Source organism: Kitasatospora sp. NPDC096077 (assembly GCF_040303245.1).
Classification (GTDB): domain Bacteria; phylum Actinomycetota; class Actinomycetes; order Streptomycetales; family Streptomycetaceae; genus Kitasatospora.
The window spans coordinates 115,344-172,571 of record NZ_JBEOSV010000006.1; the positions used below are offsets into that span (position 1 = coordinate 115,344).

The following is a 57,228-nucleotide window of genomic DNA, read 5'->3' on the forward strand; positions in this document are numbered from 1 at the left end:
CCACCGGTGGCCGACAGCGCGGCGAACGCGACCTTGTGGACGTAGCCGAACCGGTCCTGCACCAGAAGCGTCAGCTCCGGCGGGACGACGGCCACCGGAGGCATGCCGGGGAACTGGGGCGTGGTGTCGAAGTCCTGTCGGATGGTCAGGTCGGCGTCGATCCGCAGCGGACGGCCGGGCAGCGGCACCCCGGCCGCCGCGCCGGTCGGCGCCGGTCGGGCGACCGTACCGAAGGTCTTCGCCCGGTCGGCCCCGCCGAGCAGGTCGTCGCGGAGCGGGACCCGGTCGACCAGGGCGGCGGTGTCCAGCGCGACCACCTGCCCGGTGCCGTTGGGCAGCGCCTGGTCCTCGCGGTTCACCGGAACCAGCCGGTCGCCGCCGGGCAGGGCGCCGTAGCGGCCGCCCTGACCCATCAACGTATTGTGCGAGCCGTAGATCCGCAGGCCGCCGGCCGTGTCGAAAGCGGCCTGGTCGTGCTGGGAGGCGGTCCAGGTGGCGTGCTGGCCGAGTGCCAGCACCCCGGTGGCGACGGCCATCACCAGCAGCAGCACCGGCCCGGTGGCGCGGGCGGGCTGACGGGCCAGCTGCCAGCCGACCATGGCCGGGCCGAGGCCACTGCCGCGGGCGGCCACCCGGGCACCCAGCCGGGCGACCAGCGGCAGCAGGCGCAGCACCACCAGGGTGCCCGCGCAGAGCGCCAGGGTCGGGGTGGCTACCAGCAGCAGGTCGACGCCGAGCTTGCCGGAGGAGTCGGTGGACAACCCGCCGCCGTACTGGGCGAGTTGCTGGTAGGCGAGCACCGCCAGGGCGAGCACCGCGAGGTCCCCGCCGTTGCGGGCGATGCCGGAGACCAGTGCCTGGCGGCGGCCGGCCCGGCGGCTCAGGGCGGCACCGGCGCCGCGCAGCAGGCTGGGCACGGTGGCCAGCACGATGCAGCCGAGGGCGCAGAGCACGGCCACCGGCCAGAGCGTCCAGTGCAGTCCGGTGTCCAGGGCGACCTGGTGGGAGCGGCCGAGGCCGGCCAGGACGCGGACCAGGAAGGGCGTGAGCAGGGGCGCGAACACCGCGGCCGGGAGGGCGAGCAGCACCGACTCCAGGGCGGTGAAGCCACCGAGCCGGGCACCGGAGGCGCCCCGGGCGGCGAGGAGTTCGTTCTCCCGCTCCTGGCGGGTGGCGATCAGTCGGACCACCAGCAGCAGGGCCGCCGCGGCGAGCACCGCGAGTTGCAGGGCGCCGATCAGCAGGGTGGACCGGGCGACCATCAGGCTGGCCGACAATTCGCTGACCAGGTCCGGCAGTTCGGTGGTGGCGGCGAGACCGGCAGTCTTCCGCAGATCGTCGCCCAGGCCCCGGGCCCGGGCACCGATGGCCTCGGCCTTGTCCTGGTCGACGCCCGCGAAGTCGGCGTCGAGCAGCCAACCGCGGCTGCTCTGCGGCAGACCGCCGGCGGTGAAGGCGCTCTGGTCGACCAGCATCGGGCCGAAGGTGGTGAAGCCTCCGGTCTGGACCTCATGGCCGCCGACCGGGTCGATGCGCCAGTACGGGGCGGACGGATCCACGGCTCGGTAGGCGCCGGTGATCCGGACGGTCAGCGGCGAGCCGTCGAACCGGTCGGCGAGTCGGACCTCCACGGGCAGCGCCTCGGCGGTCAGGCCGAGCCGGGTCAGCGTGGTCTGCGGGACGGCGACCTGCGGGGCCGCGGAACGGACCGGCCCGGTGGCGGCACCCGGCCAGGCCCCGGCGATCAGGCGCACCTGGGACCGGTCGAGGTCGGCGAGCACCGTCAAGTCGGCCTTGGCGGAACCGGACTGACCGCTCCCCGGGGCTCCAGTGGCTGGGGCTCCGGTGGCCGAGGATCCGGCCGCCGGGCTTCCGGCCGCCGAGCCTCCGGCCGCCGTGGCGTCGCCGCCCGGCAGACCGTAGGAGCGGCTGCGCAGCAGACTGTCGGTGCGTACCGGCAGATCGCCGAAGAGCTTCTGCCGGTAGGAGGCGAGTGCCTCCTCGTCCTTCTGCCGCTGGTCGAGGCCGTGTTCGGCGGTCACCACCACGGTGGTCCGGGCATGGCCCGCCCCCTGGAGCGCCTGCCGCAGACCGGCCTGACCGACGCTGCTGTTGAAGGTCACCAAGGCGGTCAGCACCGCCGTGGTGACCAGCACCGTCAACAGGACGGCAGCAGCCAGCGGCAGTCGCCCGCGCAGCCTGCGCACGACGAAGCCGAGCATCAAATTCCTCCCCCGGTCGCGTCCCCGGTCGCATCCCGGCCCCACCCATCGAACCGATCCGGGCGGACAGGCCACGGACGGACACCCCACGGGTACACCGGCGCATTGATCACCGGCATTCGGTCGCCGGATAGCGGACGATGCTGTCAGATTCGATCGGCGAACGGAAGGGACTTGCGCGAATCAAGTAAGCAATGAGCAAATTCCTTGCATTGGTAGCATCCCCACCCGGGGAAGAGTCTCTGAAATGCCATGCACACTTCACGATTCGGGCTTCATCGCACTCCTTTGACCTGGGAACCTCCTTTCCGTGAATTCTCCGATCGGGAAACTGAACCCGTGAAGCCATCACATCCGTTGGCCCGGACAGAACCGGACCGTCACCGCCCACAGGGGGACGCCGCATGACGCAACACCAGGCCGCCGACACCACCCTGACGACCACCGGCCCGATGGTGGCCGTGACCGATCTCCGGCGCAGCTTCGGCACCGGCGAGCGGACCGTCCACGCCCTGCGCGGCATCGACTTCTCGATCGAGCGGGGTGAACTCACCGCGCTCAAGGGCCGGTCCGGCTCCGGCAAGACCACCCTGCTCAACCTGGTCGGCGGCCTGGACGCGCCGACCAGCGGCAGCATCGTCCTGGACGGCATCGACCTCGGCGGGCTGGACGAGGACGGCCGGCTCGCCCTGCGGCGGGAGCGGATCGGCTTCGTCTTCCAGTCCTTCGGACTGATCCCGATGCTCACCGCCGCCGAGAACGTCGGCGTGCCGATGCGGCTGCGCAAGGTCGCGCCGGCCGAGCGCGAGGAGCGTGCCCACACCCTGCTGGCCCTGGTCGGCCTGGCCGACCACGCCAACCAGCGACCCGGCGAGCTCTCCGGCGGCCAGCAGCAACGCGTCGCGATCGCCCGCGCGTTGGCCAACGACCCCGGACTGATCATCGCCGACGAGCCCACCGGCCAGTTGGACTCGGAGACCGGCCGCTCGATCATGGAGCTGTTGCGGGCGGTGGTCCGCAGCGAGGGCGTCACCGTCCTGGTCGCCACCCACGACCCGACGCTGATGGGGCTCGCCGACCGGGTGATCGAGCTCCACGACGGTCGGATCGTGGAGCCGGAGTCGGAGCAGGCGGCGTAGCGGAGCAGGCGGCGCAGCGACGGCGGGCCGGGGAGGGCGGGCCAGGCGGGGGCGGACTCCCCGCCTTCCCGCGCCTTCTCCGGCTCAACGCACCGTCGGTCGCGGCTACGGTCGCGGCTCAACGCACCGTCGGTCGTGGCTCAGGTCCGGGGCGGTCTGATCGACTGGGCGTGGTGGAACACCTCCTCTCCGTCCCAATGCGCCTTCGTGCGCTGCAGTCTCGGATAGTTGCCCTTGTAGTAGAGCCTCGGGTAGGCCGGGTCGGGCTGGTCGGCCGTACCCAGATCGATGTCCGGATAGTTGACGTAGGCGCCGTCCGTCGTGGTGTCGATCTCCGGGATGCCGCCCGTGTCCCGGTAGACCTCCTGGTAGAGCCCGCTCAGGTATTCCAGGTGGTCGGCGTCCTCGGCCGGATCGGTCCAGTAGGTCTGGTACTGCAGCTTCATGATCGAGTCCCGCTGCGCCACGGCCGTCTCCTCGGGCCGGCGGGCGTTGATCCGGCAGCCGTAGGAGTCGATCTGCACCAGGGTCTTGCTGAGGTCCACCCCCGGGACGTCCCTGGTCAGCCAGTCCCAGAAGGTGGCGATCCGGTCCCGGCCGAACGGCTCGCGGTGGTAGGCCGATTTGTACTTGCCGCGCTGGTTGTCGCCCGAGGGGTTGAGCGTCATGGTCGCCTGGAACCAGGGCATCTGCCGCCGCTTCTCCGGGTACGGCAGGAACAGCCCGGCGACGCTGTGGGTCTGGGCCCTGGAGCGCGTCGCCATCCCCTGCTCGACGGCGGCCACGAAGTCGTCCAGCGGGGCCGGGTCGTCGCCGTCCCACTGACTGAACAGCACCACGTTCCCGTTGCTGCGGTGGGTCAGCTTGAGGATCGCGAACAACCCGTCGTAGACCGGCTCGCGCGGTCCGCTGTGCGAGGCCAGGAAGGCGCCGAAGTTGGTCAGCAGCGTCTCGAAGTCACCCGGCCGGTCGATCAGTTCGGCCCAGGGCCAGGCGACGCTGCTGATCCAGACCCGTGGCGGCGGCTCGGGCGCCCCGATCGCGAAGTGGTAGCGCAGCACCACCCCGAAGTTGCCCCCGCCACCACCGGTGTGGGCCCAGAAGAGGTCCTGCTCGGGCGAGCCGGCGGCGTCGTCCCGGTGCGCCCGCGTCACCGCCGCACCGCCCCGGACGGTGACCACGTCGACCTGCACGAGGTGGTCCACCGTCAGCCCGTGCCGGCGGGAGAGCACCCCGAACCCACCGCCGCAGATGTGGCCGCCCGCACCGACCGAGTAGCAGGACCCGGCGGGCAGCGTGACGGCGTGCTCCCGGAACAGCGTGGTGTAGACGTCCCAGTTGGTGGCGCCGCCCTCGACGCAGTACGTGGGCCGACCGAACTTGTCGGTCGCGGCCGCCACCCCGCGCATCGTGCTGAGGTCGAGGATCACACCCCGGTCGTTGTCGACGAAGCCCTCGTAGCAGTGCCCGCCGCCACGCACGGTCGGGCGCAGCCCGTCGTCCAGCGCCCGGCTCAACTCGGCCACCGCGTCGGCCTCGTCGGCCACCAGCCGAATCCGGGCGGGACTGCTGTGCCAGCGCTGGTTGAAGCCCTGGCTCAGCGTCCGGTAACGGGGATCGCCGGGCAGGACCGTCCGCCCGGAGAATTCGTGTCGCATGGCCTTCCCCCACTTTCTCTGGTCCGAGAGAGTTCGGCGAGCCGCACGCTAACACCCGTATTCTGCTTTGGGAATTCATTTACGAATTAGTGTGACAGTATGTCATTTCTGGTGCCCGATGGGCCCCTTGTCCGGATCGGGAGGAGTACCCGCCGGAGGTCGATTGTCAGTGGCACCGGATACGGTCCACGACAACTCGACGGAATCCGCTCCACCAGGAGGTTCGATGACGATCCACTGCCGCATTCTCCGCGCCCTCCGGCACCTCCGCCGGATGACACGGCCGTGGTGGCCGACGGTTCCGTCGGCCACCACGGTCCCGGCCTCGACGGCCGGGCGCCCGGGGGGAGGCCCCTCAGCCTCCGGGGAGCGACCCCCGGGTTCGAGGGGAGACCCCTCAGACCGCCGGGAAGATCTCGGCGTCGGGCTTGAGCAGCTGGCCCGGCTGCGGCGCGGTGCCGTCCACCAGGTAGCGGGTGACCAGTGTGTTCAGCGCCTTGCTGCGACCGACGGCGCAGTGCTCGATCGAGTCGACGCTGACCAGCACCGCGTTGCCCAGCTCCTGCTGCATCCGCTGGGCGAACTTGTACTGGGTGGCAGGGTCGTAGAGGTTGCCGATGACCATCACGGTGTTGGAGGTCTTCTTGTTCCAGGGGCCGCTGAAGCGCTCGGCGTCCCGGGCCGGGGCCGGCCAGCTGGCGCACGCCGGGGCGTCGAAGGCCTGGTAGCGGCCGAAGGTCGGCGCCTCCTTCTCCCACGCCTTGGCGACGTTGGCGAAGACCCGGTCGTTCGACGGGTACGGCTTGTCCTGGCAGTTGACGCCCATGTAGGAGTCGTCGGCGGTGTACTCGGAGTCGACCGGGGCCTCACGCAGCGCCCGCGGGAGGTTCACCGTGAGCTGGTTGGCCTCGTCCTCCGGGACGGTGGCCGCCGGGGCCATCAGCGCGGCCGCGGCCGGCTTGTGCAGCACCTGGTAGGTGGCCTGCAGCGACTTCGCCAGCGGAGCCAGCTTGGCCTGCGAGTACAGGGCGCCGGCCACCTCGCTGGTGAAGCTGCTCAGCGTCACCTTGGAGCCGTTCGCCAGTGTGATCGGGCTGGTCCGCAGGTGGTCGCGGAGCTCGTCGAACTTGGCGCGGGTGTCGCCCTCGCCGAAGGCGCAGCGCGGGGCGCCGGCGGTCTGGCAACGCTTCAGGAACTCGTCCAGGGCCAGCTCGAAGCCGCCCGCCCGCTGGCGGTCGTACTCCAGGCCGTTGTGCAGGCGCAGGTTGGGGTCGACGTTGCCGTCGACGATGATCGCGCGCACCTTGTTCGGGTACATCGCGGCGTACGTCGAGCCGATCAGGGTGCCGTAGGAGAACCCGGCGAAGCTCAGCTGGGAGTCACCGACGGCGCGGCGCATCCGGTCCAGGTCCCGCACCACGTTGATGGTCGACATGTGCTCGATCAGCGGGCCGGCGTTCTTGCTGCAGGCGTCGGTGTAGTCCTGGTCGGCGTCCAGAGTCTCGTTGACCTCGGCCTTGGTGACGGGCACGCCCACCATGCGGTTGTTGACCGCGTCGGCCTCTTCCTGGGTCTTGAAGCACTTGAGCGGGTTGCTCCGGGCCACGCCCCGCGGGTCGAAGCCGACCAGGTCGAACTTGGACTGCACCTCGGCGCCGAAGCGGGTGGTGGTCGCCCACAGGTAGCCGCTGCCGCCGGGGCCACCGGGGTTGAGGAACAGCGAACCGATCCGCTTCGACGGGTCGCTCGCCCGCCGCCGCATCATGGCGATGCCGACCTTCTCACCGGACGGGTTGTCGTAGTCCAGCGGAACGGGGTAGACGGCACAGTCGTAGCCACCGGGGTCCGGCTTGGTCGGGTCGGGGTTGCAGGGCTTCCAGTCGACGGGGTCGACCTTCGCCTCGGCGGCCGCCGCACCCGGGGCCTGGTCGAACGGCGCGGCCGACGCGGCCACAGCGGTTCCGGTGACAAGGGCGAGCGCGCAGGTGACCGCTCCGGCCAACGTGGATATGCGGGACAAGGAACCTCCTCCGTATTGAAAGGGCGGCCCCAGCCTGTCAGCCGGAGATCTCCGTGTGAAGACCTTGTGGCGGCGTAAATTATCCGATCGTCATGCCGCGTATGGTCGAAACATTCTGTGAATGAACCGACTTGACGGTTGATTGACCTGATGCTGGTTCAACCACTTCACCCGAAGGCCGGAGATCCCCAGCCGGCGGCACCTGGCCGGGCCGTCGGCTTCCGGCGCCACCCACACCCCGGGGTCGACCGCTATTCGGCGGCCGGCTGCGACAGGCCGTCCCCGGCTGCGCCCGGCGGAGCACCTCGCCGAGGCACAGCGCCATCAGGCCCACCCCTCGCGGCTGCGGATCGCCCCGGTACCTGCCATGATGCGCGATGGCACCACAACGAATCTGGGAGCGGGGCAAGTTGACTGAGATTCAGATACGGCTCGCCGGTCGCGACACGATCGGCGAGACCGCCGCCCTGTGGGAGTGGCTGCGCGAGGAGGACGAGTTCCGGGGGCGGGTCAGGGCGGTGACTCGGCCACCCGGCGCGGGCGAACTCGGCGGCGCCGTGGAAGTCCTGCAAGTGGCGCTGGGGACGACCGGCGCCGCGGGGGTGCTGGCCCGGTCGCTCACGGTGTGGATGAGGACCCGTCGCTCGGACGTGAAGATCACCGTGAGCCGATCGCCCGGGGGCGACACGACCACGGTCGAAGTGACCCACCTCGACCCGGGGAAGGTGGAGGAGGTCCTCCGCGCGGCACTCGACGGGACGCCCGAGCACGGGACGGACCTGGACACGACCGAAGCAGCCGACGCCGACGCGGACGGAACCGACGCAGGCGGAACCGACGCGGCGGGCTCCGACGCGGCGGGCTCCGACGGGGACAGAAGCGACGACGATGCCTGACCTGCCAGGCCTACCAGCCGGTCTGACCTCCAGGGCCATCCTGATCGGTACCACCACCTACCGCGACCCCGAATTCACCGAGCTGCCCGCCGTGGCCAGGAGCCTCGACCGAATGAGGGCCATCCTCACCGACGAGATGCTGTGCGGCTGGTCCGACGACGAAGTGACGGTGATCCAGGACCCGGAGAACATCCAGGAACTCGCCCCGCGCCTCCGCCGGCTGATCGAGAACACCGACGGCGCCCTGCTGCTGTACTACGCGGGACACGGTCTGGTCCGGCCGAACGCCCAGCTGTGCCTGACGCTCACCGACACCAACCCGGCCGAACCCGACGTCAGCAGCCTGACGTTCGAGAAGGTCCGTGACAACCTGCTCGGTTGCCCCGCCCGCGTCCGGATCCTCATCCTGGACTGCTGCCACGCCGGCCGCGCCACCCGTTCGCTCTCCGGTCCCGGCGGCGCGGGCATCGGCGCCCTCGGTGACACCCACCTCGACATCGAGGGCACCTACACCCTGGCCGCCGCCGAAGGCACGGCCGACGTCGTACCGCTGCCCGAACAGAACACCACCCCGACCTCCTTCACCCGGCACCTCGCCGAACTCGTCGAGGAGGGCGTCCTCGGCGGCCCCGAACTGCTCAGTCTCGGCTTCCTGTTCCCCCACCTGAAGTCCCGGCTGGCCCGGCACAACCTGCCGCTGCCCACCCAGGGCAACACCAAGTCCTCCTACCTCCTCCCCTTCACCAGGAACGCCGCCTGGGAAGCCGCCGCCCGGGCCCTCGACGAGTACCGCTCGACCATGGCGGAGATCCTCGCCCGCAACGAGCGCCGGCAACTCGACCTGGACCTGCTCGCCGACGCCCTCTCCCTCTCCTCCGACGCGGCCCACGCCTACCTCAGCGGCCACTGGGTCGCCTCGGAGGAGATCCTGCGGGACTACTTCGCCGTCCTCGACGCCCACGACTGCGCCCCGCACCAGCAGACCAGGGACCGACTCGCCGAACTACGCGCCATCGCCGAGGACTCGACCGCGAACGACCCCCGCGAGGTGCCCGCGCTGCTGGAGCGCAACCGCGCCCAGGCCCGCGAGATCAGGCAACTGCGCGGCGTCCTGGCCCGTGAACGCTCCCACACCGCCGAAGTAGTGACGGCGCGGGAGGAGGCGGACCGGGTTCAGGAGGCTGCGGCCCTCGCCAGGGCCGCGGCCGACGAGGAAGCGGAACAGCGGTCGCGGCTCGCCGCCGAGGAACTGGACCGGCTGCGCAGAAAGGTCGACGCCCAGCGCCGACAGCTCGTCCACGCCTCCCGGTACACCCGGGACACGGAAGCCGAGCTGACCGCGCTCCGGCGCGAAGCCGAGCGGGTCGAGCGTGAACTCCGGGTGCTGCGCCGCCAGGTGGCCGCAATGATGAGCGATCCCGGGGTGCCGCCGCAGAGCGTCTCCGCGGATACCGCAGACACCACGGATTCCGCGACAACCGGGCGCGTGCCGGCGCCCGTGCCGGAACCGGTGCCCGTCGGAGCCGGGGCGGCCACCGAGGAGGAGGCTGCCCCGGGGCCGACTCCACCGAGTCGGCCCCGGTCGGCCGGACCGCCTCCCCCGCACGCCACCACCACCGCGCGCCGGTCCTGGCGCCACCGCTTGGCCCGTTCCCGGTCCCGGCGGTCCCGCACGACGTGGGCCCCCGGCCGCCGGTCGGGCAGATCCTCGGAGTGGAGCAGACCCGCCCAGGTCGTGATCGTCCTCATCGGCCTGGCCGTCGTGGGGAGCGGGGTCTTCTGGGGCTACCTCCTGCGGGCCGAGGCCGTCGGCGACCTGAGCGCCAAACCGTGCGTCTCCGCAGCCGCCGGCACCGGCACCGCCGACTGCATCGCGCCGGAGACCGGCCGGGTCACGCACAAGGAGCACACCACGTCCAACGACAGCGACACCTGGACGCTGACGGTCGCCCGCGAGACGGCGGGCAACGGCGACTACGACGTCGGCCACGCGCTCTACGACTCGGTCGAGACCGGCAGCACCGTGGACCTCAAGGTCTGGAAGGGGGAGGTGATCCGGGTCGAGCACGCCGGTCACTCCGACCGGGTCAGGGAAAGCATCAACTGGCGCCAGTTCCTGGCCTTCCTGCTGGTCGCGACGGGAATCGTGCTCACGGTCGCGGTCCTGAAGCGGGCCGAAGTCGGGGAAACGGCGTTCGTGGTCGTGTGGTTCTCGGTGTGGGAGGTCGGACCGGGCATGCTCTTCATGAACGGCACCTCCTGGTGGACCCTCCTCGGGTTGCTGTGGGCCGCCTTCGGCATCGCCGGTCTGGTCATGATCGGCGAGTAGTGCCCGTCAGCCCCGTCGCTACCGGGCGCCGTCCGCACCACGCAGGGCGGCCGCCACCAGCCCCTGGAGCTCGTCGGTCCCGGTCGTGCCCCCGCCCACCAGGCGGTCGAAGACCAGTCCGTCGATGCAGGCCAGCAGGGTGGTGGTCCGCCCGTCCGGGTCGGCGACACCCCGATCGGCGAGGAAGGCCCGCACCACGGCGCGGGCCGCGTTCTCGCGCGGCACCAGGATCTCCCGCAGCTCGGGGTCACGCACGCTCTCCACCGCGCAGGCGTACCGCGCGAGCGAGCGCCGCCGCCCCTCACCGGTCAGCCGCTGCTCCATCAACTCCCGGATGCCCTCGACCAGTTCCTCCGCCGAACCGATCGCCACCCGCTCCCCCATGCCCTGCAGCTCGGCCTGGTCCAGCTCGACCAGGCGCCGCACCAGCGCGGTCAACAGCGCCTGCCGGGTCCGCAGATAGGCCGAGGTGGTGCCGACGGACAGCCCGGCCGCCGCGTCCACCGCCCGGTGGGTCAGCCCTCGCACCCCCGCGTCCGCCAGCACGCCGATCGCCGCGTCCGCCAGCACGGTCCGCCGCTCCGGCCTCCCCGCGCCATCCGCACCGCCCGTGCCACCCGTGCCACCCGTGCCACCCGTGCCACTCTGCTCCTGATCTCGCCGCATCCCCCCTTTCTACCGGGCCACGGCCCCGCCCCGCGCACCCGACCACCCGAAGCCGCCCAGGGCCGCAGCGGGGCCACAGCGGGACCCCAGCGAGGCCGAGCCCCCACCCCACTCCCTCCGGTGAGCCCGTAGTACATTCCTTCTACAGATGTAGAAAACAGCACGACGGCACGGAAGGGACCGGGCATGGGCAGCAACAGCGCGGTGGTGGTCGGGGGCGGCATCGGCGGGTTGGCGACCGCGATCGGGCTCCGGCTGGCGGGGTGGGACGTGACCGTGATCGAGCGGGCGGCCGTCCTGGACGACGCCGGGGCCGGGATCTCGCTGCACGCCAACGGGATGCGCTCGCTCGGGATCCTGGGGGTGGGCGAGGCCGTCGAGGCGGCCTCCCGGCGGCAGTACACCGGCGGGACCTCCACCCCGGACGGCCGCCGGCTCGCCGTGATGGACGGCAGGGCGCTGGAGCGGGAGCTGGGCGCGCCGATCGTCGGCATCCCCCGGGCTGACCTGCACCGCATCCTGCGCGAGGCGCTGCCCGCCGAGTGCCTGGTGATCGGCGCCGAGGCGACCGGGGTCGACACCTCCGACCCGACCCGGGTCCGGGTGCGGCACGGCGACACCACCGTCGAGGCCGAGCTGCTGGTGGCGGCCGACGGCATCAACAGCCGGATCCGTCGCCGGCTCTTCCCCGCCCACCCCGGGCCGGTGTACAGCGGGTCGACGGTGCTGCGGGCGGTCACCGAGCGCCCGGTCGACGGACTGACCGCCGACTTCGAGCTGACCTGGGGCCACGGCGCCGAGTTCGGCCACATCGCCTTCCCGGACGGCCGGGCCGAGTGGCACGCCGTACTGAACGCCCCCGCCGGGGTGCGCTACCGGGACGCGCTGACCGAGGTCCGCCGCCGCTTCGGGCGCTGGCACGACCCGATCCCCGCGCTCCTGGCGGCGACCGGCCCGGAGGCGGTGCTGCACCATGACGTCAACGAGCTGGTCACCCCGCTGCCCTCGTACGTCTCGGGCCGGGTCGCCCTGCTCGGCGACGCGGCGCACGCCATGACGCCCCACCTCGGCCAGGGCGCCTGCCAGGCCCTGGAGGACGCGGTGACCCTGGCGGCGGCGGTGGCCGGCGGCGGGACGGTCGAGGGCGCGCTCGCCCGCTACGACGCGGCCCGCCGTCCGCGCAGCCAGACCGTGGCCCGCGACGCCCGCCGGGCCGGCCGGATGGGTCAGCAACTCGCCAACCCGCTGGCGGTCGGTCTGCGCAACGCCGCGATCCGGCTCACCCCGCCCGGCGCGATGGTCCGGACCGTCCTGAAGCACGCCGACTGGACGCCGCCCCGGATCGCCCCGCGCGCCGCCTAGGACCCCTGCCGCTCACCCCCACCCCGCCCCCTTGCCCCTGCGGCACGTTCCTCCGCTTCGACTTGACGACCCATCTGATTAGGCGCCATATTACTTCCATGACGCAGCGCCCCGAGGTCGATCCGGCCGCCCCCACCCTCGATCAGGCCCGCCGCCAGATCGCCCGCTACGGCCTCACGGCCGATCCGCAGGCGATCCTGGTCGCGGCCCGACTGATGACGGCGGGCGCCCGACTCGGCCAGGCCGGGGAGGTGCACTTCGGCCGCTTCGGCCTCTCCACCGGCCGCTACCGCCTGCTGGCCGACCTGGAGGACCACGGCGGCGAGAAGTCGCCCTCCCAGCTCGCGGCCACCCTCGGGGTCTCCCGGGCGACGGTGACCGGCCTGGTGGACGGGCTGGAGCGGGAGGGCCTGGTGGCCCGGCGGCCGTCCACCGAGGACGGCCGGGGCAACGTGGTGGTCCTCACCGCACGCGGCGCCGACAGGTTGCGCGAGCTCGCCCCCGAGCACTTCGCCCGGATGCAGTCACTGGTCGGCGACCTCACCGTCGAGGAGCGCAGCACCTTCCTGGACCTGCTGGCCCGGGTCGTCGCGGGCATCGACGCCCTCACCGCGGACTGACCCCCACCCCGAAGGCGGGCCGCCGAGCGGCGGTCCGCCCCCTTCACGCCCCAGTGGTTAGCCACCTAAGCACTAATACTTAGCCAGCTGAGCACACTCCATCGAGGAGCACCCATGAGCAAGAAGGCCCCCGGCGCACCCCCTCCCTTCGTCCTCTGGCGGGAGGTCCTGACCTCGTACGCGATGCCCGCCGTCAGCGCCGGCCTCGGCGGCGCGATCACCCGGCAGCCGCAACTGATCGCCGCCGCCTTCACCACCATCGGCGGCACCTCCGCCCTCGTGGCCGCCGCGCTCGGTGCCACGCTCCGCCGCCGGGCCGCCCGCGCCAGGTCACCCCGCAGGTCCCGCGAGCCCCGCACGCCGAAACCCCTCGCAGCCGCCGCCTGCGGCCTGCTCGCCGCGGCAGTCGGCCTCGCCGTCGGCCTGGCCGCCGCGCGCTGGCTCCCGCACCTGCCGCCACTCGCCGACAGCCCCTGGCCGCACCGACTGCCGGTCGACCTGCCGGTCTCCTCGGCGATCGCCGCCACCATCACCACCTGGCGCTGGCGCTCCACCCGCCCCACCCTCACGCCGCACCACCGACTCCCCGCCGCCCCCGCACCCCACGCCGAAGGCACCCCCGCACCCGACCCCGCCAGGTCCCACTCCGAAGCCGCACCCCACCCCGAAAACATCCGCACACCCCACCCCGAAAGGCAGACCTCATGATCGTCATCATGGGCGCCGGTGGCGCCACCGGCGGCGCCACCCTGCGCAGCCTCGCCGCCCTCGGCGCGCCGACCCGCGCCCTCAGCCGCGACCCCGACCGGCTGGCCGCCGCGCTCGACGACCGCACCCGCGCCCGGACCACCACCGCCGCCGCCGACGCCGCCGACCCGGAGTCCCTCCACCGGGCCTTCCGGGGCGCCCACCAGCTGTTCCTCACCATGGCCAACGGCCCGCGCCAGGTGCAGCACGAGCTGAACGCGATCGAGGCGGCCGTCGCCTGCGGGGTGGAGCACATCGTCAAGGTGTCCGCGCCCGCCGCCGAGCCGGACTCCCCCGTCGCCGTCTCGCGCGGCCACCACCTGATCGAGGAGCGCCTGCGCTCGCTGCGGATCACCACCACGGTGCTGCGCCCGTACGCCTTCATGCAGAAGCTGCTGCTCCTGGCCCCCGGCATCGCCGCCGCCGGTGTGGTGCAGGGCGCGATGGGGCAGGCCCGGTGCAACTACGTCGACGTCCGGGACATCGGCGAAGCCGCGGCGGAGGTCCTCACCCGCCCGGAGCTGGCCGGCGGCGACCACCCGCTGACCGGCGGGCGGGCGTACAGCTACCCCGAGCTCACCGCACTGCTGGGCGAGCTGCTCGGCCGGCCGGTCCGCTACCTCGACCTGACCCCGTCCGAGCTGCACTCCCACCTGGTCACCCGGGCCGGGATGCCGGACTGGCTGGCCACCCACGTGGTGGAGATCCAGCAGCTCGCGGTGGTCCGCAAGGAGGTGCCGGACGACTCCTTCGTTCGCCTGATCGGACGCTCCCCCCGTACGCTGGAAGACTTCCTCGGCGAACACCTGCACCACTTCCGCTGAGGGCTCCGTCGGCGTGGCGGGCCGACGGATGGCCGAAACGCCGGGCCCGCCACCCGAAGGGAGCAGCATTCGCTGTGGCATGGATCACTATCGGAAAATCGACCTGACGATCCGTCAATTCGACTGACGATGCGTCACATCGAGGCCACAGCGCCTCAGTTATTACCTGACACATCGTCAGATTCGGCCAGTTCCGGCCCAGTTGGGCCGAGTTCAGGCTCCTGCCGGACTCCGGCCCCGGGTCTACCATCGGTCGGGTTGTCCGCTCCGGCCCCGGAGTGGGGGCGCCCGGTCCGGCGGTGCCCCCACCGCCCCTGGGGGCCGGGCATCAGGAGGAACGGGGCGAGGACGAGGAGCGCACGGCCGTCATGACCACTGAACCGATCCACTCGGAGCAGGACACCGAGCCGCCGCACACCGCACCGCGCACGGAGCCGCGCGCCCTGTTCCCGGGCCGCCCGGCCGCCGCCCCGCGCACCCTGGTCGACGTGCTGGACGCCACCGTACGCACCCACCCCGACGAGCCCGCCCTGGACGACGGCACCACCGTGCTCAGCTATCGCGCCCTGGCCGCCGAGGTCGAGCAGCTGCGCCGCCGGCTGGCCGCCGCCGGGATCGGCCCGGGCGACCGGGTCGGCGTCCGGGTCCCCTCCGGCACCAACGACCTCTACGTCTCGATCCTGGCCGTGCTGGCCGCCGGCGCCGCCTACGTCCCGGTGGACGCCGAGGATCCGGACGAGCGCGCCCAGCTGGTCTTCGGCGAGGCCGCCGTGGCCGCCGTGCTCGGCGCCGAGCGCGCCCTGAGCGCCACCGCCGAACGCACCCCCGAACACACCGCCGATCGCACCACCGAGCCCGCCCTGAGCGCCCCCGCCCCGGAGCGCCGCCCGACCCCGGCCGACGACGCCTGGATCATCTTCACCTCCGGCTCGACCGGCAAGCCCAAGGGCGTCGCCGTCAGCCACCGCAACGCCGCCGCCTTCGTCGACGCCGAGGCCGCGCTCTTCCTCCAGGAGGAGCCGATCGGCCCCGGCGACCGGGTGATGGCCGGCCTGTCGGTCGCCTTCGACGCCTCCTGCGAGGAGATGTGGCTGGCCTGGCGGCACGGCGCCTGCCTGGTGCCGGTCCCCCGCTCCCAGGTGCGCAGCGGCGCCGACCTCGGCCCCTGGCTGGCCGAGCAGGAGATCACCGTGGTCTCCACCGTGCCGACCCTGGCCGCGCTGTGGCCGGCCGAGGCGCTCAACGAGGTCCGGCTGCTGATCTTCGGCGGCGAGGCCTGCCCGCCCGAGCTGGTGCAGCGCCTGGTCACCGAGGGCCGCGAGGTGTGGAACACCTACGGCCCGACCGAGGCCACCGTGGTCGCCTGCGCCGCGCTGCTCACCGGCGACGGCCCGGTCCGGATCGGCCTGCCGCTGGACGGCTGGGACCTCGTCGTGGTGGACGAGGCCGGGCAGCCGGTCGCCCCCGGCGGCACCGGCCAGCTGGTGATCGGCGGCGTCGGCCTGGCCCGCTACCTCGACCCGGAGAAGGACGCCGAGAAGTACGCCCCGCTGCCCTCGATGGGCTGGGAGCGCGCCTACCGCAGCGGCGACCTGGTCCAGGCCGACCCGGCCGGCCTGCTGTTCCTCGGCCGCACCGACGAGCAGATCAAGCTCGGCGGGCGCCGGATCGAGCTCGGCGAGGTGGACGCCGCCCTCCAGGCGCTGCCCGGCGTGGCGGGCGCGGCCGCGGCCGTCCGGACCGCGCGCGGCGGCAACCAGCTGCTGGTCGGCTACCTGGTGGTGCAGGACGGCTTCGACCGCGAGCAGGCCGTGGAACGGCTGCGGGCCGAGCTGCCCGCCGCCCTGGTGCCGCTGCTCGCCCCGGTCAACACCCTGCCCACCCGCACCTCGGGCAAGGTCGACCGCAACGCCCTGCCCTGGCCGCTGCCCGAGCTGGAGGCCGCCGGGCCGAGCGAGCAGCTGTACGGCACCGAGGCCTGGCTCGCCGAGCAGTGGGCCGAGATCCTCGGCGTGCAGGTGAGCGGCGCCCGCGACGACTTCTTCGCGATCGGCGGCGGCAGCCTGGCCGCCGCCCGGCTGACCACCCTGCTGCGCACCCGCTACCCGAGCGCCGCCGTGCTGGACATCTACCAGAACCCGACCCTGCGCAAGCTCGCCCGCCACCTGGAGCGCACCGCGGGCGAGGGCGGCGAGGCCCGCACGATCGCCCTGGTGCCGACCCGGGCCAAGCTGCTCCAGCTGCTGCTGCTGATCCCGCTGTTCACCGTGGTCGGCCTGCGCTGGACGGTCGCCCTGCTGGCGGCCGGGAACCTGCTCTCCCACCTCGGCGCCTACCCGTGGGCGCCCACCGCCTCCTGGTGGGCGGTCGGCGCGGGCGCGCTCGCGCTGTACACCCCCGCGGGGCGGCTGGCGATCGCGGCCGGCGGCGCCCGGCTGCTGCTGCGCGGGCTGCGCCCGGGCAGCTACCCGCGCGGCGGCTCCGTGCACCTGCGACTGTGGACCGCCGAGCGGCTCGCCGAGCTGAGCGGGGCGACCTCGCTGTCCGGCTCCTGGCTGGTCCGCTACGCCCGGGCGCTGGGCGCCAAGGTGATGTCCGACGTCGACCTCCACTCGCTGCCGCCGGTCACCGGGATGCTCAAGCTGGGCCGGGGCTGCGCCGTCGAGGCCGAGGTCGACCTGTCCGGCTACTGGCTGGACGGCGACCGGCTGGAGGTCGGCCAGATCAAGGTCGGGTCCGACGCGGTGGTCGGCACCCGGTCGACGCTGCTGCCCGGTGCCCGGGTCGGCAAGCGCGCCCAGGTGCTGCCCGGCTCCGGCGTCACCGGCCAGGTGCCGACCGGCCAGCGCTGGGGCGGCGCGCCCGCCGTCAAGCTGGGCCGGGCCGAACGGGCCTGGCCCAAGGAGCGCCCGGCCCGCCGGGCCCGCTGGGCCGCCCTGTACGGCGCCGGCGGCGGTGTGCTCAGCCTGCTCCCGGTGCTGCCCTCGGTGGCCGCGCTGGCCGTGCTCTCCCGCTGCGTCGACCAGGGCGCGGCCCTCGGCCCGGCGCTCGGCGGCGCGCTGCTCGGCCTGCTGCCCGCCACGCTGGCCTTCGGCGCGGTGTACGCGGCGCAGCTGGTGGTGCTGGTGCGGCTGCTGAGCCGCGGCCTGGAGCCCGGGGTGCACCCGCTGCACGGCCGGGTCGGCTGGCAGGCGTGGCTGGTCACCCAGCTGATGGACCGGGCCCGGGAGGTGCTGTTCCCGCTGTACGCCGGGCTGGTCACCCCGCTGTGGCTGCGGGCGCTGGGGATGCGGGTCGGCCGGCACGCCGAGGTGTCCACGGTGCTGGCGCTGCCCAGCCTGACCACGGTCGGGGACGGCGCGTTCCTGGCCGACGACACCCTGATGGCGCCGTACGAGCTGGGCGGCGGCTGGGTGCGGCTCGGCGAGGCGAAGGTCGGCGAGAAGGCCTTCCTGGGCAACTCCGGGATGACCGCGCCGGGCCGCTCGGTGCCCAAGCGGGGTCTGGTGGGCGTGCTGTCGGCGACGCCGGAGAAGGCGAAGAAGGGCAGTTCGTACCTGGGCATGCCGCCGGTGCGGCTGCCGCGCGCGGCGGACCGGGCGGACCAGAGCCTGACCTACGAGCCGCCGGTGCGGCTGCTGTGGGCGCGCGGGCTGGTCGAGGTGGCCCGGCTGGTGCCGGTGCTGGCCTCGGCGGCGCTGGGCCTGCTGACGGCGGCGGCGCTGAGCCGGCTGGCGGCCGACTCGGTGCTGCTGGCGGCGCTGCTCTCCGGTCTGGTGCTGCTGGCGGCGGGCGGGGTGGCCTGCCTGGTCGCGGTGGCCGCGAAGTGGCTGCTGGTCGGGCGGTTCCGGGCGGTCGAGCACCCGCTGTGGAGCGGTTTCGTGTGGCGCAACGAGCTCGCCGATACCTTCGTCGAGGTGCTGGCGGTGCCCTGGCTGGTCGGCTCGGTGCCGGGCACCCCGGTGCTCAATCTGTGGCTGCGGGCGCTCGGCGCCAAGGTCGGGCACGGCGTGTGGTGCGAGAGCTACTGGCTGCCGGAGGCCGACCTGGTCACCCTGGGTGACGGGGTCAGCGTGAACCGGGGCAGCGTGGTGCAGACCCACCTCTTCCACGACCGGATCATGCGGATGGATACTGTGGTCCTCCGCGAGGGCGCCACGCTGGGCCCGGGCGGGATCGTGCTGCCCGGCAGCACGGTGGGCGCGCGCAGCACGCTGGGCCCGGCCTCGCTGGTGATGCGCGCCGAGTCCGTCCCCGCCGACACGCGGTGGCTGGGCAACCCCATCGAGGCGTGGCAGACCACGTCGTGACCACCCCTCCCCCCGGTACGGCCCCCCGTCCGGCACGACCTCCCCGCCATCTGGCATGACCACCACCCGTCCCGGCCCGCAGGAAGCGTCCGCCCCCGTGAAGCCCAAGCACGCCCCGACCGCGGCCCCCGGCCCGGACCCGTACTTCCCGAACAGCGGCGACCACCGCTACCGGGTGCACCGCTACGAACTCGCGCTGGACTACCGGCCCGGGCCCAACCGGCTGGCCGCCTCGGCCCGGCTGAGCGCGGTCGCGGACGCGGCGCTGACCGAGTTCGCGCTCGACCTGGCCGAGTTCCGGATCGGGCGGGTGCTGGTCGACGGCAGGGCCGCCCGCTACACCCACCGCGGCGGCAAGCTGCGGATCCGTCCGGCGAAGGCGCTCGCCGCCGGTGCGGCCTTCACCGTCGAGGTGCACTACACCGGCAACCCCCGGCCGGTGCGCAGCCCGTGGGGCAGCCTGGGCTGGGAGGAGCTCACCGAGGGCGCGCTGGTGGCCAGCCAGCCGGTCGGCGCGCCGTCCTGGTTCCCGTGCAACGACCGGCCCGCGGACAAGGCGACGTACCAGGTGGCCGTCACCACGCCGTCCCCGTTCACGGTGCTGTCCGGCGGTCGGCTGCTCACCCGGACCACCCGGGCGTCCAGCACCACCTGGGTGTACGAGCAGAGCGCGCCGACCTCGCCGTACCTGGTGACGGTCTCGATCGGGCACTACCTGGCGGTACCGCTGGCCGACCGCCCGTCGGTGCCGCAGACCGGGTACGTGCCGGAGCGGCTGACCGCGGAGTTCGCCCGGGACTTCGCCCGGCAGCCCGCGATGATGGCCTACTTCTCCGAGGTGTTCGGGCCGTACCCGTTCGGCGAGTACGCGGTGGTGGTCGCGGACGAGGAGCTGGACGTCCCGGTCGAGGCGCAGGGCGTGGCCACCTTCGGCACCAACCACCTCGGCGGCGGCTGGGAGCGCGAGCGGCTGATCGCGCACGAGCTGGCCCACCAGTGGTTCGGCAACAGCGTCTCGATCGCCGACTGGCGGCACATCTGGCTCAACGAGGGCTTCGCCAAGTACGCGGAGTGGCTCTGGTCCGAGCACACCGGCGGCCCCGCGGCGGCGGTGCACGCGGCCGCCGCGCACCGGCTGCTGGCCGGGCTGCCGCAGGACCTCCGGCTCGGCGACCCGGGCCGGCGGCTGATGTTCGACGACCGGCTGTACCAGCGCGGCGGCCTGGTGGTGCACGCGCTGCGCCGAGCGCTCGGCGAGGACGCCTTCTTCGCGATGCTGCGGGACTGGGCCGGCTCCAACCGGCACGGCGTGGTCGCCACCGGCGACCTGCTGGCGCACGCGTCCCGGTACACCACCGCCCCGCTCGGCCCGCTGTTCGAGGCCTGGCTGGAGCAGCCGGAACTGCCGCCGGCAGCGCACTGACCCGGGTTTATTCCTGCTGGTCCGGGGCCCGGCTGGGCTACTGTCCGAGCATGTCGAAGAGCTCAGACGATCAGATGACCGACCAGTCCGACCAGTTGCTGCCGACCACCCGCCGCGCCCTGCTGCACCACATCGCCGTCGCCCAGTCCGAGGGCCGCACCCCCTCGCTGGTCGCCGGGGTGGTGCGGGACGGCCGGCCGGTGTGGAGCGGCGCCCGCAGCATGGTCGACGGGCACGCGCCGGACCTGAACGTCCAGTACCGGATCGGCTCGCTCACCAAGACCTTCGTCGCGGTGCTGGTGCTGCGGCTGCGCGACGAGGGGCTGGTCGACCTGGCCGACCCGCTCGGCCGCCACCTGCCCGGCACCCCCGCCGACGACGTCACCGTCGCCCAACTGCTCGCCCACTCCGGCGGACTGGCCGCCGAGACGCCCGGCCCCTGGTGGGAGCGGACCGACGGCGCACTGCGGCCCGACCTCGGCGACCTGCTGGACGCGGAGCACCCGCTCAAGCACCCGGCCGGGCGGCGCCACCACTACTCCAACCCCGGCTACGCACTGCTCGGCGCGCTGGTCGAGCAGCTGCGCGGCGAGCCCTGGGGCGAGGTGCTGCGCCGCGAGGTGCTGGCCCCGCTCGGCATGGACCGCACCACCCTGCTGCCCGAGCACCCGCACGCCGGGGGCTTCGCCGTGCACCCGTGGGCCGACGTCATGCTGCCCGAGCCCCTCACCGACACCGGCCGGATGGGCCCGGCCGGCCAACTCTGGTCCACCGGCGCCGACCTGGCCCGCTGGGCGGCCTTCCTCGCGGCCGGCGACGACCGGGTGCTGAGCGCCGGCACCATCGCCGAGATGTCCCGCCCGGCCGTCGGCCCGGACAACGCCGACTGGACCTCCGGCTACGGCCTCGGCCTCCAACTGCGGCGCGACGAGGGCCGGTTGCTCTACGGCCACTCCGGATCGATGCCCGGCTTCACGGCCGGACTGTGGGTCAGCGCCGAGGACGGCCTCGCCGCGTTCGCCCTCTCCAACGCCACCAACGGCCTCAGCACCGCCACGCTGGCCGCCCAGTTGATCGGCATCACGGCCGCCCACGAGCCCCGGCTGCCCGCCCCCTGGCGCCCGCTGGCCGCGGTCGACCAGGAGCTGCTGGCGCTCACCGGCCCCTGGTTCTGGGGCGCCGCGCCCAACGTCCTGCGGCTGCGCGCCGACGGCGTCCTGGAGTTGGCCCCGCAGGCCGGCGGCCACCGGGGCTCCCGCTTCCGTCCCGAGCCGGACGGCACCTGGCTCGGCCTGGACAACTACCATGCGGGCGAGACCCTGCGGGTGGTCCGGCACCCCGACGGCGCCGTCAGCCACCTGGACGTCGGCTCCTTCGTCTACACCCGCGAGCCGTACGGGCCGGCCGGCACCGTCCCCGGCGCCGTCCCCGGGGGCGTCGACCCGGAGGGGTGGCGGGCGTACTGAGCCGCCGGCGGTCCGGCGCAGCGGGGTAGCAGCCCGACGGGCTGAGCGAACGGGAACGAGCGGACAGGCAGGAGCGGACGGGCAGGAGCGGGGGCGTGCACGATGCAGGTGCGCGCCCCCGTTGTCCACCCCGCCCGAACGACTGCCCGGTGCCGGGGAGATGACCGGCTGGCCACGGGCCGTCACGGGTGGTCCCATTCAACAGGTGCACATCTGCGATCCGCCGGGCCGCAACGTGAATTCCAACCGACTTGGAGAGACATACGGGGACCGGTTCGCGCCCGATGTCCAAAGCCAGCGGGCCGGGACGGTGCCCTGGTGATCCACGGCACCGCCGATCGTGCTGCCCTGGAGGGTCCGCCATGACCACCGTCCCCACGTACGCTCCGTCCGCAGTCGCCCCCACCCACGACACCCCGGCGGTCCCCGCGCCCCGCACCCGGCCCGCACCCGCACCCGTCGGCTACACCGTCTCCCTCGCCCGCGACGAGGACGACGTGCGCGCCGCCCAGCGGCTGCGCCACCAGGTCTTCGGCGCCGAACTCGGCGCCGTCCTGCACAGCCCGGTCGCCGGGCTCGACGTCGACCCCTTCGACGAGTTCTGCGACCACCTGCTGGTCCGCGAGGGCCAGGACGGCGCCGTCGTCGGCACCTACCGGCTGCTCCGCCCCGAGGCCGCCCGCCGGGCCGGACGGCTCTACTCCGACGGCGAGTTCGACCTCTCCGCGCTCGCGCCGGTCCGGCCCGGACTGGTGGAGCTCGGCCGCTCCTGCATCGACCCCGACCACCGGGGCAACGGCGCGGTCATCAACCTGATGTGGGGCGGCATCGCCCGCTACCTCGCCGACACCGGCAACACCTGGGTCGGCGGCTGCTGCTCGATCGACCTGGAGGACGGCGGCGCCACCGCGGCCCGGGTCTGGGACACGGTCAGCGCCAAGTACCTGGCCCCCGCGGAGTACCGGGTCACCCCGCACCGCCGCTGGGACTCCACCGGCGTCCCCCGGGCCGACCGCGGCGCCCTGCCCGCCCTGCTCCGCGGCTACCTGCGGCTCGGCGCCTGGGTCTGCGGCGAGCCCGCCTACGACCCCGACTTCAACTGCGCCGACCTGTACGTCCTGCTGTCGCTGGAGCGCACCGACCCGCGCTACCTGCGGCACTTCCTGTCCGGAGCGGCCACCTCGGGCGCCTCGTCATGAGCGTCTGGCTGCCGACCGCACCCTGCCGGCCGGAGACCTGCCTGGGCGAGCGCGCGCCGGAGGTCTCGCACCCCCGGCGCGCGCTGCGGCTGATCGCCTGCCTGGTGGCGGTGCTCACCGGGGTGCTGCTCATCCTGCCGGTGCGGCTGCTGCCGTACGGCGCCCGGGACCGGCTGATCCGGCTCTGGGCGCGGATCCTGCTGCGCACCCTGGGGGTGACCGTCCACCTCGGCACGCCGGGAGTCCCCTGGCGGCCCGGGGCGGACGGTTCGGCCGGGGCGGTCGGCGTACGTGGCGGCCACGCGGTCGGCGCCGACGGGGCCCTGGTGGTGGCCAACCACGTGTCCTGGCTGGACATCCCACTGCTGGCGGCCGGCCGGCCGGGCCGGTCGCTGGCCAAGACCGAGGTCCGGAAGTGGCCCGTGCTCGGGCACCTGGTCGCCTGGGGCGGCACCGTGTTCCTGGACCGCGACCGGCTGCGCACCCTCCCGGACACCGTGGCGGCGGTGGCCGAGGTGCTGCGGTCCGGGTACCCGGTGATCGTCTTCCCGGAGGGGTCGACCTGGTGCGGACGGGAGAGCGGACGGTTCCGGCCCGCGCTGTTCCAGGCCGCGGTCGAGGCGGGCGCCTTCGTCCAGCCGGTGACCATCCGCTACCGGCTGGCGGACGGACGGCCGACCAGCGCCCCGGCCTTCATCGGCGACGAGGGCCTGCTCACCTCGCTCGCCCGGGTGGTCGCGGTGCGCGGGCTGGTCGCCGACGTCACCTTCCTGCCGCCGATCCCGCCGCCCGGGCCGCAGCCCACCCGGGCGGGGGCCCGGCGGGAGCTGGCCCGGGCGGCGCAGACGGCGGTGGAGGGGATCCGCTGAGCCGGGCGGGACCCGCTGGGGCGCGGGTCCACCGGGCGTCCGTCCTCGTCCACCTGGCCCGGCGCCGGCCCGGCGTGCCTCAGGCGGAACGGGCCTCGGCCAGGTCCGCCGGCCGCGGTTCGCCCGGGGCGGCCGGGGTGAGCGGGCGGGCTCGGCCGAGCAGCACGGCGACCAGGACGGCGGTGACGGCGAGCACGGCCGAGCCGCAGCGCAGCGCGAGGTGGATGCCGTCGACGAAGGCGCCGTCCACCGCGTGCTGGACCGGTGCGGGCAGCGTTCCGGTCGCACCGCCACCGCCGTGCGCCGCACCGGTGGACGCGCCCCCGATCGAGCCGACCGCCTCCGCCGGGACGCCGAGCCGGTGCAGGGCGGCGGTCAGCCGGTCCGTCATCCGGTTGGTCAGGAGGGCGCCGAGCACGGCGATCCCGAGCACCCCGCCGAGTTCGCGCAGGGTGTTGACGGTCGCCGAGGCCATCCCGGTCTGTGCCGGGGCGACCCGCTGCAGCACCGCGATCGAGACCGGGGTGAAGGTCAGCCCCATCCCGAATCCCAGCGTGAACAGCGTCCAGAGGTACTCGGGGTAGTGGGCGTGGTCGCCGTACAGCGACAGCCCGCCGAGACCGATCGCGCAGAGCACGAGTCCGGTCACCATCGGCAGCCGGGGGCCGTACCGGGCGGCGAGGCGGCCGGACAGCGGCCCCGCGACCACCAGCATCGCGGTCATCGGCAGCCCGGCGTAGGCCGCACCGGACGGGGACCAGCCGAGCACACCCTGCATCAGCAGGGGCAGGAAGAACATCGCCCCGAACATCCCGAAGCTGACCATGAACCCGCTCAGCAGCCCGGCGCTCAGCGCGCCGTCCCGGAACAGCCGCAGCTCCAGCATCGGCTCGGCCAGCCGCAGTTCGAGCACCAGGAAGACGACCAGCAGGACCAGGGCGACGGCGCCGCAGCCGACCACCACGGGGTCGCTCCAACCGCGCGTCGGGCCCTCGATCAGGGCGTAGACCAGCAGGCCGAGGCCCGCCGCGGAGAGGACGAATCCCCCGACGTCGATCCGTCGGGCGCGCGGCGGGATCCCGGGGAGGACCTTGGCCGCGAGCACCACTCCGGCCGCGCCGATCGGCACATTGATCCAGAACACGCTGGACCAGCCGAGGTGTTCGACCATCGGACCGCCGATCACCGGGCCGATCGACAGGCCGAGCGCGGACACCCCGGACCACAGGCCGATGGCCCTGGCGCGCTCGCGCTCCCCGGTGAAGACGTGGCTCAGCAGGGTCAGGCTGCCCGGGGTGAGCAGCGCGGCCCCCACCCCCTGCACCGTCCGGCCGCCGACCAGCACCTCGATCGTCCCGGCGAGCGCGGCGACCGCGGAGCCGACCGTGAACAGGCCCAGACCCAGGACGAACATCCGGGTGCGGCCGTGGCGGTCGCCGAGGGCGCCGCCGGTGAGCACGAGTGCGGCGTACACCAGGCTGTAGCCCTCGGCCACCCACTGGAGACCGCTGACCCCGGCGTCCAGGTCCTGCCCGATCCGGGGCAGGGCGACGTTGACGACGACATTGTCCAGCATGGCCATGAACATCGCCACGCAGAGCGTCAGCAGCGCCAGTTGCTTTCTGCGGCGCGTGCCCGGCTCCCCCATGAGACCCCTCCCGATCCTCTCCCTAACAGCGTTAGGGCTCGATGTGACACGCACAGGCTGCCCCTAACACCGTTAGAGCGCAACTCGAATTCCCCGACCTGCGGGATCACCGGCCGGGCGGCCGTGGCACTGTTGACCCGCCGTACCCTTGACCGCCACACCGTTGACCGCCACACCGTTGCCCACCACCCGATCCACCGCCCATCACCCGGTCCACCACCCGCCCGACCACTGGAGGCGTCCGCACAGCCATGCCGGAGAACGACGACGCGACCCCCGCACTCACCCGCGAAGCCCTCACCCGGGCCGCGCTGCGGGTGCTGGAACGGGAGGGCCTGGACGGACTGTCGATGCGCAAGGTCGCCGCCGAGGTCGGCGTCAAGGCCGCCTCGCTGTACTGGCACGTCCGCAACAAACAGGAACTGCTCGATCTGCTCAGCGACGCGATCCTCGGCACGGTCGAACCCCCGCCGCGCCAGGAGGACTGGCGGGCCGAGCTGTACGAGTACTGCGCCCGCTACCGCCGACTGCTGCTCGACAACCGCGACGCCGCCAAGGTCGTGGCCGGCCGGCTCGCGCCCGGCCCCCGCCTGCTCAACCTGATGGAGACCCAGCTCGACCGGCTCCGCTCGGCCGGGTTCTCGGACGCCGACACGGCGATGGCCAGCTACCTGCTGGGCGCCTTCGTCCAGGGCTTCGTGCTCCAGGAGCAGTCCCCGATCTCGGCCGCCGAAGTGCTCGGCACCAGCCGCCGGGACATCGCCGACGCCGCAGGTGACCTCTTCCGCAACCTGCCCACGGCGCAGTACCCCAACCTCGCGGACCTGGCCGACCACCTCACCGGGCCGGACATGGACGCCCGCTTCGAGTTCTGCGTCCAACGCGTCCTCGACGGACTCGCCACCCTGCTGCCGCCGGACCGGCGCTGACCTGCGGAAGCGCCGCGGCGGTCGGCTACGATACCCACCGGCAAGGCAAAGAGCGGGCAAAGGGGTGGTGGGGCATGGCCGGGGACCGGACGGGGCCGGAGACGGTGCGGGAAGCCGCACCGGGCCCGGAGCAGGAGCCGGTCGGACACCAGCCCGGGGACCCGACACCCGTGCCCGGCGGTCAGACCGGACTGCTGGTCGGCCTCACCCGACGAACGCTGGGCTGTGTCGGCGAGCTGCTCCTCGAACTCGTCGGCGGTGCCGTCCTCGTGGTCCTCACCACCGGGTCGCTGGTGGTGAGCTTCGTCCTCGCCCAGGCGCTGTACGCGGCCAGTCCGGCGGCCGCCTACGCGCTGGCCGCGGTGGGCCTGCTCGGACTCCTCCACGGCATCCGCCACCGGCGCCGGCCGAAGGAGGAGCGCAGCCGCCTCGGGCGGATCACGGCCGGCGTCACGGGCCTGCTCGGCTTCTGGCTGATCCTCTGCGTCGGATACGCCTCCGTCGACGTCGCCCTCGGCTGAGCACCGGCCGATCACCGGCCTCCCGTGGCGCCGGAGGCCGCCCGAAATCGGGCGGCCGACGGGCTCCGCGACCGGTAGGCTCGCCCGGCGCCCCGGCCGCACGCCCACGGAGGAGTCCACCATGCCCGAGCCGTACCGCCACGACGAGCCCTATGCGCAGGGCCTGTTGGACGTCGGCGACGGACAGCGGATGTACTGGAACTGCTCCGGCAGTCCGACGGGCAAGCCCGCCGTGACGGTGCACGGCGGGCCCGGTTCGGGCCACGGCCCGGGCAGCCGACAGCACTTCGACCCGCAGCGGTTCCGCGTCGTCCAGTACGACCAGCGCGGCTGCGGGCGCAGCCTGCCGCACGCCGCCGACCCGGCGACCGGGCTGGAGCACAACACCACCGCACACCTGGTCGCCGACCTGGAGCGGCTGCGCGAGCACCTGGGCATCGACAAGTGGCTCATGTACGGCGGCTCCTGGGGATCCACGCTGATCCTGGCCTACGCCCAGGCCCACCCGGAGCGGGTCTCCGGGATCGTGATCTGCGGGGTGACGATGACCCGCCCGGAGGAGACCGAGTGGCTCTACCAGGGCGTCGGACGCTTCCTTCCCGGCCCCTGGGAGGAGTTCCGCGACTTCCTGCCCGCCGCCGACCGGGACGGTGACGTCTCCGCGCTGCTCACCGCCTACAGCCGACAGCTCAACAGCCCCGAGGAGGACGTCCGTCGGGCCGCCGCCCAGGCCTGGTCCGCGTGGGAGGACGCGGTCATCTCGCACGAGGTGCTCGGCAAGCCGAACGCCTACTCCGACCGCCCCTCCGAAGCCCTGATGGCCTTCACCCGGATCACCGCGCACTACTTCTCGCACCGGGCGTTCCTGGCGGACGGCCAACTGCTGCGCGACGCCGGACGACTGGCCGGGATCCCGGGTGAGCTGATCCACGGACGACTCGACCTCGGCAGCCCGCTGAACACCGCCTGGCAGCTGGCCAAGGCCTGGCCGGACGCCCGGCTGACGGTCATCGACGAGGCCGGCCACACCGGCAGCCCGAAGATGGCCGAGGCCGTGCGCGCCGCCGTCGAACGCTTCGCCTGAGGAACCGTACGCGACCGTACGGCCCCGGGGGCGCCGCGACCGTTCGCACGGATGATCCACCCATCTGCTCCCCCTACGATACGAACCATGCTCGCCTATGCCCCAGCAGCCCTGTTCTTCCTCCTGTTCGGAATCGGGGTACTACGCGACCGCCGCCAGTTCAGCAATGCCGTCCTGCTCGGCATCGCCGTCTCCCTCCTCTCGCTCGCCCTGCTCACCGAACTCCGCAAGGCGCCCACCCTGGTGGCGGAGCTCGCGGCGGCGGCGATCATCCTGCTGCCGACCGTCGGCACGGTGGCCCTGGTCTGGTTCCTGCTCGCCAACGGCGTGACCATGATCCGCAAGGAGGGCCGGCGACCGGCCAACCTGCTGTCCCTGCTCGCCGGACTGGGCATCATCGCCGTCATCGCGCTGCTCTTCGCCGCCATCGTCACCCGCTCACCGAAGCTCGGCATCCTCGCGGGCACCGCCGTCCTGGTGGTCGGCTACGTCTCCTTCCTGTTCGTCTGCTTCGTCGGCTACGCCTTCCTGTACGGCCGTCACCGGCCGCGCCGGGACGTGGACTTCGTGGTCGTCCTCGGATCCGGGCTGATCGGCGGCGAGCGCGTCCCGCCCCTGCTGGCCAGCCGACTCAACCGGGGCCGCGAGGTGTACGAGGCGCAGGCCGCGCGCGGCAACCCGCCGGTACTGATCACCTCGGGCGGCCAGGGGCCGGACGAGAAGCTGCCGGAGTCCCACGCCATGGCCGACTACCTGGTCGAACGCGGCTTCCCGGACGAGCATCTCGTACGCGAGGACCGCTCGCGCACCACCGAGGAGAACCTGCTGTTCAGCCGGGCCATCATGGAGCAGGCCGAGCCCGACTACCGCTGTGTCGTGGTGACCAACAACTTCCACGCCTTCCGGGCGGCGCTGACCGCCCGCAAGACCGGCGTCAACGGGCACGTCTTCGGCTCGCCCACCGCCCGCTACTACTGGCCGAGCGCGACCATCCGCGAGTTCGCGGCGGTCTTCCTCTCGCACAAGCTGATCAACTTCGGGATCTGCGGCCTTCTTGCGCTCTGCGGGGTGCTCGCAGCGCTCTGAGAGCGCCCCGAACACCGCTCGCCGTAGCAGCGGCGGGGCGGCCCCTCGGGCGACCGGGCGGGGCGTCAGGACGGCGCAGGTGGTGGTGTAGCCGCCCCTGGCCGGCCGGGGGCAACTGGCCGGCCGGTGCGGGCCGATGATTCGTCATGAGATCAACCTGCCCTGATCGAACGACGATTGGCTCAGGCCCGCACCGGCCCGCAGCCCGACGAACAGGTCGGTCTCGACCGCACCCGCGCCACCGGCCGCGTCGACCCCGGCCGCACCGTCCGGGCTCGGCACGAAGGTGCGCGCCAAGTGGTACTCCTCCGTCGGCCAGACCTCCCGCTCGACGGACCGCGGGTGGGCCATGAACGCGACGCCGGGCTGGACCTGGGTGGCGTGTGCCAGCATCGCGGCGTCCCGTACGGCGAACTGCTCGGCGCACTCGATCCGGGTGGTGGTCGCGAGGGCCGGCGGGGTGTCGGGCCACTCGGCGAGCAGTCCGCCCATCTCCGAGGGGATCCCTCGTTCCGTCATGGCGTCGTGCAGCGTCTGGAACCAGGCGCGGGAGAGCGCCAGGTGGTAGTAGAGCTTCGCCGCCTGCCAGGGCTCGCCGCTCTCCGGGTGGCGCCCGGGGTCGGCCGCGGCCTCGAAAGCCTCGACGGCGACCTTGTGGGTCATCACGTGGTCCGGGTGCGGGTACCCGCCGGTCTCGTCGTAGGTGATCACGACGTGTGGGCGGAACTCCCGGATCAGCGCGACCAGCGGCGCCGCCGCGACCTCCACCGGTTGGACGGCGAAGCAGCCCTCCGGCAGCGGTTCGTCCGCGCCCGGCATGCCGGAGTCGACGAAGCCGAGGAACTCCTGCCGTACGCCGAGGATCTCCCGCGCGGCCGCCATCTCCGCGCTCCGGACCCGGGCGAGGTCCGCGCGGATCTCGGGCCGGTCCAGCTCCGGATTGAGCACCGACCCGCGCTCGCCGCCGGTACAGGTCACGACCAGGACGTCCACGCCCTCCGCCGCGTACCGGGCGAGGGTGGCCGCCCCCTTGCTGGATTCGTCGTCGGGGTGGGCGTGCACGGTCAGCAGGCGCAGGCCGCCGGGGTGCTTGGTGAACATGAGGACCTCCAAGGTCTGGATTGTGGAAAGGAAACCGACGGTCGCTCCGACCGCTTGACAGGAACTTATGACGGGGCCACTGATTAGGTCAAGCATAATTTCTGTGCCCGACCCAGCGAACTGCGCTAGGCTCACCTCATGACCGACACCGGGGCCACTCCGAACCTCCGCGAGCTCAACAAGCGCCGCACCCGCGAGGCGATCTCGCACGCCGCGACCAGGCTCTTCATCGAGCGCGGCTTCGACCGCACGACCATCGCCGAGGTCGCGGCCGCCGCCGGGGTCTCCAAGATGACCGTCACCAACCACTTCCCGCGCAAGGAGGACCTCTTCTTCGACCTGCACGAGGAACTCGTCGGCCGGCTCGCCAACGCCGTCGCCGAGCGCACCCCCGGCGAGTCCGCCCTCGCCGCTCTGCGCCGCGACTGCCTGGCCGGGCTGGCCCGCCACGATCCCCGACTGGGCTTCTCCGGCCCGGACTTCGCCCGCACCATCGCCGAGAGCCCCGCCCTCGGCGCCCGGTTCCGCGAACTGCACGAGCAGGGCGAGGCCGCACTGGCCGAGGCCCTGGCGGAGTCCGTGCACACGCCGCCCGCCGACCCCGGCGAGGGCGTCGACTTCGAGAGCAGGGTCGCCGCCGCCCTGCTCGCCGCCGTCGACCGGGCCGTGGCCGCCGAGGTCTTCCGCCGCGTCCTGGCCGGGGAGGAACACGGCGCCATCGCCGCCGCGGTGCGCCCCTCCGCCCTCCGGGCCTTCGACCGATTGGAGGGCGCCCTGGGCTCCTACGCCGTCCGCGAGGAATAGGCCCCTCCCGGACCCACCCGGGCGTCGACCGTGACGCCGCCGAACCATGAAGGGAGACGACCAACAGCCCCGTGGATCCACGCCCCTCCGGACGACCTACGACGCGCCGCCGAACGACGACGGCCCGCCACGCGCAACTTCCTTGCGCACGACGGGCCATCGGACGACCTCACCCCGGACAACCTCGCCACGGGCGGCGAAGCCGCCCACAGCGAGGGCCGGGCGCGAGTCAGCGCACGGTCACGGTGAACACCGGGGAGGCGGCGGCGCCACTGACGATGCGGAGTTCGTTCACACCCTTGATGCCGAGCTTCACGCCCAGCGAGTAGGAGCCGTTGCGGGTCGTCTGCGTGGCGGCCGGCAGGGCGACCCACGAGCCGTGCTGCCTCTGCTCCAAGGTCACGGTGCTCCCGGCCTTGAGGCCGGTGGTGGCACCGGTGACGCGGAACAACTGCCAGGCCTGGACGGAGCCGACCGACGGCCGGGCGGTGATCGAGGCGGTGACGGAGGCGGACGCGGCGACGGCGACCGGGGCCGCCGGGGTGGCGGTGTCGGCGGCCGCCAGGGCGGGGCCGGCCGCTCCGAGGAGCAGCGCACCGAGGGTGGCGACGGCGGCCAGGCGCAGGCAGTTCCGCTTGGAGACGATCACGGGTGCACCCCTTTCAGGGGAGGCGGTCGTTCGGCCCGAGGACACGGTCGGTGCCGGACGGGCACTGTCACCTATCGGGATGCCCCACTCCGCGCCATTGATTGTGCACAGATCGTCACCATCGGGTAACAGTCCTCCACCCCAAGGGATTTGGTCCGATCCCGCCCAGGCCTACGCCGCCCCGGCCGGATGCTCGGGTTCGAGGACGAAGACGGGGATCACCCGGTGAGCCTTCTCCTGGTACTCGGCGTACGGCGGGTACGCGGCGACCGCGCGCTGCCACCACAGGGCCCGCTCGTCCCCGGCGAGTTCACGGGCGATCATGCCGCGGCGCTCGGGGCCGTCCTGGAGTTCCACCCGCGGATCGGCCTTGAGGTTGAAGTACCAGTCCGGGTGGCGCGGGAAGCCACCCTTCGATGCCACAGCCGCGTACCGCCCCTCGTGCTCCACGCGCATCAGCGGAGTCTTGCGAACCCCACCGCTCTTGGCACCACGCATCGTGACGATGACGACCGGCAGCCCCGTGTCCCAGAGCGTTGTGCCCTGCGTGCCACCAGAACTCTCGTACAGCTCGACCTGTTCGCGCACCCACTGTGCCGGGCTCGGCTCGTACTCGCCCTCAAGCGGCATCGCGGTCACCCCATCGTCGTGCACGGACCGGGTCGGGAAGGTCCAGCACGAAGCGTCACACCACGAGGACGGCACCGTTCCCGCTCTGCCGACGACCTCACGTGGACGACTCCGAGTGGACGGTCTCCAGTGTGACGGCAAGGCCCCGGCAACGCAGCGTCTTTGCGTCTCCGCAGGTCAGGGCGGCCCCGATCACCAGGTCGAACTGCCTTCGACCTGGACGGAACCGCCCTCCGCCCCTGATCAACCGCTCGGACGCCCTGGCCACCCGGCCGCCCTGGCCGTCCTGCCGCCGGGGTCAGGCCTCGGGGCGCCCTCCCGTCCGGAGGGAGCGCTCACGTCGGCGGGCGGCGGCCCTGGCGAGGTAGTCGTGGTGCTCCTGGGCGTGGTCCGGCGGCAGGTGAGGCGCGTCGGGGGACGTGGTGGCGAAGAACCGCACGAGCGCCTCGTTCGAACTCGCCGCCAGTCCCGCGGAGCGGGCGAACATCTCCGACTCGTAGCGCGCGACCGCCTCGTCGAGCGTGGAGCCGTGGCCGGGTGTTCCGCCCCCGGCCACCGTCTCGGCCACGGCCAGGGCGAGTTCCGCCCCGTCGAGCATCGCGAGGTTGGTACCGTGCCCGCCGAAGGGCGCCATCAGGTGGGCCGCATCGCCGATCAGCGTGACCCCGGGAACGTGGTCCCAGTCGAGCGGGGCGGGCAGGGCCCAGAAGGAGCGCGGCACGTAGTCGCCGTCGTTGCGGCTGATCAGCCCGCGCAGCGGCGGGGACCAGTGGGCGAACTCCTCGACCAGGTGGGAGCGGACGCCCTCCCGGTCGGCGAGATCGACGCCCGCTTCAAGGTGCCAGTTCCGCGGGGCGCGGAAGGAGAGGTAGCCGCGGACCACACCACCGGCGTTGCGCTGGAGGATCACCGCGCGGCCGTCGTTGTCGTTGGCGAACAGGTGGCCGTCGCCGACGATCCGGGCCAGCTCGGGGTGGCGGGTGTCGACCTCGTCGAACCGGACGTCCAGGTAGCTGACCCCGAGGTACTGCGGGGCCGCGCCGGTGACCAGGGGGCGGACCTTCGACCACGCCCCGTCGGCGCCGATGACCAGGTCCGCCTCCACACTGCTGCCGTGCTGCACGCCGCTGCCGCGCTCCGCACGGCCGCCGTCCGCGAACTCCAGCCGGTGGGCGCCGCCGCCGAGCGGGGTCGCCCGGACGAGTTCGTGGCCCCAACGGACCGTGCCGGGGCGCAGGCTGTCGTAGAGCATGCGGCGCAGCCGACCGCGGTCGATCTCGGGCGCGGCGGTGTCGCCGGGGGCCGGGACGAACCGGGCGAGGACCGTGCCCTGGTGGTCACAGCGAGTCTTGGCCTGCCCCTCCGGCCGGGCCTCCGCCAGGAAGGCGTCCGTCAACCCGGCGTCGGCCAGGGCGATCTGGCCCGAGTCGGCATGCAGGTCGAGCGTCCCGCCGGGATCGCGGGAGTCCACGGCGGCGTCGGCGTCGTACACGGCGACCTCGATGCCCTGGAGTTGCAGGACGCGGGCGCAGGTCAGGCCGGCCGGACCGGCGCCGACTATGCAGATCCGGGGTGTGCTGGTGGTCATGGGGACCGTCTCCTCCGGTGCTCGGACGACGGGTGCGGCAACTCGCACCCGTAGTGGTTGAGGACAGGGCGTGCCAGCGCAAGCTCAAGCGCAGGGCAGCGCAGGGCAGGGCAGAGCGAGGCACGCCCATCAAAGTGCAATCGCTAAAAAAGCGTAACAGCTCAACTTTCTAATCCGCTCCATGAAAGCGGGTAGAGTGACCGGGTGACCGAAACCGGGCGCCGCGAGCGCAAGAAGGCAGCCACCCGCCAGGCCCTGGCGGACGCGGCACTGCGCCTGTTCCTGGAACGCGGCTACGACGACGTCGGCGTGCGCGAGATCGCCGACGCGGCCGACGTCTCCGTGACGACGCTGTTCAAGCACTTCCCCGACGGCAAGGAGGCGCTGGTCTTCGACCAGGACCTCGACCGCGAAGCGGCCCTGGTCGGGGCGGTCCGCGAGCGCCCGACCGACCTGTCGGTCCCGCGGGCCCTGCACCGGCTGCTGCTGGACGACCGCTCCCGCCGGGTCCGCACGGACCCCCGGTTCCCCGACTTCCTCCGCCTGGTCGATACCACCCCGGCACTGCGCGAATACGCCCGCCGCATGTGGCTGCGCCACGAGAACGCCCTGGCCACGGCGATCGCGGAGGACGCCGGACTGCCGTCCGACGACCCCGGCTGCCGGGCGCTGGCCCACTTCGCCCTCGAAGCCACCACACTCGTCCGCGCGGACCGGGACCCCGAGGCCGCCCTCGCCCGGATCTTCGACCTGCTCGACAGCGGCTGGTCGGGCAGCACTCCTACGGACTGACCCGACCGCGCGCGGCCACCCACACGGCCACCCACGCGGCAGCCCACTCGGCCCGCGCCGAGAAGCCACCCGTCACCCGGCACCGACCCCCGCACCACCCGTGCCCGCACCACCTGTGCCCGCACCGGCCGCACCACCGGCACCGCCCGCGCCCATGCCCAGTCGGCCGGCCAGCTCCTCCTCCCCCACCGGGGTCAGCCGCAGCGCGCGGCTGCGCGGCGCCCGGGCGATCCATCCGGCCGTGGTGAAGGCATCGAGCAACTCCGCGCCGAGTCGCCCGGCCAGGTGGTGCCGCTGCTCGGTCCAGTCCAGGCAGAAGCGCAGCAGCGGGCGCCGCTGGTCGTCCACGAGGCGGCTCTCCGGCACACCCAGGCCGGTCAGCACCGGTATCGCCGCCGGCCCGAGCCGATACGGGTACTCAGCGTCAGCAGCACCACCGGCAGCAGGATCGGCGCCGACCACCGGCCGGACCCCGGCCGCGAGCCCCACCCCACCCGCCGGAACCAGCGCCCCCCTGCTCAACAGGCCCTCCGTGAGCGCCACCCCGAGCCGCCCCGCGGTGTGGTCGAAACAGACCCGCCCCCGGCGCAGCGCCTCGTTGCGGTTGCCGGCACGCAGCGTCCGCGGCGCCGTCTGGGGCGGGGCGAGTGCGGCCAGACCCTCCATCAGCTCGGCGATCCGGCGGTCGGCGAGCTCGTAGTACCGGTTGCGCCCCGACGGCCGGACGGTGATCAGCCCGGCCCGGACGAGCCGGTTCAACTGGGCGCTGGCGGCCTGGGGCGTGACGCCCGCGTGCTCGGCCAGCTCGCCCGCGGGCAGGCTGCGGCCCCCGGCGAGCGCCATCAGAATGCGGGCTCGGGTGCCGTTGGCGAACAGGCCCGCCACACGGGCGATGTCCGGTTCGCCGGTGCGCTCGGATGGGGTCATCCGGCCATTGTGGACCGGGAACGCTTCCACCGGCGTGGAAGCGGATCGCCACCATCCTCGGGGCATGAACGAGAAGGCCCTCTCCGTACCGCAACCTCCGTTCCCCGGCCCGACACCTGTCCCTACACCCGGCCCGACGCCCCGTCCGACCCCCCGCCCCCGGCTGCACCGACGGGTGCTGGCGGCGACCGGGGTCAGTTACGTCATCGTCCTGCTGGACGCCTCGATCGTGAACGTCGCCCTGCACGGCATCTCCGGCAGCCTCGGTGTCGGTGTCGACGGGCTGCAGTGGGTGGTGAACGCCTACACGCTCGCGTTCGCCGCGCTGCTGCTGACCGGCGGCACCCTCGCGGACCGCTGGGGCGCCCGCCGGGCCTACCTGGCGGGACTGTCGCTGTTCACCGCGGCCTCCGCCGGCTGCGGGCTGGCGACCGGCCTCCCCCTGCTGGCCGCCGGGCGTGCGGTGCAGGGCCTCGGTGCGGCCCTCCTCGTCCCGGCCGCCCTCCCCCTGATCGACCAGGCGCACCCGGAGCCGGAGTCGCGGGCCCGGGCGATCGGGATCTGGATGTCGCTGGGCGGCGTCGCGATGGCCGCGGGGCCGGTGATCGGCGGCGGCCTGATCTCCTGGCTCGGCTGGCGCGCCGCCTTCTTCGTCAACCTGCCGGTCGGACTCGCCGGGGTGTGGCTGGCGCGGCGGGTCACCGAGCAGCGGGCCACCGGGAAGCCGAGCACAGGGAAGCCGATCGCAGGGAAACGGGCCACGGGAAAGCGGGCCACGCACCCTCCCACCCTCCCGACACCGCAACGCCTCGACCTGACCGGCCAGTTGACCGCGATCCTCGCACTCGGCCTACCGATCACGGTGCTCATCCAGGGCCGCGACTGGAACGCACCGCTGGTGTGGGCGGCCCTCGCGCTGTCCGGCGTGGCCGCGGCGGCCTTCCTCCTCGCCGAACGGCGCAGTCGGCATCCGATGCTCCCGCTGTCGCTGTTCCGCGACCGGGTCTTCGCGGCCTCCACCGTGGTCTCCGCGACCTCGGCGCTGGTCTTCTACGGCCTGCTGTTCGTCTGCGGCCTCTACTTCCAGCAGGTGCGCGGCTATCCGCCGGTCCGGGCCGGACTGGCCCTGCTGCCGCTGACCGCGAGCGTCGCCGTCGGCGGCTTCGGCTCCGCCCGGACGGCACGGCTGCTCGGTCCGCGCCGGTCGATGTGCGTGGCCTTCGGTGCTTACGCGGTCGGGGCGTTGGGGCTGCTGGGCGCCTCCGGATCCTCCCCGTACTGGAGGGTGCTCGCGCCCATGGTGGTGATCGGACTCGCGGGCGGATTCATCTCCCCGGCGGCGACCGCACCGGCTCTCGGCACCGTCGCCAAAGCCCGCGCGGGCATCGCCGCGGCCGCGCTCAACACCGCCCGGCAGTCCGGATCGGCGGCCGGCGTCGCCGCCTTCGGCACACTGGTCACCGCCGCCCAGCCCTTCTCCCGGGGACTGCACGCCGTGCTGTGGCTGATCGCCCTCGCCTCCGCTGCCGCCGCGGCCCTGTGGGCGTACACCTTCCGGCCGACCGCACCGGCTGACCGCACCGACCGAGCGTCCGCCCGCCTGACGAAGCGGACCCGCCCCCGCCCACACAGTCCGCACCCGTCCGACCTCCCCGAACCCGCCGACTCCCCTCCACAACACCCGAAAACGAGCACGTCAAAGGCCCGGACGGCGCCGCCGGACCGGGCTTGACGCTCCCTCGCGCTTCCACCACCCTTTCACTATTCGAATAGTGAAAGGGTACTTTGCCCATGCCGGCGCCCCTCACCCCCATCCCTCCGCTCACCCCGGCCCACCCCCTCCCGGAACCGACCCCCCGCCTACTGCAACCGGCCCGCTTCCCCCGCACCGTCCGCTTCCCCCGCGCCACCCGCCTCCTGTACGCCCTCCGCCACCCCCGCACCATCCCGCTCCCCCGGCACCCCGCGGTCCTGGCCTGGGGCCTCGCGGCCGGCTTCGCCGCGCTCTACACCTGCGTCGCCGTCAACCGGCACCGACGCGGCCTCACCAAGGCCTACGACCTGGGGATCTTCGAGCAGGCCGTCCGGGCGTACGCTCACGGCCGGGCGCCGATCGTGCCGCTCAAGGGCCCCGGCTACAACCTGCTCGGCGACCACTTCCACCCACTGATCGCCACCCTCGCCCCCGTCTACCGGGCCTTCCCCACCCCGCTGACCCTGATCGTGGCCCAGGCCCTGCTGATGGCACTGGCCGTCGTCCCGCTCACCCGCTGGGCCCACGAGGTCGCCGGACCGCGGGTGGCGCTGCTCGTCGGCTGCGCCACCGGGGCCTCCTGGGGAATCGTCCGGGCCGCGGCCGACGACTTCCACGAGATCGCGTTCGCCGTCCCGTTGCTCGCCTTCACCGCCACCGCGCTCGGTCGGCGCCGACCGCTGGCCGCCGCCCTCTGGTCGCTGCCGCTGCTGCTGGTCAAGGAGGACCTGGGGTTGACGGTGGCCGCCGTCGGCCTGCTGATCGCCTGGCAGGCCCGAGAGGACCGGCGCACCCCGCTGCCCGGACTCGCCCTCGCCGCTCTCGGCCTCGCCGCGACCGCGCTCACCGTGCTCGTCGCGCTGCCGGCCTTCAACCCGCACGGCGGCTTCGACTACTGGCAGCAGCTGGACGGCGGCGGCCACGCCACGTCCTGGAGCACGCTCTGGACCGCGCCCCTGCGGCTCGGATGGCCGCCGATCAAGTGGCTGCTGCTGTTCCTGCTCGCCGCCACCACCGGCTTCCTCGGCCTGCGCTCACCGCTCGTCCTGCTCTGCGCCCCCACCCTGGCCTGGCGGCTGATCTCGGCCAACCCGCACTACTGGGGCGTCAGTTACCACTACAGCGCGGTCCTGATGCCGATCGTGTTCGCCGCCCTGATCGACGCCGTCCGCCGCGTCCGGCACACGGCCGCACATCACGTCCGACTCCCGACGGCCGCTCACGACCCCGCCGACACCCCGCACCACCCCACCACCCGCCCGGTCCGGCGCGCACTCGCCGTGACCGCCCTGGCGACGGTCGTGACGTTGCCGCTCTATCCGCTGCACGAGGTGGTGATGCCCGAGGCCTGGAGCACCTCGCCCCGGCTCACCGAGACCCGGGCGATGCTCCGCCTGATACCGGACGACGCGACCGTGGCGGCCTCCAACCACCTGGCCGCCCAGCTCACCGGTCGGGCGGAGGTCACTCTGGTGTGCCAGGACCCGGTCGGCTCCGGACCGGAGTGGGTGGCCGTCGACCTGCGCGATCCGAGTGTGCAGTCCCCGTGCGCCACCGCCGCCACCACCCGCATGGTGACGGCCTACCGCAGCCACGGCTACCGCCTGGTGGTCGACCGGGACGACCTGCTCCTGCTCAAACGGCCCTGACCGAACCCGACCGCCCCCCACCCCCGGGTCCCGCTTGACCAACGCGTCGCAGTGGGACACCATTCCACTATTGAACTAGTGAAAGGCCGCAACGGGTGTGATCGAGTACCGCATCGATCGGCGCAGCGGCGTCTCCACGTACCAGCAGATCGTGCAGCAGACCAAACAGGCGCTGCGGCTCGGCATGCTGCAGCCGGGGGACAAGCTGCCGACCGCCCGCGAGGTGGTCGAACTGACCGCGATCAACCCCAACACCGTGCTGAAGGCCTACCGCGAACTCGAACGTGAGGGACTGGTCGAGCCCCGGCCGGGACTCGGCACCTTCGTCCGGCGCTCGCTCGCCCGACCGGAGGCGGCCGCCGACGGGCCCCTGCGGGCGGACCTGGTCGGCTGGGTGGACCGGGCCCGGGAAGCCGGGCTGGAGCGCGAGGACATCGCCGCGCTGATGACCTCCGTGCTGGAGCAGCGCTTCGACAGCGGGGTATCCCCGGCCACGCCGAACTGAGCGGTGCCGGGGCCGCCTCGGCACGGCACGGCACCGCAGGTCCAACCGGGCCACGCACCACCGCCGAGGACCACCTCGGCACGCCACCGCACATCCAACCGAACCACGCACCACGCCGAGGGCCGCCTCGGCAGCACCGAACCGAGAACAGTGGGGGGACCGGGTGAACGACCCGACAACCGTGGCTCCGGCGCTGGAGGCCGTCGGACTCGGCAGGCAGTACCGGGGCGGCTGGGCCCTGCGGGACTGCGACTTCACCGTGCCGGCCGGGCGGATCTGCGGCGTGGTGGGCCCCAACGGGGCCGGCAAGAGCACCCTGCTCTCCCTCGCCGCCCGCCAACTCGAAGCCTCCGAGGGAGAGTTGCGGGTGTTCGGCGAACCGGCCGGCACCCCGGAGCAGCGCGCCCGGGTCGCCTACGTGGCCCAGGACAAGCCGCTCTACCCGGGCCTCACCGTCGCCGAGACCCTGCGGATGGGCCGCGAGCTCAATCCGGTCTGGGACCAGGAGGCGGCCCAGCAGGTCGTCGACCAGGGCGAGTTGCGGCCCCGGGCGCGGATCGGCTCGCTCTCCGGGGGCCAGCGGACCCGGGTGTCGCTGGCGCTGGCCGTCGGCAAGCTCCCCGAACTGCTGCTGCTCGACGAGCCGATGGCCGACCTCGACCCGCTCGCCCGGCACCAGCTGATGGGCACCCTGATGTCGACCGTCGCCGAACGCGGCACGACCATCGTGGTGTCCTCGCACATCCTCCCCGAGCTGGACGGCGTCATCGACCACCTGCTGCTCGTCCAGGGCGGACGGATCCGGCTGTCCGGCGACCTGGACGAGATCCTGGACGGACACCAGCTGCTCTCCGGGCCCGCCGGGAGTACCGAGCTCCCGCCCGAGGTGGTGATCGAGCAGCGGATCGGCGGGCGCCGGGCGAGCGCCCTGGTGCGCACCGGGGAACCGCTGGACGGGCCCTGGGAGAGCGAACGGCCCAGCCTGGACGAGCTGTTGCTCGGCTACCTCCGCTCACCGGCCGCCTCCCCCGCCGCCGCCTCCCGCGACACCGGCCCTCACCCGAGCGCCTCCCACGGGACCGACTCCCGCCCGGAAGCCGGCACCCCGGCGAACGACGAGAAGGCAGCATGAGCACCGACGCCCTGACCGACCCCGCGAGGCCGGCTCCCGCCACCGCCGCCCCCGCCGCCCCGGCCATCCGGGAGCGCTCCGCGACCCCCCGGCTCCGCGGCCTGCTCTGGCTGTCGCTCCGTCAGAACCGACTGCTGCTCTGGCTGTTGGTGGCTCTGACGGTCCTGACCTCGGCCAATCTCATCTGGGTCCACGTCGCCAGCCAGCACATCGTGGGCGTGCTGCGGCGAACGGGCTGCTACACCTCGAACAGCGACGCGTGCTGGACGGTCCTCGCGCCGATCAACGAACCGTACTTCTGGTTCACCTCGGTGCTCCAACCCGTCGTCACCGCCGTTCCGTTGCTCATCGGCGTGTTCATCGGCGCGCCACTGCTGGCCCAGGAGCACGAGCGGGGCACGATCCGACTGATCCGCGCCCAGTCCGTCAGCCCCGTACGCTGGCTGGCCGCCCGCCTCGCGGTGCCGGGTCTCGCCGTACTGGCCCTGACCGGGGTGCTCGCCTCGCTGATGACCTGGGTGTGGTGGAACGACCTCATCAAGGGCCCGGCCTCGTTCGACCCGCCGTTCCAGTTCTTCACCTACCCGGCGCTCGGACTGGCCCCGATCGCCTGGTCCCTGTTCACCCTGGCCCTGGGCGTCCTGGTCGGCCAGGTGGTGCGCCGCACCCTGCCCGCGATGTTCCTCACCGCCGCACTGGTCGCGATCACCCACGGCCTGATGCGCTGGGCCCGTCCCTCCTTCCACTCCACCGTCGACGCGGTGGTTCCGCTGGGGGCCATGCAGCCCAACAACGCGTGGCTGGTCGACGTCAAGACGGTGTTCCCCGACGGCAGGCGCATCAGCACCGAGTCGTGCTTCGACCCGCACTCCTGCGACGGGGCCGTCAACACCTGGCTGAGCTACCACCCCGCCGGCCATCTCGTCCCGATCCAACTCGTCGAGTCCGGGATCCTGTTGGCGCTCACCGCCGGCGCCCTGCTCGCGGTCTTCCGCCTCATCCGCCGCTGAACCCCCGCCCCGTCGGCAGCGGGATCGGCCGTCGCCAGGGCGGGGCGACGGCCGGGCGAGGGCGAGGCGACGGCCTGGCGACGGCGGGGCGGCGGACCTCCCCCGGCCGCGCGGCACTTGGCGAAAGGTTGACCTGTTCACGGCAGATAGTTGACTCCCGGCCCACCTATGGTCGGCCCATGCCCTCACAGCCCATCAGGCCCACCGCACTGCCGGTCCTGCCCTACCGCAAGCCCACCCGCGGCCGGGACTACTGGGTCCTGGACAACGTCCTGCCCGACCCGGACGCCGTCCGCGAACGCGTCCTGACCCGCGGCGACTGGACCGAGGGCTACCCGCACCGGCCCGAGACCTGGCCCGGCCTGCGGACCATGCCGGGCCTGGAACCGGACGAGCTGGCGCGGGTCGAGGCCCAGGTCCGCAAGGCGACCGGCGCCTCCCGGCTCTGGGTGCAGAGCACCCCGGGCGGCGGCACGCTCAACCACAACTGCGTCCAGGTCGTCGGCGCCGGCGAGTCGGAGTCCCGTCCGCACACCGACTCCCGCGCGCTCTGCCGCTACGCCGCCGTGCTCTACCTCAGCCCGGGCGCCCCCAAGGACGCCGGCACCAGCTTCTACCGCCAGCAGTTCCCCGGCGGGCGGCTCGGTGGCAACCTGGTCAACGCCCCGCACAACAACCTGGTCGAGGCGCTCGGCACCCGCCACGTCCCCGCCGACCACTTCACCGAGGACGTCCGCGTCCCCAACCGCTACAACCAACTGCTCCTCTACCACGCCAACCTCATCCACAGCGCCACCGACTACTACGGCGCCGAACTCGCGGACCGCCGGATGACGGCCGTGTTCTTCTGGATGGCCTGACGAACGGGACGGCCCGACCAGCTGAACACTCCGACTCCCGGACGGCACGACCAGGGGGTTCGAACCGCCCCCGCCCGGGGACGCTCGCCGCATGACCTCCGACCCGACCTCTGACCCGACCCCCGGCTCGACCCCGGACCCGACCCCCGACGCCGTACCCCCCACCGAGACGGTCCGCCCCGACTGGGCCGGGATCGACCGGCTGCCCACCCTCGACCTGCTCCGCCTGATGAACGCCGAGGACCGCACCGTTCCCGCCGCCGTCGCCGGGGAGTTGCCGCGGATCGCCGCCGTGGTCGACGCCGTGGCCGCCCGGATGGCCCGCGGCGGCCGGCTGGTCTACGCCGGGGCCGGCACCGCCGGACGGCTCGGAGTGCTGGACGCCGCCGAGTGCCCGCCGACCTTCGGCACCGATCCGGCCCTGGTCGTGGGCCTGATCGCGGGTGGCCGGACGGCCGTGACGGCGGCCGTCGAGGGCGCCGAGGACCGCACCGACCTGGCCGAGGCCGATGTCGCGGCGCTCGCACTGACCCCGGCCGACACCCTGGTGGGCGTGTCCGCGTCCGGCCGCACCCCGTACCCGCTGGCCGCGATCCACGCCGCCCGCACGGCCGGGGCACTGACCGTCGGACTGGCGTGCAACCGGGGCTCGGCGCTGGTGGCGGCGGCGGAGCTGGGCATCGAGGTGGAGGTCGGCCCGGAGGTGCTGGCCGGGTCCACCCGGCTCAAGGCGGGCACCGCGCAGAAGCTGGTGCTCAACCTGCTGTCCACGGCCGTGATGGTCCACCTCGGACGTACGTACGGAAACCTGATGGTCGATCTGCGGGCCACCAACACCAAGCTCCGCGAGCGTGCCCGCCGGATCGTCGCCGAGGCCACCGGCGCCGACCGGGACGCCGTCGGCCGCGCCCTCGGCGCCACCGACGGCCGCACCAAGGACGCGATCCTGGTGCTGCTCGCCGACGTGGACGCACCCACCGCCGCCCAACTCCTCAAGGCTTCGGACGGACGGCTGCGCGACGCCCTGGAACGCGCCCGCCACCAGGGCCCGCCGCCCGCCTAGCCCCGCAACCGCCCGCGCGTGACCAGCGGTTACCCGAGCTGCAGGTCCGCCGCCGTCACGACCTCGCCCAGCCGCGGGAAGTTCAGCTCCACCGAGGCCCGGTGCTCCGCCTCCGTCAGCCCGGTCATCGCGTCCTCGACGAACACCAGTCGGTAGCCGTGGTCGGCGGCCGCGCGGGCGCTGGACTCGACGCCGAGGTTGGTGGCGATCCCGGTGAAAACCAGCGTGCGCACGCCCCGGGCCTGGAGCAGTTCGTGCAGTCCGGTGCCCTGGAAGGCGCCGATGGTGCGCTTCACCACGACCTCGTCGGCCACCGCCTCGACCTCGGCCGACAGTTCGCTGCCGGGCGGCTGTTCGGCGACGCCCGGCCGCTCGACCCGCACCGCCACCACGGGGGCGCCGGCCGCGCGGAACTCCTCGGCCAGGCGCAGCGAGGCCGCGACCACCTCCGGGCCGGTGTGCGGCGCGAGCTGATTGGCGACGATCCGGTCCATCAGGTCGATCAGGACCAGCGCGGTACTGCCGGGTTCAAGGGTGGTCATGGCGCTCACGCTAGCCCATCCCCCGTCACACCCGAACCCTGAGCACCGTCTGCACCGTCAGCACCGCCCGCCCCTTCCGCCGCCTCCCGCGCGATCTCCACCCGGAAGCCCTCGATCAGCACCCGCAGCCCGTACTCGAAGTCGGCGTCGTGGTCGGTCATCCGCAGCACGTCGACCGCCTCGCTCAGCAGCGGCAGCCCGCGCAGCGCCTCGTCGGGGAAGGGTGGCCGGGCCCGTTCCGCGGCGTCCTGCCGCCAGGCCTGCTCCTCGGTGACCCAGCCCATGATGTACCGGTCGACGGTCAGCAGCAGCCGCAGCGCGGTGCGCGGGCGCAGCCCGGACCGGCACAGTGCGCTCAACTGCGCTTCGACGGCCGGGAGTTCGTCCTCGGTGGGCAGGGTTCCGGCGTGCACCCGGGCGCCGTCGCGGTAGGCGAGCAGGGCGCTCCGCTTGGCCCGGGCGTCGGCGGCGATCCAGTCCGGCCAGTGCTCCGGGTCCGGTTCGCGGTCGGGCGGGAGGGCTTCGGCGAGCATCGCCTCGGCCATCAGGTCGAGCAGTTCGCGCTTGTTCTTGAAGTGCCAGTAGAGCGCCGGCGACTGCACGCCGAGCTCGCGGGCGAGCCGCCGGGTGCTGAGCCCGTCGATGCCCTCCTCGTTGAGCACGCGCAGCGCGGTGCGCACCACCTCGTCACGTTGCAACGCCATCGGATCGGCCTCCCGGTAATCCACTTGCGGACCCACCTTATCGCCGATAAGTTCCGATCCCGTCCTTATCACCGATAAGGGCTCCGTGGCCGTGGCCCGCACCCCAAGAGCGGCCGAGGACCCCGAGAACACCGAGAACACCGAGCACACCGAGGACCCCGCATTGACCCCAGATCCAGCCGGGCCCGGGCCCCACGGCCCACAGCCCGGGCCCCACGACCCACAGCCCAGGCCCCGCAACCCCCTGCCCAAGCTCCGCCGTCTGCTGCCCGACACCACGCCCTGGCGCTCCTCCCGCGACTTCCGGCTCACCTGGACCTCCGGCACGATCACCCTGCTCGGCTCGGTCTTCACCATGACGGCGGTCCCGCTGCAGATCGCCCACCTCACCGGCTCGCCGCTCGCCGTCGGGGCCGTCGGCGCGGTCGAGCTGGCGCCCACCGTCCTGTTCGGCCTGTACGGCGGAGTCCTCGCCGACCGCGCCGACCGCCGCACCGTCGCCCTGGCCACCGAGGTCGCGCTCGCCCTGCTCAGCGCCCTGCTGCTGGCCAACGCCCTGCTCGGCACACCGGCCCTCTGGCCGCTCTACCTCGCCGCCGGCCTGGCGGCGGCGATCCAGGGCCTCCAGCAGCCCTCGGTGGAGGCGATGATCCCTCGCCTGGTACCGCCGGAGCAGTTGGTGGCGGCCGGAGCGCTGCTCTCGCTGCGCTGGAGCATCGGCGGCGTGGTCGGCCCGGCGGCCGCCGGGCTGCTGATCGCCACGGCCGGCGTCCCGGCGGCGTACCTGGTGGACCTCGCCACCTTCCTGCTGTCGATCGCCCTGCTCGCCCGGGTACGGCCCGTCCCCTCGTCCCGGGACGCCGAGGCGCCGGCGTTGCGCGAGTTCACCGAGGGCGTCCACTACGCGGCGCGGCGGCCCGACCTGCTGGGCACCTACCTGGCCGACCTCGGCGCCACCGTCTTCGCCCTGCCCACCGCACTGTTCCCCTTCCTGGCCCAGGAGTTGGACGCGGAGTGGGCCCTCGGCCTGCTCTACTCTGCGTCCGCCGCGGGCAGCCTGGCCGCGGCCGCCACCGGCGGCTGGACCGGACGGGTGCACCGGCACGGGCGGCTGGTGCTGCTCTCCGCCGCCCTGGTCGGCGCGGCCACCGCCGCGGCCGCCGTCGCCCCCGGGCTGTGGACGGTGCTGCTCTGCCTGGCCGTCGCGGGCGGCGGCCACTGGATCGGCGACACCTTCCGCAGCGCCATCTGGAACCGGTCCGTTCCGGACGAACTCCGTGGCCGCACCGCCGGACTGGAGCTGATGATCGGCTCCGCCGGACCGGCCCTCGGCGACCTGCGGGCCGGCGGGCTCGCCGCCGGCCGGGGCATCCGGGCCGCACTGGGCACCGGCGGCCTGCTCTGCCTCGGCGGCAGCGCCGTCCTGACCGCCGCCCTCCCCGCGCTCTGGCGCTACGACCAGCGCGCCCTCGAACCGCAGGGCGCCCCGCACCCGCACCCCACGCCGAACCGGACCTGAGCACCGACCCCCTTCTGACGTGAATCCGTCGCTCCGCAACCACCGCCATTGACCATCCACCCCGCCCGACGATTGGCTCACCCGGAGCCGGCCGCCGGGGATTCCGACACCACAGCAGCACCGGACGTCACCGTCGACGCGGCCCGGCCGTTCCCAGGGGAGGGACCAGATGACCAGCCCGCACACCACCACGCGCCTGCTGCGCGCCGCCTGCGCCGTCGGCGCGGCCGCCGCCTTGGCGCTCACCACCACCCAGGCGGCCCACGCCGACGGCACCCACCACAAGCCGGGCACCGAACGCGTCTCCGTCGGGCTCGGTGGCGCCCAGCCCGACGGCGCCTCGCAGGCCGGCGGCCTGAGTGCCGACGGCCGCTACGCCGTGTTCACCTCGCGGGCCACCAACCTGGTGCCCGGCGACACCAACGGCAAGAGCGACGTCTTCGTCCGCGACCTGCGCACTGGCGGCATCGAACGGGTCGACACCGGCCCGGACGGCGCGCAGGCCGACGGCGACGCCCTCAGCGCCGCCATCAGCGGCAACGGCCGCTACGTCACCTTCAGCTCCTACGCCACCAACCTCGTACCGGGCGCCGCCCTGGGCTTCGAGGACGTCTACGTACACGACCGCTGGACCGGCGAGACCACCCTGGTCTCCGTCGGCGAGGAGCCGGGGCAGTCCCAGCAGGGCAAGTTCTCCGACCACCCGACGATCAGCCGGGACGGCCGCTACATCGCCTTCCAGTCCAACCGCTCCGACCTCGCCCCCGGCACGGTCACCTGGCAGGGCGCCAACATCTACGTCCACGACCTGCGGACCGGCGAGAACCGCCTGGTCAGCATCGGCGCGGACGGCAAGGAGGCGAACGGCTCCTCCGCCTCCCCGGTGATCAGCGCCGACGGCGGCTCGGTCGCCTTCGTCTCCAAGGCGAGCAACATCATCGGCACCGACCGGCCGGGCGCACTCGCCCCCGAGGCGGCCCGGCGGCTGACCGCCGAATCCGGCCAGGACTCCGACGAGCGGTTCGGCCTCGGCGCCCCCGCCGGGTCCCCGGCCGGCGCCGACCACCCCCAGTTGCTCAAGCCGCACCTCTACCCGATCTACGTACGCGACCTGCGTTCCGAGGAAACCGTCCTGGGCACCCCGGACGGCCAGGGCGGCTGGCGCGGCGGGGACTCCCCCTCGCTCAGCCCGGACGGCCGCTACCTGGTCTTCTCCACCTGGGTGCAGCACGGCGACGGCTGGGCGGACCGGCACTTCGAGGTCTACGCCCGGGACCTGGAGGCGGGCACCGAGACCCTGGTCAGCGTCGGCCTGCCGGGCACCAAGACCACCCGTGACTCCTTCAACGGCCGGATGACCGCCGACGACCGCTGGGTCTACTTCGAATCCTCGGCCGGCAACCTGGTGCCCGGTGACACCAAGACCGTCTCCGACGTCTTCCGGCGCGACCTGTGGACCGGCCGCACCGAGCGGATCAGCCTGGCACCGGACGGCTCGGAGTCCGCCGGCGCCGCCTACGACCCGTACGTGGACGCCCGAGGCACCACGGTGGTGTTCACCTCGGAGGACGGCACCCTCGTCCCGGGCGACACCAACAAGGTCTCGGACGTGTTCCTCCGCCGCCTGCCGAAGCAATGACAGCGAAGCACTGACCCCGAAGCACTGACCCCGACGCGCAGCCCCGCCCGCCGAAGCCGGACCGGCTACCCGTGGGCCGGCAACGCGTACCCCAACTGGGAGATCACCGACCACAGTTGATCCGCCAGATTGGCCGTGGCCGCGACCGCCCCGAAGAACACCTCGGGCGCGGCCGCGGCTGCGGCCAGCCCGCCCTTGGCCACCGCCCCCAGCCCCGCCACCACCCCCGATCCTGCGGCCGCCCACACCCCCAGGGCCAGCAGCCCGACCGCCCCCAGCCCGACCAGGAACAGTTCGCCCTCGGGGGTGAACAGCCGCCGGTCGCGCTCGACGGCCACCGCCAACTCGGGTACCAGCGTGGGCCCGAGCGGCCCCGGCCGCTGCCGGGCACGGATCAGGTTGAGCATCGCCTCCCGGATCTTGTCGGGCAGCTGCACCGCCCGCAGCGGGACCCGATGGATGTGGTACAACACCAGCCCGTCGTAGCCCGGCCGCCCCTGGTCCGGCCTCGGGTGGTCGCGGAAGTCGGCCCGGTCGGTGGGCCAGTAGCAGATCCAGTCGACGTACGTCTCCCCGTTCTGCTCGGTGACGTTGACCGGCATCGGCAGGATCTTCAGCCCGGCCCCGAGCCGCCAGTCGGTACCGGCCGCCACCACCGTGTACGGCAGTTGCTTGACGGCGGTGCGCTGCAGGGCGATCAACCGGTTCTCGATCACCCGGGCACACGGGTCCCGCAACACCGCGATCTTGCCCTGGAGTTCGCGGTAGGTGTCCAGGGCGCCGTCCTCGGTGCCGACCTCCAGCGCCTCCATCCGCAGCTCGGGGACGTGGTTCTGGAGGCCGAGCAGATCGGGCTTGAGCGCGCCGCCCGGGGTGAGCTCGCGGATCGCCTTGACCAGCTTCACCGCCGGGGTGCTCTTGTCCTTCAGCATCCGCTTGATCGCGTCGACCTTGGCCGTCGGGTAGATGTTGTGCAGGTCCTCGGACAGCACCTGGAGCACCATCCGCAGCACCGGGTCCTGCGGTTGGGCGGTGAGCCGCCCGTACGGCAGTGCCTCCTCCGGGCCGAGCCGGTCCCGGCGCGGGGTGCCCCACCACTCGGAGATCCGGTCCAGCTGGAAGGTCACCCAGGTCGCGCCGGGCCGGGCGTCGAAGTCCACCCCGAAGTGGTGGCGCACCCACAGCTCGGCCGCCAGGTACTCGAAGACCGTCGGCGGCTCCGCGCGCGCCTTGCCCAGCAGCAGGCAGGTGTCGGAATCCCTGAGAAAACTCATGCGCCCGCCTCGCTCCGCTCGGCAGGGGCATTCGCCCATACGCACCCCTCGATGGTTCGCTCGCTACGCTCGCTCACGAGATGTCCTTCAACGGGCTGCTCACCGCGATGTCCGTCCCCGAGGTGGGCGTGTACTCGTTCCACTCCGCGATCAGCGTGCCCCGGTGGCCGGGGCGGCGGACCGGGAACGGCGTCAGGGTGCCGTCGTGCCGGTGGGTCAGCCCGCTCAGCAGCAGATGGCCGTCGTCCGGCACCCGGACCACCCGGGCGGTCTCCTGGATCCGCCGGTCGTCGTACTCGTCCACCACGACCGCGGTGTCCGGGTCGAAGCCCGCGCTGGAGGCGACCGGCACCAGCACCGGCGCTCCCCCGGCGGCCGGCGCGACCACGGCCGCGCAGGTGGTCACCACCTCGTCCTCCAGCAGCAGCGAACTGCTGCCCGGGTTGGCCGGCGGGATGCCCGGATAGTTGCGGTCGTCGTAGGCGGCGATCTCCCGGGCGATGCTCAGGTACGGGTGGTCGGGGGGTAGTTGGGCGCCGTGGTAGCCGCCCTCGGCGAACCGCACCCAGGCCTCCTCCCAGCCCTTGCGCACGGTGAGCACCACCCGGGCGCTGCCCGCCCGCAGGAAGGCCTGCCGGTTGGCGTCCGGGTGCTGGATCCGGCTGACGAAGGGCCAGGCGGCGGGCGCGTCCCAGAAGTAGGAGTAGAGGAAGGTGACCACGTTCTCCCATTCGATGGCCTGGTTGACGAAGGCCACCTCCGCCTCGTGGCCGAGCACCGCCGACCAGGCCGCGGCGCTCACCCCGAGCGCGCCGGTGGCGTCGCCGGGGAAGCCCGCGCCGTGGCGCAGCAGGTCGAGGTCGCCGCCGACCGAGGCCGTGACGGCGTCCACCACCTCCGCCGGCATCAGGTGGTAGTCCACCCCGAGCAGGAAGCGCAGCACGCCCTTCATGATCTCGTCGCTCTCCTCGCGCCGCAGCGTGAGGGTGTCCACGCCGTTGAGGCGGTCGCGCAGCGCGGCGGCGCGGGCGGCGAGGTCCTGCTGTTCGGCGTAGTACTTGGTCTGGGCTGCGTTGAACAGGGCGGCCCAGACGTCGTTCTGCCACTGCCGGCGCGCCTCGTCGGTGGGTTCGACGACGGCGGTCAGGCTCAGCCAGGTCTGCCGGTTGTTGACCAGGTGGAAGCTGACCACGCACGGCCCGCTCGCGTGCGCCAGCAGGCCGCCGTTGGCCGGGTCGGCGAGGTCGACCGGGCCATGGGTGCCGAACGGCTCGTTCCACTCGGGGATGCTGCTGCCGAGCACCTTCAGGTTGTAGTTGTACTCGCCGGTGCGGCTCTCCGAGGTGAACTGGAACATCAGCTTCTTGATCCAGTACCGGTCCGGGACGTTGAGCGGCGGCGCGTCGAAGATGCCGGCGCCGTCGTTGTTCGGCGCGGTGACGTTGACGTGGATGTCCGGGTGCGCGCCGGGGGCGAGCGGCACCGCGGCGCCGTACTTCTCGGCGAGCACCAGGTAGTGCGCCTGGGTCTCCCCGGCGCGGATCTCCTCGGTGATGTCGGAGTGCGGCACGTCGAACTGGAACGGGCCCAACTTCGATTCCAGCGCAGCGAGTTCGGCGTACGACTGGCGCAGGGCGCCGGCCGGCTCGGGGATCGCCAGGTCGTAGGTCAGCCGCAGCCCGGAACGGTAGAGCCGCACCCGCCACTTGCGCATCATGCTGAAGTAGTCGATCCGGACCGGGTCGGTGGGGCTGGCGTTCTTCAGGGTGCGGGTGGTGGTCTCCGAGGAGCCGGTCACCGTGGTGGTGGTGATGGTGGTCTTGTGCTCCTGCTTGGTCCGCGCGGAGGCCTTCTGGGTGATCGTGGTGGCGTGCTTGCGGCTGTCGGTGGCGGACTGCGAGTCGGCGCTCTGGCTGGTCATCCCGGAGGTGGCGGAGCCCGAGATCAGCGGGATCCCGCCGGAGACGGTGCCGGTGACGTTGAACTGGTTGCTGTGCTGGAGCTGGCTGGTGGTGGACTGGGCGAGTTCGGTGTTGTCGGTGACGCCGGTCTCGCTGACGTTCTCCAGCGAGTCGGTGACGATCGAGCTGAACTCCTTGGAGGTGACGGACCACTCCTTCTGGGTGACGGCCGTCTCCTCCAGCGGCGCGAGCGGTACGGTCGCGACGAGTTCACCCCGCTCGATCCCGGCCGGGGCCATCTCCAGCCGTTCCAGGTTCATCAGACCGATCGGGTCGACGGCCGCGTTGTGGTCGTAGGCGGCGTTCGCGGCGGCGGCCCGACCGGCCCGGGCCCGGCCCTCGGCACTGGCGTCCGCCCGGCGCAACCGCTCCAGTTCGCCGCCGAGTTCGCGCAGCGCGGGCCCGTCCAGGGCAGCCAGCGCAGCGGCCCGCGCCCGCCGGTCGCCGGGGTCGGCCGCCGAGGCGGCGAGCAGCTCCCAGGGCAGCTCGGCCGTCAACCGCCCGCGCAGCGCCGTCACTTCGTCCGGCCGGGGGTCGAGCCGGCGCAGGTAGGCGTGCTCGACCAGGCCCGGGCCGTGCGGCGGCGCGTCCACCTTCAGCGGGACGAGGGTGGCCTTGTCGATGCTGCGGGCCGCGTGGGCGAGCACGGGCCGCGACGGCGTGCCGCCGGGCCAGGGCGATCCGACCGGCTTGGCTCCTCCGGGCCACGACGGTTCAACCGGCTGGGCACCGCCCGGCCAGGGCGATGCGGTCGATTGCCCGGGCGCCCCCGGGATGCGGTCGGTCATGACGAGCCCCCCTTGATCGATCTGCTGCCCGCGACCTACCCGGCGGCGCACCCCTGACGCACCGCGCACGAACGGCGCGCGCCGCACCACGCGTTGCGCGGAGGTGCACACCGGCGCGCAGCCACACCACACGCCCTCCGAGCAGCCTGCACGCCCCACCCGACCGGTCCACGTCAAGCGAACTCTTGCCCCGGTCAGGACAACTGACGCTTCGTCAACTATTAACCGCCTCCCGTCTACTCGCATAGATCCGCCGATGGTGGCATGGACACACACCGCCCGGCATCCCGCACCGGGCCCGTGACAGGGAGCTTCCCCCCATGCTTCGCACCCACCGCATCGCCCCCGTCGTCGCCATCGCCGTACTCGCCGCGGCCGCCCTCGCGACCGCCGGCACCGCGCACGCGGCCACCGCCCACACCCCGGCCGCGCACACCCGCGCCGCCCTCGACCTCAGCTGCTCACAGTCCTACCTGCCGCTGCCCGACCCGGCCTGCACCCCCGGCGCCACCAACCCGGACGTCACCCAGGACACCATCGACGACACCATCTGCGTGCCGGGCTACAGCACCTCGATCCGCCCCTCCACCTCGTACACCAACCGTCTGAAGGTGCAGCAGATCGCCCAGTACGGCTACGCCGACACCGACACCGCCGACTACGAGGAGGACCACTTCATCCCGCTCTCGCTCGGCGGCCACCCGACCGACCCGAAGAACCTCTGGCCCGAGCCGCGCTACGCGGCCGACCCGAGCGGCCTGACCTCCACCGACAAGGACACCGTGGAGTACAAGCTCTACCGCGCCGTCTGCAACCGCCAGGTGAACCTGGTCCCCGCCCAGCAGGCCATCGCCACCAACTGGACCACCGCGCTCTCGGTCCTCGGCCTCAGCTGACCGACGCCCGACGGCACGGGCCCCCAGCCACGAGGCGCGGGCCTGCCACCCCTCGGCGCGGGACTCCCACCCCTCGGCGCGGGCCCCTCACAGCACCAGGGCCCGCGCCGACGCCCGTACCGGCGCCGGGAGTTCGGTCCGCCCGCGCAGATGGCGGTCCACCGCCGCCGCCACCGCCCGGCCCTCGGCGATCGCCCAGACGATCAGCGACTGGCCCCGTCCGGCGTCCCCGGCGACGAACACCCCGTCCACGGCGGTGCCGAACCCGTCGTCCCGCTCCAGGGTGCCCTCCGGCCCGATGCCCAGACCGAGTTGGGCGAACAGCGGCTGGTCCGGCTCCGGCCCGGTGAAGCCCAGCGCGAACAGCGCCAGCTCCGCCGGGAGCACCCGCTCGGTGCCCGCCCGGGGCCCGCGCCCGACCAGCTCGGCCGCGGCGACCCGGACGGCCGCCAGCCGCCCGTCCGGCCCCGGCTCGAACCCGACCGTGACCGCCTCGAACGCCCGCCCGCAACCGTCCGGAACCTCGGCCCGGTCCGCCGCGCCCCCGTCCGCCGCCTCCCCTTCCAGCACCGCCCCTTCCAGCACCGCCCCCGACTCCTCGTGCGAGGTCGTCTCCCGGTACACCTTGGGATGGACCGGCCACGGCTGTCCCGCCCCCCGGCGCTCCGGCGGACACGGGTTGATGTCCAGCTGGGTGACCGAGGCCGCGCCCTGCCGGAGCGCCGTCCCCAGGCAGTCGGCCGCGGTGTCCCCGCCGCCGATGATCACCACCCGCCGTCCCTCGGCGGACAGCGGTGAGCACGCCCGGTCCCCCTCGTCCACCCGGTTCGCCCAGGTCAGGTACTCCATCGCCGGGTGCACCCCGGCCAGCCCGCACCCGGGCACCCCCGGTTCCCGGTGGGCGCCCGCGCCCACCGCGACCACCACCGCGTCGTACCCGGAGCGCAGCTGCTCCGCCGTGACGTCCCGCCCGACCCACACCCCGGTGCGGAACTCGGTGCCCTCGGCCCGCAGCTGGTCCAGCCGCCGTTCCAGCCGGTGCTTCTCCAGCCGGAACGGCGGGATCCCGTAGCGCAGCAGCCCGCCCGGGCGGTCGGCCCGTTCGAAGACCGTGGTCGCGTGCCCGGCCCGGGTCAGCTGCTGGGCGGCGGCCAGCCCGGCCGGGCCGGAGCCGACCACCGCCACCCGCCCGCCCGGCTCCGGCCGCTCGGGCCGCTGCGGCCGGTCCCAGCCCTCCGCCCAGGCCCGGTCGGCGATCGCCAGCTCGACGTTCTTGATCGCCACCGCGGCCCCGTCGATCGCCAGTACGCACGCGCTCTCGCACGGCGCCGGGCAGAGCCGCCCGGTGAACTCGGGGAAGTTGTTGGTGGCCAGCAGCCGGGCGGCCGCGGCCCGCCAGTCCCCGTCGGCCGTCAGCCGGTTCCACTCCGGGACGAGGTTGCCCAGCGGACATGCCGCGTGGCAGAACGGCAGCCCGCAGTCCATGCAGCGTGCCGCCTGCCCGCTCACCAGCGGCAGCGGCGTCCCCGGCCGGTACACCTCCCGCCAGTCCCCGAGCCGCTCGCGCGCGTCCCGCCTCGCCCGCTCCGCGCGCGGGGTGGTGAGGAAGGCCATCCGCCCTGCCATCGCGTCTGCCATCACGGCCTCCGGCGGTGCTCGCCGACTCGGACCGGCGGCCCGCCGTACAGGCCCCGTCCCACCAGCCCCGCCCGACCGGGCCCACCACACCGGGCCCGCCCACCGGCACGCCACCGTGTGGCCACCGTACGCCCACGAAGCAGCGGGCGACACCCGCGGCGGCCGAGAACCCGGCGCCCCGCCCTCCCCTGCCGTGAGCACGCCAGGGACAATCTCCCGCATGACCCACACCGTGCTGATCGCCGAGGACGACCGCGCCATCCGCGATTCGCTCACCCGCGCCCTGACGCTGGAGGGCTACCGGGTACGGATCGCCGCCGACGGCACCCAGACCCTCGCCGTCCTCGCCGAACAGCGACCGGACGTCCTGGTGCTCGACGTGATGATGCCCTCGCCGGACGGCCTGGAGGTCTGCCGCCGACTGCGCGCCACCGGCGACCGCACCCCGGTGCTGATGCTCACCGCCCGGGTCGAGGTCCCGGACCGGATCGCCGGCCTGGATGCGGGGGCGGACGACTACCTGGTCAAGCCCTTCGACGTGGACGAGCTGTTCGCCCGCCTGCGCGCCCTGCTGCGCCGCAACCCGCCGTCGGAGACCACCGAGGACGTGCTCACCGTCGCCGACCTCCGGGTCGAGCCGCCGGCCCGCCGGGCCTGGCGCGGCGGCCGCGAACTCGAACTCTCCCGCACCGAGTTCGACCTGCTGGAGCTGCTCGCCCGCAACTCCGGCGCCGTGCTCGACCAGACCACCCTGTACGAGCGGATCTGGGGCTACGACTTCGGCCCCGGCTCGAAGAACCTCGCGGTGTTCATCGGCTACCTGCGCCGCAAACTCGACCGCCCCGGCCTCACCCCGCTGATCCACACCGTCCGCGGCGTCGGCTACACGCTGCGCGAGCCGTGATCGGCCCGGCGCGCCGCCGCCTGCCGCGCCCGGGCCTGCGCACCACCCTCTCGCTCGCCTTCGCCGCGATGGCCGCCCTGGTCGCGGTGGTGATCGGCTTGCTCGGCTACCACGCCGCCGCCCGGCTGATCCGGGACGACGAGACGGACGACTTCACCTCGGCCGTCAGCGCGGTCAGCGGCCAGGTCCAGCGCGAGAAGCTGTTCCCGGGGGACTTCAACAGCCCGAGCGGACTCGGCGAGCAGCTGCTGCACCCGATCCGGGTCACCGCCCAGGCCCTCGACTCCACCGGCGCCGTCCTCCCGGGCACCGCCCACCTCGACCTCCCGACCACCCCGGACGACCGAGAGCTCGCCCGCGCCGAGCTGCCCGCCCGGACGGTGGTCGATGTGCGCCGGATCGGCCGCAGCAGCTGCCGGGTCGGCGTGGTCTCGCTCGGCGGCGGCCGCGGCGCGGTCCAGGTGGTGCTCCAACTCGACGACATCGAGGAGCTGTTGGAGCGGCTGCGGCAGCAGATGGCGGCCGTGGTGGCCGGCGTCGTACTGATCGCCGGCGGGGCCGGGTGGCTGGTCGCCGGGCGGATCACCGGCCGACTGGTCCGGCTCACCGACGCCGCCGAACTGGTCGCCTCCAGCGGCCGCCTGGACGTCCCGGTGCCCGCCTCCGGGCGGGACGAGGTGGGCCGGCTCGGCCGCGCCTTCGACCGGATGCTGGTCCGCCTGGCCACCGCCAAGGAGAACCAGCGCCGGCTCGTCCAGGACGCCGGGCACGAGCTGCGCACCCCGCTGACCAGCCTGCGCACCAACCTCGCGGTGCTGCCCAACCTCGACCGGCTGCCGCCCACCGAGCGGGTCGCGCTGCTCGCCGACCTGTCCGAGGAGGCCCGGGGGCTGAGCCGGCTGGTGGAGGAGCTGGTGGCGCTCGCGGCGGACCGCAAGGCGGACGAGGACCCGGTCGAGGTGGTGCTGGCGGAGGTGGTCCACGAGGCCGCCGCCAAGGCCCGTCGCCGCAGCAACCGCGAGGTCGTCGTGGACGCGGACGACACCGTCGTGGTCGCCCGTCCCGACGCGCTGGCCCGCGCGGTGGCCAACCTGCTGGACAACGCGGCCAAGTTCGACCCGGCCGGGACGTCCCCGATCGAGGTGGTGGCCCGCGGCGGGCGGGTCGAGGTCCGCGACCGCGGCCCGGGCATCGACGACGCCGACCTGCACCGGGTCTTCGACCGCTTCTACCGGGCCACCGCCGCCCGCAGTCTGCCCGGTTCGGGCCTGGGCCTGGCCATCGTCGCCGAGGTGGCCCGCTCGCACGGCGGCACCGCCTTCGCCGCCAACCGGGAGGGCGGCGGCGCGGTGATCGGCTTCACCCTCGCCGGCTGAGCCGACTGAGCCGGCCGAACCGACTCGACGGCACGGACCCGCCGAACCGGCCGGACACGACGAACGGGCCCCGGCACCGTGCCGGGGCCCGTTCCGGAACCGGGATCAGACGGCGGCGAGCAGCCCCCGCCCGAACCAGTCGGCGTCGTCCTTCACGCCCGGCAGGACGAAGAAGTACCCGCCACCGGTCGGCGAGATGTAGTCCACCAGCGGCTCGTCGATCAGCCGGGTCTGGGTGGCCTCGAACTGCCGCGTCACATCCTGCTGGTAGCAGCAGAACACCAGGCCCATGTCCAGGTTGCCCGCCTTGTCGATGCCCCGGTCGTAGTTGTAACCGCGGCGCAGGATGCGGGAGTTGTCGGTGTCGGCGGTGCGCGGGTTGGCCAGCCGGATGTGGGCGTTGAGCGGGATCGCCTCGCCCTTCGGGTCCTTGCCGTAGTCCGGGGCGTCGTTCTCCTGCCGACCGTCCAGCGGCGCGCCGGTGTCACGGCGGCGGCCGAACATCT

46 protein-coding genes (2 of these 46 running past the window's edge) are annotated in these 57,228 nt (G+C 73.6%); 30 read left to right on the forward strand and 16 right to left on the reverse strand.

Annotation, left to right across the window (positions count from 1 at the left end; translation table 11 throughout):
- Positions 1-2,222: the 5' portion of an ABC transporter permease gene (locus tag ABTZ03_RS08625; RefSeq protein WP_350512141.1), read on the reverse strand. Its footprint begins 1,153 nt before the window's first position; 2,222 of the gene's 3,375 nt are visible here — the first part of the coding sequence; the start codon lies at positions 2,220-2,222; its stop codon lies beyond the left edge, outside the window.
- A 404-nt stretch (positions 2,223-2,626) separates the two neighbouring features.
- Here ABTZ03_RS08625 and ABTZ03_RS08630 point away from each other — a divergent pair, with 404 nt between their 5' ends.
- Entirely contained in the window at positions 2,627-3,361 is a 735-nt protein-coding gene (locus ABTZ03_RS08630) for an ABC transporter ATP-binding protein (RefSeq protein ID WP_350512142.1), read from the forward strand.
- Between the two features lie 140 nt (positions 3,362-3,501).
- Here ABTZ03_RS08630 and ABTZ03_RS08635 read toward each other — a convergent pair whose 3' ends face one another.
- Together ABTZ03_RS08635 and ABTZ03_RS08640 are read right to left on the reverse strand one after the other, a co-directional pair.
- Positions 3,502-5,019 carry an FAD-binding oxidoreductase gene (locus ABTZ03_RS08635; RefSeq protein WP_350512143.1) on the reverse strand — a complete coding sequence of 506 codons (1,518 nt, stop codon included), beginning with the start codon at positions 5,017-5,019 and terminating at the stop codon, positions 3,502-3,504.
- 397 nt (positions 5,020-5,416) lie between these two features.
- The gene (locus ABTZ03_RS08640; RefSeq protein WP_350512144.1) at positions 5,417-7,039 is read right to left on the reverse strand and encodes an alpha/beta hydrolase; all 1,623 of its coding nucleotides are present in this window, start codon (positions 7,037-7,039) and stop codon (positions 5,417-5,419) included.
- Positions 7,040-7,449: 410 nt separating this feature from the next.
- Here ABTZ03_RS08640 and ABTZ03_RS08645 point away from each other — a divergent pair, with 410 nt between their 5' ends.
- Positions 7,450-7,935 carry an effector-associated constant component EACC1 gene (locus tag ABTZ03_RS08645; protein WP_350512145.1) on the forward strand — a complete coding sequence of 162 codons (486 nt, stop codon included), beginning with the start codon at positions 7,450-7,452 and terminating at the stop codon, positions 7,933-7,935.
- A complete protein-coding gene (locus tag ABTZ03_RS08650; protein ID WP_350512146.1) occupies positions 7,928-10,264 on the forward strand; it encodes a caspase family protein in 2,337 nt (778 codons plus the stop codon). Before ABTZ03_RS08645 ends, ABTZ03_RS08650 begins: the two co-directional genes overlap by 8 nt.
- An 18-nt stretch (positions 10,265-10,282) precedes the next feature.
- Here the strand turns inward: ABTZ03_RS08650 and ABTZ03_RS08655 are convergent, their stop codons facing one another.
- The gene (locus ABTZ03_RS08655; protein WP_350512147.1) at positions 10,283-10,834 is read right to left on the reverse strand and encodes a TetR/AcrR family transcriptional regulator; all 552 of its coding nucleotides are present in this window, start codon (positions 10,832-10,834) and stop codon (positions 10,283-10,285) included.
- Between the two features lie 282 nt (positions 10,835-11,116).
- Here ABTZ03_RS08655 and ABTZ03_RS08660 point away from each other — a divergent pair, with 282 nt between their 5' ends.
- From ABTZ03_RS08660 to ABTZ03_RS08700, 9 genes are all read left to right on the forward strand, one after another.
- Positions 11,117-12,292: an FAD-dependent monooxygenase gene (locus ABTZ03_RS08660; RefSeq protein ID WP_350512148.1), complete on the forward strand. Its 1,176-nt coding sequence runs from the start codon at positions 11,117-11,119 to the stop codon at positions 12,290-12,292.
- Positions 12,293-12,390: 98 nt separating this feature from the next.
- Positions 12,391-12,912 carry a MarR family winged helix-turn-helix transcriptional regulator gene (locus tag ABTZ03_RS08665; RefSeq protein ID WP_350512149.1) on the forward strand — a complete coding sequence of 174 codons (522 nt, stop codon included), beginning with the start codon at positions 12,391-12,393 and terminating at the stop codon, positions 12,910-12,912.
- 114 nt (positions 12,913-13,026) lie between these two features.
- Complete coding sequence (locus ABTZ03_RS08670; RefSeq protein ID WP_350512150.1) at positions 13,027-13,620, forward strand: hypothetical protein; 594 nt, start codon at positions 13,027-13,029, stop codon at positions 13,618-13,620.
- Positions 13,617-14,483, forward strand: coding sequence for an NmrA family NAD(P)-binding protein (locus ABTZ03_RS08675; RefSeq protein ID WP_350512151.1), 867 nt, complete (start codon positions 13,617-13,619; stop codon positions 14,481-14,483). Before ABTZ03_RS08670 ends, ABTZ03_RS08675 begins: the two co-directional genes overlap by 4 nt.
- Positions 14,484-14,851: 368 nt before the next feature.
- A complete protein-coding gene (locus ABTZ03_RS08680; RefSeq protein ID WP_350512152.1) occupies positions 14,852-18,793 on the forward strand; it encodes a Pls/PosA family non-ribosomal peptide synthetase in 3,942 nt (1,313 codons plus the stop codon).
- 55 nt (positions 18,794-18,848) lie between these two features.
- The gene (locus tag ABTZ03_RS08685) at positions 18,849-20,216 is read left to right on the forward strand and encodes a M1 family metallopeptidase (RefSeq protein WP_350512153.1); all 1,368 of its coding nucleotides are present in this window, start codon (positions 18,849-18,851) and stop codon (positions 20,214-20,216) included.
- A gap of 74 nt (positions 20,217-20,290) precedes the next feature.
- Entirely contained in the window at positions 20,291-21,682 is a 1,392-nt protein-coding gene (locus tag ABTZ03_RS08690) for a serine hydrolase domain-containing protein (protein WP_350512257.1), read from the forward strand.
- Between the two features lie 362 nt (positions 21,683-22,044).
- Entirely contained in the window at positions 22,045-22,881 is an 837-nt protein-coding gene (locus ABTZ03_RS08695; protein WP_350512154.1) for a GNAT family N-acetyltransferase, read from the forward strand.
- The gene (locus ABTZ03_RS08700; protein WP_350512155.1) at positions 22,878-23,750 is read left to right on the forward strand and encodes a lysophospholipid acyltransferase family protein; all 873 of its coding nucleotides are present in this window, start codon (positions 22,878-22,880) and stop codon (positions 23,748-23,750) included. The genes ABTZ03_RS08695 and ABTZ03_RS08700 overlap by 4 nt, the downstream gene beginning before the upstream one ends.
- A gap of 79 nt (positions 23,751-23,829) precedes the next feature.
- Here ABTZ03_RS08700 and ABTZ03_RS08705 read toward each other — a convergent pair whose 3' ends face one another.
- Positions 23,830-25,398 carry an MFS transporter gene (locus tag ABTZ03_RS08705; RefSeq protein WP_350512156.1) on the reverse strand — a complete coding sequence of 523 codons (1,569 nt, stop codon included), beginning with the start codon at positions 25,396-25,398 and terminating at the stop codon, positions 23,830-23,832.
- A 251-nt stretch (positions 25,399-25,649) separates the two neighbouring features.
- Between ABTZ03_RS08705 and ABTZ03_RS08710 the strand changes: the two genes are divergently transcribed.
- The 4 genes from ABTZ03_RS08710 (at position 25,650) to ABTZ03_RS08725 (ending at position 29,018) form a co-directional block, all read left to right on the forward strand.
- Positions 25,650-26,327, forward strand: coding sequence for a TetR/AcrR family transcriptional regulator C-terminal domain-containing protein (locus tag ABTZ03_RS08710; protein ID WP_350512157.1), 678 nt, complete (start codon positions 25,650-25,652; stop codon positions 26,325-26,327).
- Positions 26,328-26,401: 74 nt separating this feature from the next.
- Positions 26,402-26,848, forward strand: coding sequence for a hypothetical protein (locus ABTZ03_RS08715; protein WP_350512158.1), 447 nt, complete (start codon positions 26,402-26,404; stop codon positions 26,846-26,848).
- A 121-nt stretch (positions 26,849-26,969) separates the two neighbouring features.
- On the forward strand, positions 26,970-27,932 hold the full coding sequence (gene pip / locus ABTZ03_RS08720; RefSeq protein ID WP_350512159.1) for a prolyl aminopeptidase: 963 nt from the start codon (positions 26,970-26,972) through the stop codon (positions 27,930-27,932).
- Positions 27,933-28,019: 87 nt separating this feature from the next.
- Complete coding sequence (locus tag ABTZ03_RS08725; protein WP_350512160.1) at positions 28,020-29,018, forward strand: YdcF family protein; 999 nt, start codon at positions 28,020-28,022, stop codon at positions 29,016-29,018.
- A gap of 144 nt (positions 29,019-29,162) precedes the next feature.
- Here ABTZ03_RS08725 and mca read toward each other — a convergent pair whose 3' ends face one another.
- Positions 29,163-30,119 carry a mycothiol conjugate amidase Mca gene (gene mca / locus ABTZ03_RS08730; protein WP_350512258.1) on the reverse strand — a complete coding sequence of 319 codons (957 nt, stop codon included), beginning with the start codon at positions 30,117-30,119 and terminating at the stop codon, positions 29,163-29,165.
- 138 nt (positions 30,120-30,257) lie between these two features.
- On the opposite strand from mca, the gene ABTZ03_RS08735 reads away from it, so the two are divergent.
- On the forward strand, positions 30,258-30,923 hold the full coding sequence (locus ABTZ03_RS08735; RefSeq protein ID WP_350512161.1) for a TetR/AcrR family transcriptional regulator: 666 nt from the start codon (positions 30,258-30,260) through the stop codon (positions 30,921-30,923).
- A 229-nt stretch (positions 30,924-31,152) separates the two neighbouring features.
- Here ABTZ03_RS08735 and ABTZ03_RS08740 read toward each other — a convergent pair whose 3' ends face one another.
- From ABTZ03_RS08740 to ABTZ03_RS08750, 3 genes are all read right to left on the reverse strand, one after another.
- Positions 31,153-31,572, reverse strand: coding sequence for a hypothetical protein (locus ABTZ03_RS08740; RefSeq protein ID WP_350512162.1), 420 nt, complete (start codon positions 31,570-31,572; stop codon positions 31,153-31,155).
- 171 nt (positions 31,573-31,743) lie between these two features.
- A complete protein-coding gene (locus tag ABTZ03_RS08745) occupies positions 31,744-32,202 on the reverse strand; it encodes a nitroreductase family deazaflavin-dependent oxidoreductase (RefSeq protein WP_350512163.1) in 459 nt (152 codons plus the stop codon).
- Between the two features lie 298 nt (positions 32,203-32,500).
- Complete coding sequence (locus ABTZ03_RS08750) at positions 32,501-33,790, reverse strand: FAD-dependent oxidoreductase (RefSeq protein ID WP_350512164.1); 1,290 nt, start codon at positions 33,788-33,790, stop codon at positions 32,501-32,503.
- 204 nt (positions 33,791-33,994) lie between these two features.
- Here ABTZ03_RS08750 and ABTZ03_RS08755 point away from each other — a divergent pair, with 204 nt between their 5' ends.
- Positions 33,995-34,582 (forward strand): TetR/AcrR family transcriptional regulator, encoded by a 588-nt coding sequence (locus tag ABTZ03_RS08755; protein WP_350512165.1) that lies wholly within the window; start codon positions 33,995-33,997, stop codon positions 34,580-34,582.
- Between the two features lie 72 nt (positions 34,583-34,654).
- Here ABTZ03_RS08755 and ABTZ03_RS08760 read toward each other — a convergent pair whose 3' ends face one another.
- Positions 34,655-35,509, reverse strand: a complete 855-nt coding sequence (locus tag ABTZ03_RS08760) for an ArsR/SmtB family transcription factor (RefSeq protein ID WP_350512166.1) — start codon at positions 35,507-35,509, stop codon at positions 34,655-34,657.
- Between the two features lie 64 nt (positions 35,510-35,573).
- On the opposite strand from ABTZ03_RS08760, the gene ABTZ03_RS08765 reads away from it, so the two are divergent.
- From ABTZ03_RS08765 to murQ, 7 genes are all read left to right on the forward strand, one after another.
- Positions 35,574-37,241: an MFS transporter gene (locus ABTZ03_RS08765; RefSeq protein WP_350512167.1), complete on the forward strand. Its 1,668-nt coding sequence runs from the start codon at positions 35,574-35,576 to the stop codon at positions 37,239-37,241.
- Positions 37,242-37,300: 59 nt separating this feature from the next.
- Positions 37,301-38,911, forward strand: a complete 1,611-nt coding sequence (locus ABTZ03_RS08770) for a DUF2079 domain-containing protein (protein WP_350512168.1) — start codon at positions 37,301-37,303, stop codon at positions 38,909-38,911.
- Positions 38,912-39,008: 97 nt separating this feature from the next.
- Positions 39,009-39,416 (forward strand): GntR family transcriptional regulator, encoded by a 408-nt coding sequence (locus tag ABTZ03_RS08775; RefSeq protein ID WP_350512169.1) that lies wholly within the window; start codon positions 39,009-39,011, stop codon positions 39,414-39,416.
- A gap of 163 nt (positions 39,417-39,579) precedes the next feature.
- On the forward strand, positions 39,580-40,548 hold the full coding sequence (locus ABTZ03_RS08780; protein ID WP_350512170.1) for an ABC transporter ATP-binding protein: 969 nt from the start codon (positions 39,580-39,582) through the stop codon (positions 40,546-40,548).
- On the forward strand, positions 40,545-41,558 hold the full coding sequence (locus tag ABTZ03_RS08785) for an ABC transporter permease (protein ID WP_350512171.1): 1,014 nt from the start codon (positions 40,545-40,547) through the stop codon (positions 41,556-41,558). Before ABTZ03_RS08780 ends, ABTZ03_RS08785 begins: the two co-directional genes overlap by 4 nt.
- 179 nt (positions 41,559-41,737) lie before the next feature.
- Positions 41,738-42,418: a DUF6445 family protein gene (locus ABTZ03_RS08790; protein WP_350512172.1), complete on the forward strand. Its 681-nt coding sequence runs from the start codon at positions 41,738-41,740 to the stop codon at positions 42,416-42,418.
- Positions 42,419-42,509: 91 nt separating this feature from the next.
- The gene (murQ, locus tag ABTZ03_RS08795; protein ID WP_350512173.1) at positions 42,510-43,481 is read left to right on the forward strand and encodes an N-acetylmuramic acid 6-phosphate etherase; all 972 of its coding nucleotides are present in this window, start codon (positions 42,510-42,512) and stop codon (positions 43,479-43,481) included.
- Between the two features lie 29 nt (positions 43,482-43,510).
- Here murQ and ABTZ03_RS08800 read toward each other — a convergent pair whose 3' ends face one another.
- Together ABTZ03_RS08800 and ABTZ03_RS08805 are read right to left on the reverse strand one after the other, a co-directional pair.
- Positions 43,511-44,023, reverse strand: coding sequence for an isochorismatase family protein (locus ABTZ03_RS08800; protein WP_350512174.1), 513 nt, complete (start codon positions 44,021-44,023; stop codon positions 43,511-43,513).
- Between the two features lie 5 nt (positions 44,024-44,028).
- Positions 44,029-44,727: a TetR/AcrR family transcriptional regulator C-terminal domain-containing protein gene (locus ABTZ03_RS08805; protein ID WP_350512175.1), complete on the reverse strand. Its 699-nt coding sequence runs from the start codon at positions 44,725-44,727 to the stop codon at positions 44,029-44,031.
- A 163-nt stretch (positions 44,728-44,890) separates the two neighbouring features.
- Here ABTZ03_RS08805 and ABTZ03_RS08810 point away from each other — a divergent pair, with 163 nt between their 5' ends.
- Positions 44,891-46,246, forward strand: coding sequence for an MFS transporter (locus tag ABTZ03_RS08810; RefSeq protein ID WP_350512176.1), 1,356 nt, complete (start codon positions 44,891-44,893; stop codon positions 46,244-46,246).
- A gap of 169 nt (positions 46,247-46,415) precedes the next feature.
- Positions 46,416-47,885: a TolB family protein gene (locus ABTZ03_RS08815; RefSeq protein WP_350512177.1), complete on the forward strand. Its 1,470-nt coding sequence runs from the start codon at positions 46,416-46,418 to the stop codon at positions 47,883-47,885.
- 65 nt (positions 47,886-47,950) lie between these two features.
- Here ABTZ03_RS08815 and ABTZ03_RS08820 read toward each other — a convergent pair whose 3' ends face one another.
- Both ABTZ03_RS08820 and ABTZ03_RS08825 read right to left on the reverse strand, forming a co-directional pair.
- On the reverse strand, positions 47,951-49,159 hold the full coding sequence (locus ABTZ03_RS08820) for a hypothetical protein (RefSeq protein WP_350512178.1): 1,209 nt from the start codon (positions 49,157-49,159) through the stop codon (positions 47,951-47,953).
- 73 nt (positions 49,160-49,232) lie between these two features.
- Positions 49,233-51,767, reverse strand: a complete 2,535-nt coding sequence (locus tag ABTZ03_RS08825) for a hypothetical protein (RefSeq protein WP_350512179.1) — start codon at positions 51,765-51,767, stop codon at positions 49,233-49,235.
- A gap of 461 nt (positions 51,768-52,228) precedes the next feature.
- Between ABTZ03_RS08825 and ABTZ03_RS08830 the strand changes: the two genes are divergently transcribed.
- Positions 52,229-52,804, forward strand: a complete 576-nt coding sequence (locus ABTZ03_RS08830; protein ID WP_350512180.1) for a hypothetical protein — start codon at positions 52,229-52,231, stop codon at positions 52,802-52,804.
- Positions 52,805-52,891: 87 nt separating this feature from the next.
- Here ABTZ03_RS08830 and ABTZ03_RS08835 read toward each other — a convergent pair whose 3' ends face one another.
- Positions 52,892-54,430 (reverse strand): glutamate synthase subunit beta, encoded by a 1,539-nt coding sequence (locus tag ABTZ03_RS08835; protein ID WP_350512259.1) that lies wholly within the window; start codon positions 54,428-54,430, stop codon positions 52,892-52,894.
- 232 nt (positions 54,431-54,662) lie between these two features.
- Between ABTZ03_RS08835 and ABTZ03_RS08840 the strand changes: the two genes are divergently transcribed.
- Positions 54,663-55,346 carry a response regulator transcription factor gene (locus ABTZ03_RS08840; RefSeq protein ID WP_350512181.1) on the forward strand — a complete coding sequence of 228 codons (684 nt, stop codon included), beginning with the start codon at positions 54,663-54,665 and terminating at the stop codon, positions 55,344-55,346.
- On the forward strand, positions 55,343-56,722 hold the full coding sequence (locus ABTZ03_RS08845) for a HAMP domain-containing sensor histidine kinase (RefSeq protein WP_350512182.1): 1,380 nt from the start codon (positions 55,343-55,345) through the stop codon (positions 56,720-56,722). Before ABTZ03_RS08840 ends, ABTZ03_RS08845 begins: the two co-directional genes overlap by 4 nt.
- Positions 56,723-56,827: 105 nt before the next feature.
- Here ABTZ03_RS08845 and efeB read toward each other — a convergent pair whose 3' ends face one another.
- Positions 56,828-57,228, reverse strand: the final stretch of a protein-coding gene (gene efeB, locus ABTZ03_RS08850; RefSeq protein WP_350512183.1) for an iron uptake transporter deferrochelatase/peroxidase subunit. The gene runs 928 nt beyond the window's last position; only the last 401 of its 1,329 coding nucleotides appear in the window; the start codon falls outside the window, past its right edge; its stop codon occupies positions 56,828-56,830.

Bases quoted from the DNA above. Each gene is read 5' to 3' on its own strand.
- ABTZ03_RS08710 (WP_350512157.1), top strand. From the start codon at position 25,650: ATGCCGGAGAACGACGACGCGACCCCCGCACTCACCCGCGAAGCCCTC.
- ABTZ03_RS08725 (WP_350512160.1), top strand. From the start codon at position 28,020: ATGCTCGCCTATGCCCCAGCAGCCCTGTTCTTCCTCCTGTTCGGAATC.
- ABTZ03_RS08705 (WP_350512156.1), bottom strand. From the start codon at position 25,398: ATGGGGGAGCCGGGCACGCGCCGCAGAAAGCAACTGGCGCTGCTGACG.
- mca (WP_350512258.1), bottom strand. From the start codon at position 30,119: ATGTTCACCAAGCACCCCGGCGGCCTGCGCCTGCTGACCGTGCACGCC.
- ABTZ03_RS08750 (WP_350512164.1), bottom strand. From the start codon at position 33,790: ATGACCACCAGCACACCCCGGATCTGCATAGTCGGCGCCGGTCCGGCC.
- murQ (WP_350512173.1), top strand. From the start codon at position 42,510: ATGACCTCCGACCCGACCTCTGACCCGACCCCCGGCTCGACCCCGGAC.
- ABTZ03_RS08745 (WP_350512163.1), bottom strand. From the start codon at position 32,202: ATGCCGCTTGAGGGCGAGTACGAGCCGAGCCCGGCACAGTGGGTGCGC.
- ABTZ03_RS08735 (WP_350512161.1), top strand. From the start codon at position 30,258: ATGACCGACACCGGGGCCACTCCGAACCTCCGCGAGCTCAACAAGCGC.
- ABTZ03_RS08665 (WP_350512149.1), top strand. From the start codon at position 12,391: ATGACGCAGCGCCCCGAGGTCGATCCGGCCGCCCCCACCCTCGATCAG.
- ABTZ03_RS08635 (WP_350512143.1), bottom strand. From the start codon at position 5,019: ATGCGACACGAATTCTCCGGGCGGACGGTCCTGCCCGGCGATCCCCGT.
- ABTZ03_RS08690 (WP_350512257.1), top strand. From the start codon at position 20,291: ATGACCGACCAGTCCGACCAGTTGCTGCCGACCACCCGCCGCGCCCTG.
- ABTZ03_RS08660 (WP_350512148.1), top strand. From the start codon at position 11,117: ATGGGCAGCAACAGCGCGGTGGTGGTCGGGGGCGGCATCGGCGGGTTG.
- ABTZ03_RS08805 (WP_350512175.1), bottom strand. From the start codon at position 44,727: ATGGCGTTGCAACGTGACGAGGTGGTGCGCACCGCGCTGCGCGTGCTC.
- ABTZ03_RS08680 (WP_350512152.1), top strand. From the start codon at position 14,852: ATGACCACTGAACCGATCCACTCGGAGCAGGACACCGAGCCGCCGCAC.
- ABTZ03_RS08765 (WP_350512167.1), top strand. From the start codon at position 35,574: ATGAACGAGAAGGCCCTCTCCGTACCGCAACCTCCGTTCCCCGGCCCG.
- ABTZ03_RS08815 (WP_350512177.1), top strand. From the start codon at position 46,416: ATGACCAGCCCGCACACCACCACGCGCCTGCTGCGCGCCGCCTGCGCC.
- ABTZ03_RS08675 (WP_350512151.1), top strand. From the start codon at position 13,617: ATGATCGTCATCATGGGCGCCGGTGGCGCCACCGGCGGCGCCACCCTG.
- ABTZ03_RS08760 (WP_350512166.1), bottom strand. From the start codon at position 35,509: ATGACCCCATCCGAGCGCACCGGCGAACCGGACATCGCCCGTGTGGCG.
- ABTZ03_RS08820 (WP_350512178.1), bottom strand. From the start codon at position 49,159: ATGAGTTTTCTCAGGGATTCCGACACCTGCCTGCTGCTGGGCAAGGCG.
- ABTZ03_RS08650 (WP_350512146.1), top strand. From the start codon at position 7,928: ATGCCTGACCTGCCAGGCCTACCAGCCGGTCTGACCTCCAGGGCCATC.
- pip (WP_350512159.1), top strand. From the start codon at position 26,970: ATGCCCGAGCCGTACCGCCACGACGAGCCCTATGCGCAGGGCCTGTTG.
- ABTZ03_RS08770 (WP_350512168.1), top strand. From the start codon at position 37,301: ATGCCGGCGCCCCTCACCCCCATCCCTCCGCTCACCCCGGCCCACCCC.
- ABTZ03_RS08835 (WP_350512259.1), bottom strand. From the start codon at position 54,430: ATGGCAGGGCGGATGGCCTTCCTCACCACCCCGCGCGCGGAGCGGGCG.
- ABTZ03_RS08790 (WP_350512172.1), top strand. From the start codon at position 41,738: ATGCCCTCACAGCCCATCAGGCCCACCGCACTGCCGGTCCTGCCCTAC.
- ABTZ03_RS08830 (WP_350512180.1), top strand. From the start codon at position 52,229: ATGCTTCGCACCCACCGCATCGCCCCCGTCGTCGCCATCGCCGTACTC.
- ABTZ03_RS08840 (WP_350512181.1), top strand. From the start codon at position 54,663: ATGACCCACACCGTGCTGATCGCCGAGGACGACCGCGCCATCCGCGAT.
- ABTZ03_RS08800 (WP_350512174.1), bottom strand. From the start codon at position 44,023: ATGACCACCCTTGAACCCGGCAGTACCGCGCTGGTCCTGATCGACCTG.
- ABTZ03_RS08670 (WP_350512150.1), top strand. From the start codon at position 13,027: ATGAGCAAGAAGGCCCCCGGCGCACCCCCTCCCTTCGTCCTCTGGCGG.
- ABTZ03_RS08715 (WP_350512158.1), top strand. From the start codon at position 26,402: ATGGCCGGGGACCGGACGGGGCCGGAGACGGTGCGGGAAGCCGCACCG.
- ABTZ03_RS08700 (WP_350512155.1), top strand. From the start codon at position 22,878: ATGAGCGTCTGGCTGCCGACCGCACCCTGCCGGCCGGAGACCTGCCTG.
- ABTZ03_RS08785 (WP_350512171.1), top strand. From the start codon at position 40,545: ATGAGCACCGACGCCCTGACCGACCCCGCGAGGCCGGCTCCCGCCACC.
- ABTZ03_RS08695 (WP_350512154.1), top strand. From the start codon at position 22,045: ATGACCACCGTCCCCACGTACGCTCCGTCCGCAGTCGCCCCCACCCAC.
- ABTZ03_RS08630 (WP_350512142.1), top strand. From the start codon at position 2,627: ATGACGCAACACCAGGCCGCCGACACCACCCTGACGACCACCGGCCCG.
- ABTZ03_RS08685 (WP_350512153.1), top strand. From the start codon at position 18,849: ATGACCACCACCCGTCCCGGCCCGCAGGAAGCGTCCGCCCCCGTGAAG.